Genomic DNA, 56,836 nt, shown 5'->3' with positions numbered 1-56,836 from the left:
GGAGGCTGAAGCGACGCAATCGCTCGTTCTAGCTCGCGAACCACTTGTTCGAGTTGCGCGCGCTCGGCAGTGAGTTGCTCTAGTTGTGAGCCGGAGGTGGATATTTTTTCGGCAAGTTCAATTCGGCTGCGCTCCCGTTGAGCCTGGCTGCTCCTTAGCTGCGTCAAACCATTATTAACTTCCGTACGGCGTTGACTTACCTCACTAAGATTACGAATACGCTGGCGTTCGATGCTTTGTAATTCCAGTAGTTCCGCTTGGTAGGCTAGAAACGCTTGTTGCTGTGCTTCGTTGAGAATTTCGAAATGGGTGATTTGACGCTGCTGTGCTGCTGGTTCCGCTGACAATAGCGCCGCGAGGCCATTGCTATCTCTATTACGCCACGCCTGTCGAAAGACACTCGCCATTTCTTGTTCGGTTTGGCGAAGTTGGTTTTGGGCCAGCGTCTGTGCCTCCAAGGTTTCCTCGAGTGCCTGTTGGGCGCTGTTGAGGTTGTTTGAAAGGCTACGCAGTTGAACCGCTAAACGGCTGACGGCTTGTTCGTCCTCAGCAAGCTGTGCTTCGACCTCGCCTAGAGAGCCTCGATCAGATTGCAACGCAGCTTGAAGCTCTGCGATGCGGAGCTCGAGTGCCGCTAGCGCAGCCTGTTCATCGTCGGATTCTGCCCAGCTAAATGAAGCGCTAAAGACACTTAAACAGATAATGAATACCAGTGATCGCATAGTTGGAATGAGCTTTTATTAAGATACCTTAATGTACCTTACTCGGTGTTGCTTTGTCAGTGCCTAAGCGAAACAAATCATTGCATTGAATACTTAACCTCTGCCCGTTATAGTGCGTGTTCTAGATAAGTAGTACGGTAGAGAATGGTACTACAGCCTTTTTGATAGTTTGGAGTGATAGTCCGTGGATCATTTTTTTATCTTCATTAGTCAGCAGTGGATGCTGGTCAGTGCGCTAATGGTGCTGATATACCTGTTTGCAATGAATGAACGTAACCGTGGCGGTACGCTGGTTAATCATCATCAGCTGGCTACTTTGGTGAATTCACGTGACGCCGTTGTGGTGGACTTACGTGATAAAAAAGAGCGCAAATCAGGTTTTATTGTTGATTCCAAGCACATTAGTTTCAGTCAGTTTGACGCAAAGATGGCTGAATTGGAGCAGGATAAAGACAAGCCGATTATCCTGGTAGACAAGATGGGGCAGCACACTGGAAGTATTGGTCTCAAGCTAAAAAAAGCGGGTTTTGAGGTATTTCGACTCAATGGCGGAATTGCTGAGTGGAAAAATTCAAATTTACCTTTAGTAAAGGGTTGAAACTGATTTGAGCCGTCCCCATATCTCTTAACAGAGCAAGGATGAATTGCTTTGCTTCCTCATTAAACCTTCTAGTAGTGGGTTGGGGAGCGGCATTCGATTCGAGTAGGGACCGCTAGCAAGGCGCTAACAGGCTAAAAGCTGGTTGGTGACCTCAACAACAGACTCACCCTTTGGTGGATAAATACAATAATCGACACGAGTCGAAATAAGAGAGTTAGGTAATTATCATGGCAGACAACGAGAATACAGTAGCGGTAAACCCAGAGGCCGCAGGATCAGAAGCACCACAGCAGCAGTTCGTCATGCAGCGCATTTACGTTAAGGATATCTCCTTTGAAGCACCACAGGGTGCAGAAGCGTTCAAAAAGCAGTGGCAGCCAGCTATCAAGCAAGATATCAATACGGCTTCAACCAAGCTTGATGAAAAGAACCATGAGGTTGTCCTCACGCTTACCGTTACTGCGGAAATTGACGATGAAACAGTTTTTCTGATTGAGATTAAGCAGGCTGGTATTTTCTTCATCGATGGATTAGAAGGTGTTCAACTGGCGCAAACACTTGGCGCAGTATGTCCGAACATTCTTTTCCCGTATGCGCGTGAAGCCATCGATAGCATGGCAGTACGAGGCTCCTTCCCGCCTGTGCAGCTACCACCCATCAACTTTGATGGCTTGTTCCAGCAAGCGGTCGCTCAGCGTGCAGCGCAGGCTCAAGCTGAAGCGCAAGCAGCGCCAGAGCAATAAGCATCGCGATGGCGATCAAGGAACCCAGCTTTTTAGCTGGGTTTTTTTTGCCGTGAATATTGCAACCAGAATCAGCTTTTGCCGCCCTTAGCTTTTAATTAAGTACTTAATGCATACGGCGATTATGAGCGCAGCTCCGCGAGCTTACGCGTTAGCGTATTTCTACCCCAGCCAATAAGTTCTGCTGCTTCGACTTTACGGCCATCGGTAGCTGCCAAAGCTTGGTCAATCAAAGCCTTCTCTACTTCACTCACGTAAACCTTAGATAGCTGTCTTTTCCCTTCGAGGAGATCCTTTCTAATTGCCGCTACTAACAAATCTTGCCATGGTTGAGCGCCATTGATTTGTTTTGGCGCAGCGGATTGGCCGGTGAGTTCCGGAGGCAGGTCATTGATATGAACTTCTCTACCTGGCGCCATAACGGTAATCCATCGGCACGTATTTTCGAGCTGCCTTACGTTGCCACTCCAGGGTAATTGCTCAAGAAACAAGGCGGTCTCGGGAAGAAGTACCTTGCATTCAGTTTGAAGTTCTCGTGAGGCTTGTAGCAGGAAGTGATCAGCCAAAGCTGGGATATCACTGGCTCGGTCCGCGAGCTTTGGAATATGAACACGAATCACATTTAGCCGGTGAAAGAGATCCTCACGAAACCTATTTTGAGTGACCAGCTTTTCCAAGTCTTGGTGGGTGGCGGCAATAATACGCACATCCACGTTAACGGGTTGATGCCCCCCAACGCGATAGAATTCACCGTCGGCTAATACTCTAAGCAGACGCGTTTGAGTGTCGGCTGGCATGTCGCCAATTTCATCTAGGAAGAGAGTGCCGCCATTGGCCTGTTCGAAACGGCCTTTTCGTTGGCTCTGTGCGCCGGTGAAGGCGCCTTTCTCATGGCCAAAGAGTTCGGATTCAATCAGATCCTGAGGAATCGCTGCCATATTAAGGGCAATAAATGGCGCCTCTCGTCGGGGTGAATGACGATGCAAGGCTTTGGCTACCAATTCCTTACCAGTCCCGGACTCACCATTAATGAGGACGGTGATATTTGACTTGGCCAGTCTACCGATTGCTCGGAAGACCTCCTGCATAGCGGGTGCCTCGCCAATAATCTCCTTGGCGGCCGCGGTCTCGCTCGACGAGTTACTTTGCTGGTGCTCTTGGGCAACAGAGAGCGCACGCTTAACCATTGCCACGGACTCATCGAGGTCGAAGGGCTTTGGGAGGTAGTCAAATGCCCCGCCTTCATAGGAAGACACGGCGGAATCAAGATCCGAATGAGCGGTCATGATAATGACCGGAATATTTGGGTGTTGTTCATTGACGAGCTCCAACAGACCTAGGCCGTCGGTACCGGGCATGCGAATGTCTGAGATAATCACCGCCGGTGATTCATCTTCTAGTGTGTTCAACGCGTCGTCGGCACTGGCGAAGCTCTTAGTGATGATGTCAGCAGCACTCAAAGACTTTTCAAGTACCCAGCGAATTGACTTGTCATCATCAACGATCCAAACGGTTTCTTTAGGCATTGTCATCCTCAAGCGGTAGATAAATTAGGAAGTGGGTATCGCCGGGAACACTTCGGTATTCAATGGTACCGTTATGCTGGTGAATAATAGATTGAGTGATTGATAGTCCAAGTCCGCTACCCTGAGCTGAGCCACTTACCATGGGAAAGAAGAGGGTTTCCTTCAGCGCGTCGGGTACCCCTGGTCCGCAATCGGAGATGTCAATACAGACCATCATCTGTGCGTGCTTGGAGTCTACTCGGTGACGTTTAATAACCCGTGTTTTGATGTTGATTTCAGCGTCTGGAGTGTTCGCGTTGAGCATCGCCTCGGCGGCATTTCCCAATAAATTGAGCAATGCTTGGATCAGCTGTTCTTTATCCACCGCGATATCGGGGATGCTGGGATCGTAATCACGACTTATAAGCAGCTTTTCTTCGTGCTCTGAGCTAATGATGCCCAATGTTCTTTCAAGTAATTCGTGTAAGTTAAGTAATTGGAACTCAGGGGGACGGCGGGGACCGAGCATTCTATCTACTAGATTTCGAAGCCGATTAGCCTCTTCGATAATAATATTCGAGTATTCATGTAGGTCACTATCATCGTACTGGCGTTCCAGCAGTTGTGCTGCGCCAATGATGCCTCCTAGCGGGTTTTTGATTTCGTGTGCCATGCCGCGGATAATCGAGCGGCTGGTGGCGTGAGCTGCCTGCATTGCTTCCTCTTTCGAGATTTTTAGCCAGCGATCAATCTTTTCTACTTCGATCAAGAGCTCAGTGTGACTGCCGTTACTTAGTGGCGTAATGGTGTAGTCCACGACACAGGCGTCGCCAGTCATTAGTAGGGACCACTCGGCAGCGCGTTGAGAGATGACCTGGAGGTTAGCTACCGAGGTGCTCAGCTGTTTCTCAAGAGGAATTGGGCTCTCTACCACTAACGGTAAAGCAATATTATCGGCGCGAGTATTCGCTAAGCCGATGAGCATTTCGGCGGCTGGATTCAAAAACTTAATGTTGAGCTCGTCACTCAGAACGATGACGGCAACATTCAGGTTCTCAACCAAATGCTTGTAAAATTGGGATTGCTGTTGAATCACAAAGCCTGCCTCTCAGTAAGATTAACTGTAGTCAAGCAAGAACCGTGCACACTTTGACGCTAATGTTTTCGTGGGGCAAGGAAGTGCTTTGTGATTATTATGCACCATTTTGGTGCGTAAAGCATTAGTGCACTGGGATGTTAGTCTGGATTACGGCGCTGATTAGCTTAGCGAGAGGGCCCAAGCGCAGCTAGCTGCGCTTAGATTTTTAGTAGTGGTTAACTTCCGCCGGTGGGTAAATTAGTTATTCGTCGACTTGCCCGCTTCACGTGAACGGTTACCGCTATTGCCGTTGCGATGACTTCGCCATCGCTGTCTAGTGCTTCCGCCGTTAATACCAACTCCCCGCGGTAGAGTTGCTCTAAGACAAAGGTATTTTGATTTCCTTGGGCAATGGGGGAGCCGTTAGCCAGAAGACGGTAAGTGGTCTCGACTGGTGCGGATGGTGTGAGCGCAAGACTGACCGAGAGCGTTTCCTGTCCCATAGGTACGGTTGAGTCGTGTACGGGGCTAGTAATTGCCAAGCTATAGCTCACCGGCTCATCATCTTGAGTAGTATGAGGTGAACTGGCTGAAGACTCCTGCTGAGCGGTGGATTCGCCGGGTGTAGCAGGGTTGTAAACTACTATGTCTACCCGCTCTGCACCTTCGACTGGGGTATCAGAGTAGACAATATTGCCGTTGGCATCGCGATATTTATAGATATCAGCAGAGGTCGTCATGGCACAGAAGGTGCATGAAATAACGATTAACAACAGGCAAAGGGAGCGACTCATGAACTTATCTTCCTAAAGTGGTGATTTGGCGATTCATGCCATAGTGCTAGTTTGGGCTCAGATTCGATGGATGTCGAGTATTTGCTACTCACTATTGATGATGACTTTATCACAGACGAAAAAAAACGAGGCTAATTAGCCTCGTTTTTTGGTGGTTAAGTTAACTTATACTGAGTAGTACATGTCAAACTCAACAGGGTGTGGAGTCATCGCTAGGCGAGTCACTTCCTCATTCTTAAGCTCGATGAATGCATCGATCATGTCGTTGGTGAATACGCCACCGGCCGTCAAGAAATCACGATCCGCGTCGAGGGCAGCAAGTGCTTCGTCGAAGCTACCAGCAACAGTCGGGTAAGCCGCTGCTTCTTCTGGTGGAAGATCGTAAAGATCTTTGTCAGCTGCATCGCCAGGGTGGATCTTGTTCTTAATGCCGTCAAGGCCAGCCATCAACATTGCTGAGAACATGAGGTATGGGTTAGCTGTTGGGTCACCGAAACGAACTTCTACACGCTTAGCCTTCGGGCTAGGTACGAAAGGAATACGAATAGATGCAGAGCGGTTACGTGCTGAGTAAGCAAGCATAACCGGCGCTTCAAAGCCCGGTACAAGACGCTTGTACGAGTTAGTTGAAGCGTTTGCGAAAGCGTTAAGTGCTTTAGCGTGCTTGATGATACCGCCAATGTAGTAAAGAGCAGTTTCAGATAGTCCCGCGTACTCATCACCAGCGAACTGGTTAACGCCGTCTTTAGAGAACGACTGGTGCAAGTGCATACCAGAACCGTTGTCGCCAACTACCGGCTTAGGCATGAAAGTAGCTGTCTTGCCGTATGCATGCGCAACGTTGTGAACACAGTACTTAAGCATTTGAACTTCATCAGCCTTGCGAACTAGCGTGTTGAAACGAACACCGATTTCACACTGACCAGCGGTACCAACTTCGTGGTGGTGTACTTCAACTTCTAGGCCCATAGCTGTCATAGCTGAACACATCGCAGCACGGATATCATGCAGTGAGTCAACAGGTGCTACTGGGAAGTAACCGCCCTTAACACCAGGACGGTGGCCCATGTTACCGCCTTCGTAGTTTTTGCCGCTGTTCCAAGCTGCTTCTTCTGATTCGATCTCGTAGAAACAACCGCTCATGCTGTCGTTCCAGCGAATGCCGTCGAATACGAAGAATTCAGGCTCTGGTCCGAAGTAAGCAGTGTCGCCAAGACCGGTGCTTTCTAGGTAAGCTTCAGCGCGCTTTGCAACAGAACGTGGGTCGCGCTCGTAACCTTGCCCAGTGTTAGGCTCAACAATGTCACAACGAATAATTAGGGTAGGTTCGTCAGTGAACGGGTCCATTACAGCAGAGCTATCGTCAGGCATAAGGATCATGTCTGATTCGTTAATGCCCTTCCAGCCAGCAATTGAAGAGCCGTCGAACATTTTACCTTCTGTGAAGAAGTCATCGTTCAATTCGGTTACAGGGATAGAGACGTGCTGCTCTTTGCCGTGAGTATCCGTAAAACGTAGATCGATCCAAGTTACGTCATGCTCTTTAATGAGACCTAAAGTGTTATCTGCCATAAATTCCTCCGAATGGATAAAGGCGAACCAAGATGATTAGAGGGTTAGTCCAACACACCTTCTTTTTGGTTTATTTTAATATTGTTGCTACGCATTAAAGCAATTAGCGTGCCAGTTGTGGCAAGCGCGTAATTTTGGGGTGTGCAGCTTGCATCTACGAGAATGTAGATTGCTAATGCACTATATTGGTGCATTGCAAGGCGCTGCATGATCCCTAATTTGCACCATTATAGTGCGTTGAGGCGAGAGTGCTTAATTCCTTAGTCTAAACTGACATTTATGCCACTTGGGCGTGTGCTTTGGCAGACTTGCACTTATAATTAGAAAATATTTTTTACGGTCAGGTTCATCATGCAATTCGTCGTTAAGCTATTCCCCGAAATCACCATTAAAAGTAAGCCTGTTCGAAAGCAGCTGATCGCCAAGCTCCGAACCAATATTACGCGCTCGTTAAAGTTGATTGACCGCAGCGTGGTGGTTAAAAGTACTTGGGACAAATTAGACATCTTTACGGATGTTGATGAGGTTAAAGGGCGAGAGATGATCGATGTGCTGGCGCATATCGCCGGTATCGCTAATTTCATCGTGGTTAAGGAATACGAGTTTGTCGACTTAGATGACACTATTGAGAAGGTAGCCGAAGTAAACCGAGAGCGCCTGCGTGACAAGACCTTTGTTGTGCGTGTTAAACGCGTGGGGACTCATGATTTCAACTCCCATGAGGCCGAGCAAAAGATCGGCGGTGGGATTCTGGCCAAGCTTGAAACTGGCGGTGTTGATTTACATCATCCAGACGAAACGGTCCGTGTAGAGATTCGCAAGAAGCGTTTGTTTGTGGTTGAGCAGGTTATTCAGGGGCTGGGTGGTTATCCTATTGGCGGCTTGGATCCGGTACTAAGTCTCATCTCTGGAGGTTTTGACTCCACTGTATCTACCTACCTCACTATGAAGCGAGGCATGCCAACGCACTTTTGCTTCTTTAACCTGGGTGGCCGGGCTCACGAAATAGCGGTGAAAGAAGTCGCTTACTATCTTTGGGAGCGTTTCGGATCTTCGTATCGAGTCCGGTTCGTCAGTATTCCCTTTGAGGGCGTAGTGGACGAACTATTAACCAATGTGAATAATCGTTACATGGGTGTGATCCTTAAGCGGATGATGCTTCGCGCGGCAGCAGAGGTCGCTGAGCAACTTGAGATTGAAGCGTTAGTAACCGGCGAATCTGTTGCTCAGGTAAGCTCGCAAACATTGCGCAATCTTTCGGTTATTGACCAAGTGACAGACATGCTCGTACTTCGCCCGCTGGCGACCATGGATAAGACTGAAATTATTCGTACTTCGGCACACATCGGCACCGAGGAGTTTTCCAAGTCAATCCCTGAATACTGCGGCGTGATATCGGTTAATCCAACTACTCGCGCTAGGATGCACAAGGTTGAGATTGAGGAAGAGCGATTTAATTTTGAGGTGTTGAAAGAGGCTGTTGCTTCAGCTCGAAATGTGGGTATCGAATCCGTGGTACATGACGTACTTGAGGGATACGAAGAAGCCCCTGAGGTTGATCATGCAGAGGTAAATGAAGTTATTATTGATATTCGTCATCCTGATGAAGTTGATCTCCGACCAATAGATCTTGGCCCAGGACACTTGGAAATACCATTCTATGAGCTGTCAGCTAAGTTTCTTGAGCTCGATAGCAATCAGCGTTATTTACTCTACTGTGACCGTGGCGTGATGAGCGGGCTTCATGCTCAGCAGTTGTTAGCGGATGGCTATCAAAATGTTGCGGTCTATCGCCCGGCAGCTAGTTGAGCTAAGTATAGCTAAGTGGGTTGTAGTATCTTAGTGTTTAGTTGCTACAACCTTCCCATGATACCTATTAGCCACCCTCTGGCGTTTCAGGTCTTCCCACTTCAATCTGCTCCTCGGGGCTAAATCTTAACGGCGTTGCCTTCACCGTCACCCCATCAAGCTGCAACGAAGCAGGCTCCTCAATATGCCGAGAGCGCTGTTCTTCAATAGGCGTCTCAATAGTGGTAGCAATCTGCGGTAAGGCAAATTCCAGTTCTGGTGATGGCACGTAGGTGTCGGGTAGATTTGGCTCTATCGAAGGAAATTGTAAGCGGTACACGCCGAAGCCGTCGGGACCAACAGCTAGATAGCGCGCGTTAAGTGTCGCGTTGGCGGCAATATAGTGTTGAAAACGCGGGTCTGAATGCGTTGCAAAGCCGGCGTTGAGTTGGAAGAAGGACGGCACCGCGGCGAATTGCCAATGTTGTTCGAGTGGAATGGAAACGCCTGCGACATTAGCCGCCTCAAAGGTTCGAATGAGCTGTTCCTGTAGGGAGCTACCAGCACGATGAATGAGGTCAATCTCAATGTTTGGAAAGCTCTGTTGAATTCGTGCTAGCTGGCTGTCCTCAACAACCAAGAGGATTGAGTCCAGTGAAAATAGCGCTTGGTCATAGGGCGAAACTCGAATGCGATGGTCATGCGCCGAAAAGGCAGCACAGTCATTGCTATACCGAGGAGACTTCGAGAGGTCTATCTCGTAGGACATGCCACTAACATCGACAAAATTTGCCGGTGAGAATTCCTTACTTAGTAATGGTTGGGCATCATCGCGAGCTCTGCTGAGCTGGAGGTATTGACCAGCGGAACACTCTAACACCTCTACCACTAAGGCCGGCGGAACTCGGACAATGTTTAATTTACCGTTGCGAGGAAAGATGCCGGCGGCCTGACGGTAGGTTACCACACCAGTAGGAATCCAAGTATAAGCCTCTGGATTGTTACCGTTATCACCCACTAACGGCGGTGACACTAAGGATAGCAACGGTGTTGAGTCCTCTAGCGTGAGCTGCTTGGAGGCATAGTCAAGTTGTACTTGATGTAACAGCTGAGTGGCTGTGTCCGTTTGGAGCTGCGCCAGAAGACTACTCAAGCTTTGATTGGTTCTACCAATGGGTCGGTTGGCAAAGTGGCGAGTCTTTCGATGGGCATCGGCTAGTCGAAGGCTTAGCCCTTTGTACTCTACGACATTTCGGCCAGGTCTTTGAACGGAGCGGATCTCTACCTGTGAGCGACCAACGGTCCAGCTACCACGATCCTTGCGAAGCCATAAATCGATCACACCTACTTGTTGTCCTGCTCGTTGAGTTGCTACCGCAGGTGTGCCAAAAATCTTCCCGTGAACGGCGTCAACTCGATAGGGCGTTTGCAGAGCTGGGTTCGGAAAATTACCGTTAGTTTGATTGAATATAATGGCATCAACCAGGGGTTCTCTGGCGAGTGACTCAAGGACGTTTCGTTGAGTGGGCAGACTCGAGTCAACGGCTGAGAGAGAGGTGTGAGCCAGGACAATAATCACATCAGCACCAGCTGCTCTTAATCGTGGTAGTTCTTCACGAGCTGACGCGAGGATGGAGCGAGTTTCTACTCGAGATTGCAGCGCGTTGTCTTGGCGGAGTGAGTTGGGATCCGTAAAGCCAATGTAACCAATGTTGACACGATGAATGTTTCCGGCGATGTCTCGCAGCTGCCGCGACTCGATATACCAAGGCTTCAAGAGGTGTGGGCCGCGTTGACCGTTGATACCGCGGCGATAGAGATTGGCGCTAACAATAGGCAGATTACTAAGTGATGCCGAGTGCATCAGATAGTCAAGGCCGTAATAGAAGTCACTATCTCCCAGTGCTGCAGCGTTGAAGTCTAGGTGGTCAAGGGCTTGGTAGGCGGGATGTCCGCCATTTGCTTGAGTGAAAGTTTGCTGCGCAGCCCAGGCTGCCATGGGGCTGCCTTTGAGTAGATCTCCAGAGTCTACGGTTACGCTGTTATCTGATTCGCTCCTTGCCATTCGAATAAGGGTGGCGGCTCGAGCTAGGCCGAATTCATCGGTCTCTTGATCAGCGATATAGTCATAGGATAGCAGCTGGCCGTTTAGATCACCGGTACTGATGATCCGCAACTGCACAGGGGCGGAAGCAATGCTGTGGAGCGATAAAAATAGTAAGCTGAAGAGCGCAATGCGTAACAATCTATTCTTCCAGTATGAGCGAGTGAATGAAACCCTGATGGTTGTTAGTAAGGCGCGCTATTAATGAAATTTATGCGTGCCAACTGAGTGAATTTTATCACACTAAGCGTGCTGTTGATAAGACAGTCAAAACGTTGGAAGGTTTCCTGTGGTAAGTATTTTCACGGGTACGACCGTTTCCACACTGGCTTTGAAGGAAAAGTTTTAGCGGTTCAGCTTCTAGCTTATCAACGGGTTGAAATTAGCCTTGAAGGTCAGCGCCGAGACGGAGTTCACGGCGCTGAACAGTGGAGTCTTGAGAGGAGTCTTTAATTAGGAACTAGCCCGTTTTAGTTCGGTTGCTGAGCTCTGATGGCTAATCCGAATGTTGAAGATGCCGTAGCAAATGGCAATCAGTGGATTGAGCAGACAGAAGAAGCAAAATAGTAAATACTCGAGCGTTGGTACGCCGAGTGTGCCGGCCATAAATACGCCACACGCCCCCCAGGGGACCAAGGGCGAAGTAATCGTGCCGCCATCCTCGAGGGTGCGGGTTAAGTTCTCAGGCTTTAGTCCTCGCTTCTCGTATTCATCCTTCCACATCTGTCCGGGTAGTACCAGTGAAAGATATTGGTCTCCGGTAAGCATGTTAACGGTGACCGAGGTGCCAATCGTAGTGGCAATGAGCGAGCCAGTTCCGCGAATAATGGCGCGCAGCTTATTTAATAGGTATTGAATATAACCGGTGGCGCTCAAGGTTGCTGAAAGCATCATTGAACAGAGAACTAACCACACCATGAAGACCATTGACTCCATGCCGCCGCGAGATAGCAGATCATCGAGTTCTTTAACTCCCGTTTCAATCAAAAAGCCATCGTAGATCACCTTCCATAGGGTCATAAGCATGGAACCATCGGCCCCATAAAGTAGTGTGATGGTTCGAAGAATTAGCTCGTACTGAGTGATGAAGCTGACGATAACGGCTAAACCTACGCCCGCCGAAATAGCGAGTAGTGCAGGTTGTTGTTTGTAACTCATATACAGCAGCGCGAGGATAGGCAGTGTGTTGAGTAAACTGAGGTTAAACTGTTGGTCCAGGGTGCGCTGCATAAGCTCAATCTTGTCGCCTAAGTCAGCCGGTAGCTCCGAGGCAAGGCCAATCATAAAAAATGCCGCTAGGCTAATAGCAAAGCTGGGGCCGGATACCCAGATCATATGCCGAATATGAACGAATAGATCCGCACCGCCTATCGCTGAGGCCAGGTTGGTCGTTTCGGATAGGGGTGACATTTTGTCACCAAAGTACGCACCAGAAATAATTGCACCGGCGGCAATCGGTAGTGATAAATCGAAGCCCATCGCTACGCCAATGAGTGCCACGCCAACCGTAGCCGCCGTGGTCCACGAGCTGCCGGTACACAGTGCAACCAAAGCCGTGAGTAAACAGGCTAGCGGATAGAAGAAGGTAGGCGAGAGCATACCTAAACCATAATAAAGTAGCGTTGGGACAGCTCCGGAAATCATCAATCCAGCAATGAGGCAACCAACCGCTAAAAATATGATCAGGGGCATTACAGCGCGGCCAACAGTAGCTACAATGGTATCTTCGATGTCATCCCAGCTAAGCCCATTCTTAACCCCGATTAGACCGGTGCAGATGGCGCTAAAAAAAAGGGCAACTTGGGTAGCGCCCGCGAGTGAATCAGCACCAAAGGTGGCAATCGCTCCCCCGATGAAAAAGATGATCAACAACGTGATGAATAGGGCGTCCCATCCGTTGACTATTTTTCTTGGCATAGCAGTTTCCTTATAGTTGGTTTTAGTCAATCATACTTGCCGCTATTAATCGAGCGCCGAGAAGACATTTGCCCGCCCCAAGAAGCTGGACGAGCTGAAAACGTTATATTTACAGAGATAAGGAGTTACGCATGACGCAAAACTGCGGTCAGGCGATGGTGAAGTTACTGGAAAGCTACGGTGTAGATACCGTTTTTGGTATTCCCGGCGTACACAATTTAGAGCTGTATAGAGGGTTGGCTGAATCCCCTATCCGCCACGTCCTGTCTCGACACGAGCAGGGGGCTGGCTTTATGGCTGATGGTTATGCGCGAACCACTGGGAAGGCGGGTGTAGCATTCGTGATTACCGGACCTGGCGTTAGCAATATTGCCACCGCGATAGGGCAGGCGTTTTCCGATTCAATTCCCATGCTGGTGGTTTCAAGTGTTAATGAATCTTGGAGCTTGGGCAAGGGTGCCGGAAGGTTGCATGAGTCGAAGGAACAACTGGACTTTACCCGGCCGGTGACGGCGCTATCGGCGAGAGCGTCGTCTCCCAGCGAAGCGGAGCAGCTGATTCATCAAGCTTTCGCAATCTTTTCTTCAGCACGACCGCGGCCGGTGCATATTGAGGTGCCATTGGATATCTTAGCACTGCCTGTGACGGAAATGTGGACGGCGAAAGAACTCCCCCAGCGTCCAGCGCACCTAGTAGAGCTGGAACGCGCGCTAGCACTAGTGAATTCTGCTAAGAAACCCATGATCATCGCCGGTGGCGGCGCTGTTGTCGCGGCGGCGGAATTACAGCAACTGGCCGAGACCATTGCTGCCCCCGTGTTTACTTCGGTTGCGGCGAAGGGAGTATTACCAAGCACTCATTCGCTGCTGGCGGGGTCCTTGCTCTGTGTAGAGCCCGGTTGGCAGATGATTGCCGAAGCCGATTGCGTGATCGCCGTAGGAACTGAGTTGGCGGATACGGACTTCTGGCGCGACCGCATCGAAATAAGCGCTAACTTGATTCGTATTGATGTGGACCCAGAGAAGATGACCGGGATTTATCCCGCCAAGGTTGCCATGGTAGCCGACTCGGTCATCACGCTGCGCGCCCTGAATAATCAGTTGGCCGTCCGAGAAAAGGCGGCGGCTGAGGAGCGGGTGAGACAATTGAGGGCGGCATTGCAAGACAACTTGCCATTGATGTATCAATCTCATCAACAGGTGTTAGCCGCTATTCGCGACGGCTTGTCGCCGGCCACTGTGATCAGTACTGACATGACGCAATTGGCTTACTCTGGAAATATCTTCTATTCGGTAGAACAACCTAATAAATGGCTCCACCCAACGGGCTACGGGACCTTGGGTTACGCGCTACCCAGCGCAATTGGCGCCGCGATTGGCGAACCGTTACCTGTGGTGGTGTTAGTGGGAGACGGTGGTTTGCAATACACCATTAATGAGCTCGCCACGGCGGCGGAATATCTATCCGAGCAGAGTTTCATTGTGTTGATGTGGAATAACAGTCGTTTAGGGCAGATTTGGGACGACATGGAATTGCGAAATATTGAGCCGGTTGCGGTCGCGATGCATAACCCTGACTTCGAACTCCTTGCGCGGGGCTACCATTTTGGTTATCAAAAGATCAGTCAAATGAGTGAGATAGCGGCAACGTTGCAGCGCCTTCAAGCCGAATCCGGCTGTTGGTTTGTGGAGTTAGATGCCAATGCTTTGGAGCAACGAGATTAATGAAGTTTTCTAGTCTGACCCAGCGCATTGCCTCCGAAGGTGCCGCAGCATGGGATATTCACTACCGAGCTATGGCGCGTCAACAGGCCGGTGAGGATATCGTGGTCCTTTCAGTGGGTGACCCCGATGTGGATACCCCCGCGTTAATTAAGTCGGCGGCAATCCAGTCCATTCAGGAAAATGAGTCTCATTACACCGATTGCCAGGGTGAACTTGAGCTTCGAACAATGATTTCTCAGTGGGAATCGAAGCGCCGTCAACGTACTGTTTTGACAGAGCAAATTGTGGTGCAGGCAGGTGCACAATGCGGCCTCTTCAGTGTGGCTCAGTGTCTCTTTGAGCCAGGCGATAATGTCATCATTCCCGAGCCAATGTACATCACCTACGAGGCCGTATTTCGTGCGGCTCAAGCTGAAATTCGAGGTTCCGCACTTCAAGCTGAGCGAAATTGGGCGATTGACCTTGAGGATATCGAGTCGAAGATTGATGAGCGCACTCGCGCCATTGTGATTAATACACCTAATAACCCAACGGGTGCAATGCTCTCTTCGAGGGATTGGCAGAAGCTTGCTCAGCTAGCTGTCACGCACAAGATATGGCTTATTGTAGATGAGGTTTATAGTGAGTTGGTCTACGAGGGTGAACATGTCTTACCACTTGAGCTGGACGGAATCGATCAGCACTTGATTACCATTAACTCGCTCTCTAAGTCACATGCGATGACGGGGTGGCGTTTAGGTTGGGTAACCGGGCCAATTCAGCTCGCGGAGCACCTAAGTAATCTGGCGTTGTGTATGCTTTACGGTATGCCAATGTTTATACAACGTGCAGCCGAAGTGGCGTTTAGCGAGCATGCTTCCATTACTCAAGTAATGCGAGAGACTTACCGCGCTCGACGCGATGTTGCCGTGGCGACTTTGCGAGCCGCGGGTATACCCTTGCCGTTTATTCCGCCAGCGGGCATGTTTTTAATGTTAGATATTCGGCCAACCGGTCTTAGCGCACAAGGCTTTGCCGAACAGTTATTAGATCAAGAAGGGGTCTCGGTGCTGGTCGGGGATGCCTTCGGGACTTCAGCCTCGGGTTTTGTTCGCTTGAGTTTCTGTGTGTCACGAGCTGATATGGAGCGAGCGATTCAGCGATTGAGCCGTTTCTACCTGCGGCAAACAGAAACTTAGCACCCACGCCTAATCTCGATTAGGCTTAGCTAACACGGAACGGAGTTTGTACATGTCAAACCAACGGCAGCTACCAGCGCTAAATTGGCCGCTGATTGCGCTACTCGGATTTATCGCTGCGCTAACGCCGTTGGCCATCGATATGTACTTGCCTGCGCTTCCTCAAATTGGGTTGGCCTTTGAGGCTTCAGCAACTCAGGTACAGCAAACGCTTACGCTATTCTCGGTTGGCTTCGCCCTCGGGCAACTAGTGGTTGGTCCTATCTCCGATAGCGTTGGTCGCCGGCGAGTTATGCTGGTGGGCTCTATTCTCTTCGCCATCACCGCTATTTTGTGCGCGCGTGCCGAAAGTATTAGCGAACTGAATCTCTGGCGGTCTCTCCAGGGGGTGGCGGGCGCCGCCTCAGGAGTAATGATTTCGGCCATTGTGAAGGACATGTTCGAGCAGGACGATTTCTCGAGGATGATGAGCTTCATTGTTCTGGTGATGACACTAGCTCCGCTCGTTGCGCCGCTCATTGGTGGTTATGTGGCCCTCTGGTTTGGTTGGCGAGGCATCTTTTGGTCGCTAGCATTACTGGGGTTGGCGGCCTGTATCTTAGTGATGCTATTCATACCTGAGACGCTTGCCAAGGAATACCGACAACCACTTGCTATTGGGCGCTCACTAAGAAACTATCGCAAGATCTTTGCGGACCCTGTGAGTCTCGCGCTGATGTGCGCAGGGGCTTTCAGCTTTGCTTGCTTGTTTTCGTTTCTGATCTCTGGCTCATATGTTTACATTGAGCTATATGATATCGACATCGATAAAGTAGGTTATCTTTTCGCCTTTAATGTTGTCGCGCTGATGATACTGACATTTATTAATGGCCGTTTTGTGGGTAGAAAGGGGGCTCCGCATATGCTTCGTTGGGGGCTCTATGTGCAATTTTTCGGAGCCATGTTGTTACTGCCGTCTATTTTCGTGGACGGTATTATCTGGCTGGTGGTGATTCCCTGTATGGTAATTATTGGTGCTACTACAATGGTAGGCTCCAATTTAATGGCGAAATTACTTCAACGTCACTCAACAATGGCGGGCACGGCCTCTTCGGTAGTGGGTAGCTTTCGTTTTGGTGTGGGCGCGTTGATTGGCTCGGCGTCAACTATTTTGCCTTTTAATGTGCAAACTAATATGGCTCTGACCATTGTTATTAGTGCCTCGGCTTCAATGTTCTGCTATCGCCTTCATAGAGGGTTTAAGGTACGCCACGGCTAAGCTTAGCGAGTGTGGATTGAGTGGAATACCCTCTAATACTTAGCTAGTTAATGAATTTGACGATGGAGGTGTCGGCGTCGCGGCTTTGGTTTGCCGCCTTAAGTGCTTGCAGATAAGCCGCCCAGCGTTCCGCAAAGTTTTCCGCCAGCTCGCGTAAATAGTGCCAGCTGTAAAGGCCTGTATCGTGACCATCGTCAAAACTAATCTGCACAGCGTAATGCCCGGAAGGTGCTATTTTACTAATGGCCACATCGCGCTTGCCCACCTGCAACACTTCGTTCTGTCCGCCGTGGCCTCGCACCTCTGCCGACGGCGAGCAGACGCGCAGGTACTCGGCGCTAAGGGTGAAAGACGCATCGGGCCATGCGAGCTCTAGCGTCTTTGAACGACGGTGGAGGATTACTTTTTGAGGTGCTGTCACCGTATTACTTTCCTACTCAGAGAATGAAACGACTTAGGTCTTCGTTGTTGGAAACTTCGCCCAAGGCGCCATCGACAAACTCTGGGGTAATCTCTACGCGATGTCCATCGCGATCAGAGGCCTCAAAGCTGATCTCTTCAAGTAGTTTCTCCATTACCGTTTGTAAGCGTCTAGCGCCGATATTCTCGGTGGTGTCATTAACCTTCCAAGATACTTCGGCAATCCGTTTAACGGCTGCGCTACTAAACTCAACATCTACGCCCTCTGTTGCTAGCAGGGCTTTGTACTGTTCTACCAGCGATGCCTTGGGTTCCGTAAGAATACGTTCGAAGTCTTCGGGGGTAAGCGCTCGCAACTCAACGCGAATTGGCAGTCGGCCTTGAAGCTCTGGAATCATGTCCGAGGGCTTAGAAAGGTGGAATGCGCCCGAAGCGATAAAGAGAATATGATCAGTCTTGATGGTGCCGTACTTAGTGGTAACGGTACAGCCCTCAATTAAAGGTAATAAATCACGCTGAACACCTTCGCGCGAGACATCGGTACCACCGCCCTCGGAACGCTTGGCGACCTTATCGATTTCGTCGATGAAGACAATGCCATTTTGCTCGGCAGCATCAATTGCTTTGGCTTTGATCTCTTCGTCGTTGACTAAACGCACAGCCTCTTCATCAATCACTTGTTTGAGCGCTTGTTTAACGGTGAGGCGGCGCTTCTTTAGACGCTCAGAGCCCATATTGCTGAACATGTTCTGCAATTGGCTAGCCATATCCTCCATGCCCGGAGGTGTCATAATCTCGACACCCATTGGCGCGGAGGCGACATCAATTTCGATTTCTTTTTCGTCCAGCTCGCCCTGGCGAAGCTTCTTGCGAAATAGCTGGCGAGTGCTTGAGTCGCTCTCACTTTCACTGCTATTGCGTGCCGGGGGTAACAAAACATCGAGTATTCGGTCTTCGGCCGCGTCGGCCGCACGATGACGGACTTTCTGCACCTCCGTCTCGCGAAGTAGTTTGATGGAGGTTTCAACTAGATCACGAATAATAGATTCGACGTCTCGGCCTACATAGCCAACTTCGGTGAACTTGGTGGCCTCAACCTTGATAAACGGAGCGTTGGCTAACTTAGCCAACCTGCGGGCGATCTCGGTTTTACCTACGCCTGTTGGGCCTATCATCAGAATATTCTTAGGTGTTACTTCGGCGCGCAGCTCTTCGTCTAGCTGCATTCGGCGCCAGCGGTTACGGAGTGCAACAGCTACCGCACGCTTCGCATCTTTTTGGCCAACAATGTGGCGGTCCAACTCGTGAACGATTTCTCTTGGGGTCATCGATGACATAGTAAACCTTAGCGTTTTGAGTCGAGTGTTTCGACGGTGAAATTGTGATTGGTGTAGATGCAGACGTCGCCGGCAATGGTTAGCGACTTGGTGACCACATCTTCAGCGCTTAGCTCGGTATTATCTAATAGGGCGCGGGCAGCAGACTGCGCGAATGAGCCTCCAGAACCAATAGCAATGAGGTCATCTTCTGGCTGGACGACATCGCCGTTACCGGTAATGATTAAGCTGTCGTTCTCGTCGGCGACCGCTAACAGCGCTTCGAGCTTACGCAGCATTTTATCGGTGCGCCAATCTTTGGCTAGTTCCACGGCTGCTCTGACAAGATGTCCCTGGTGAAGTTCAAGTTTGGCCTCGAAACGTTCAAAGAGGGTGAATGCATCGGCCGTTCCACCGGCAAAACCAGCAATGACTTTGCCGTTGTATAAACGACGAACTTTACGAGCATTTCCTTTCATGATGGTGTTACCCAGCGTGACTTGACCATCGCCACCAATGACGACTTTACCCTTTCTTCTTACCGATAGAATGGTTGTGCCTCGATACTGTTCCAACGTCATATTCCTTACAAAATTGAGTCGTGTTTAATTTGATATGGGGGTGCTTTCGAATATTTCAATGTTTGCCGGCTACTGCTGGAGAATCAATTAGCGTGAGTAGCTGATAATTTACAGTAGCTAAGAAAGCCATTGCTACGCATTGATCACTGAGTGTGCGTAGCAGGGCGCTTAAGTCTCCTTTCAAACCACTGGCTCGCAACTAAAGTTAAGTTCGAGCATAGCTGAAAGAAGAGGGGCTATTGGTTGTCTTCTTTTGGGCGCTTAAATACTAATGGAGTCATGCCACGCTCAATCAACTGACGGCGAGCTTCGTCCATGGGTCCGTATTGCTCGAAGGGGCCCACCATAATTCGGTGCCAGGGATTTCCGTCAGCATCGCTTACAGTGCGAATTGATGCGTTAAGACCCGCTAGCAATAACTCCACACGCGCACGTTCAGCATCTTCGCTTTGGCGAAACGACGCGGCCTGCAGGTTGTAGTAGAAATCCTGAGGTCCAGCATTTCGCTGTCCAGGCTGGGCATCAACAATGACTTCTTCGTTAGGTAGCGTATCGTAGAATTCATATTCGATTTCTACCGGAGCATCCTCGACAATGGCGTCGGCCTGGGAGCTTGAAACCTCAGCTGATGTTTGGCTTGATGAAGCTTCATCATTGAAGGAGGGTTTGGGTAGCTGGCTTAGCCAAACAATACCTGCGAATAACACACCCGCGCCAAGGATTCCGCCAACGATTTTCGGCATAGGGCTGTTGGCGTTGCGCTTTCCGGCTCTTCTTTTCGCGCCGCGCTGAGGTTTTCGTTTGTTCTTGGTAGCGACCATAGTTGCAGGCATTACTCTTATTAATAGGTCCGAAAGATGAGGCTTTAGCATACCGATAAAAACAGGGAGTGTTAAGGCGAAAGCTGAGAATAAGTTCGAAGTTTTGAGGCGGCGCAGCAGCACCGCCTCACGTTTAGCTACATTTGCTCAGGCGCAGATACACCCAGTAAATCAAGGCCGTTCGCAATGACCACTTTACAGGCCATAACAAGTGCTAGACGTGCGTCGCGAACTTTATGATCTTCAATGATCATTTTGTGCGCGTTGTAGTAGGTATGGAACTCACCCGCTAGCTCACGAAGGTAGTTGGCAATAGTATGTGGCTCAAGACGTTGAGCCGCATTATTGACCACTTCTGGGAATTGCGATAACCGCTTCATTAGCTGATTCTCGGCTTCTTCGCCAAGGGCATCCAATTTGCCTAAAGCATCTGCCTGGTCCCAGCTTTCGCCAAGTTCGGCCAGCTTGCGCATGACTGCGCAGCAACGCGCGTGCGCATATTGAATGTAATAGACCGGGTTGTCATTTGACTGAGCGGTAGCCAAATCAATATCAAAGGTGAGCTGAGATGTGGCAGAGCGCGCTGCAAGGAAATAACGTGTGGCATCACGGCCCACCTCTTCCACTAGGTCGCTTACTGTCACGTAGCTGCCGGCCCGCTTTGAAAGTTTAACTTCTTCGCCACCGCGCATGACCGTCACCATCTGATGCAGAACGTACTCGGGCCATCCCTTCGGGATACCAACATCCAGCGCTTGAAGCCCTGCGCGAACACGAGTGATGGTACTATGGTGGTCGGCGCCCTGTTCGTTGACGACACGCTTGAAGCCGCGCTGCCATTTGTTGTGGTGGTAGGCAACATCGGGAACAAAGTAGGTGTAGCCACCTTCTCGTTTACGCATGACGCGGTCTTTGTCGTCACCGAAATCAGTGGTGCGCAGCCAGAGAGCGCCGCCATCTTCATAGGTGTAGCCGCTATCAATTAGTGATTGGACGGTAGCTTCTACCGAGCCACTTTCGTAGAGCGAAGACTCTAGGAAGTAGATGTCGAAGTTGACACCGAAGGCCTTAAGATCTTGATCTTGCTCACGGCGTAGGTAGGCCACGGCAAAATCGCGAATAGCACTGAGGTCTTCAACATTCTTATTAGCAGTGACTGCTTTGTCGGCAGCTGTTACCGTATCACCCTGGATGAACGACTCTGCCACATCAACAATATACTGCCCCTGGTAGCCGTCGGCTGGCCAGCTATCGTCTTCCGGTCCCAAATTCTTGGCGCGAGCCTGAACGCTAAGAGCCAGGTTGTTAATCTGCTGGCCCGCGTCGTTGTAATAGAATTCCGCGGTGACCTCGTGCCCTGTTGCTTTCAATAGTCGACAGAGGCAGTCGCCAATCGCTGCGCCTCGCCCATGGCCAACATGAAGCGGGCCGGTAGGGTTTGCTGAGACGAACTCAACTTGCACCTTGGTGCCCTCAGCGCTGTTGTTGTGGCCGAAGCTTGCACCCGCGGCTAGTACATCATTGATAATTGATTGAGCGGAGTCGGCACTGAGAAAGAAATTTAGGAAGCCAGGTCCAGCGATTTCGACCTTGCTGATTTTCGACGATTCAGGAAGGGCGTCGATAATCATCTGCGCAATGGCCCGCGGATTTGATTTAGCCGGTTTCGCCAGCGTCATGGCTACATTGGTAGCGAAGTCTCCATGGCTTTTGTCCTTGGTGTGATCGACATTGAAATTGGGGCTGAGCTCGGCGGGTAATTGACCGCCGTTCTGCATGTTAATTAAAGCCTGATTGATGAGATCACTGATATGCTGTTTCATAGAGTCCTGTGCTACATGAGTGCTGACGGTTAAAACGGTGAATTATCGTTGTATTTTAGCCGTCTAACAAGGACTCGTGGGGAAAATCTTTCGTCATTAGGGCGATTTACCGCTCTTTTCTAATTGCTATCCTGCGGATCAATGTCAATAGACCAGCGTAAGCCGCCTACGAGTTTACTATTTGTGAGTAGTTCGTCTAAGGCTTGCATAGCGCTATGCAGCTTATTCCGATGGCTAGCAAAGAACCAAAGTTGACCACGTTGACGACCGTTTCGCATTGCTAAGGGGGCTGGCATAGGCCCTTGGCATTGGAGAACGCCATGTTGAACTGCGTTGGCGCAGAAGTTCCTGGCCAGCGAGAGGCATTGATCCACTTGGTGTTGGTGAGGATGGTCCGCTCTTAACAGCGCCGCCGCACTAAATGGCGGCTGGCCAAAACGCTGGCGCTCGGCAAGCAGCATGGATGCGTAAATGCGATACGGCTGTGATAAGAGTGATTGCAGCAGAGGGTGGTCAGGTAAAGATGTCTGTACTAACACCTGTCCGGCTAATTCAGCGCGTCCAGCTCTGCCCATTACTTGGGTCAGTAGCTGCCCAGTTCTTTCTGGTGCGCGGAAATCAGCGGCATAGAGCCCGCTATCAATGTCTAGCACAACCACAAGCGTGACTCGCTCAAAATGGTGCCCTTTGGCGAGCATCTGGGTGCCAACCAAAATACAGGGCTGGCCGTTGTTGACCAGTTCAAGGTTTTCGGCGAGTTGTTGAGCGCTCCGAGTGGTGTCGCGGTCAATGCGAATCGTTGGCGTATCAGGAAACAGCTGTATTAGTCGCTCTTCGATTCGCTCGGTGCCTTCGCCAACGCGATCTAACTGCTGACTAAAGCACTGAGGGCAGCGGTGAGTTACCGGCTCAACCACATCACAATGATGGCAAACTAACTGTTGATGACGTTGATGGACGGTAAAGTGACGAGTGCAGGCAGGGCAGTCGGCAATCCAGCCGCAGTGCTGACACATAAGTGCCGGCGAATAGCCTCGCCGATTGATAAAAACAAGCGCTTGCTCACCGCGAGCGAGACAGGACGAAATGGAGTCTAACGCCGCCATGGTCAAGCCGGTATCACGCGAGGCTTGGCGAATATCGACTAGCTCAACGCTGGGGCTACTAGCGCCGCCAGCACGTGCGGAGAGTTCGAGCCTTTGATAAGCGCCTCGTTCGGCATTGGCGAGCGACTCAAGCGAAGGCGTAGCGGATCCTAAGATAACAGGGCATTGAGCGTGCTTAGCGCGAACGATAGCAAGGTCACGGGCACTATAGTGAAAGCCGTCCTGCTGTTTATAGGATAAATCGTGCTCTTCATCTACTACGATAAGGCCAAGCTTCGGAATGGGGGCGAAAATGGCTGATCGGGTACCGATAATGATTCTGGCTAAACCATCAGCCGCGCTGACCCAGTCTTCACAGCGCGCGCCGCGCGCGAGCCCTGAATGCAGAACGGCAATGCGGGTGGCAAAGCGGGCACTGAAGCGCTCGAGAGTCTGTGGCGTGAGGGCAATTTCAGGGACTAATACCAAAGCCTGTTGACCCTGAGCCAAACAATGCTCAATGGACCGCAGATATACTTCGGTCTTTCCCGAGCCAGTGATACCGTCGATCAACCAAGAGCTGAAACCCGTACTTTGGGTGATAGCGGTAATGGCAGCAAGTTGCTCTGCATTGGGTTCTGGGGGGGACTGGGTTAAACGGCAGGGCGTCTCAGCACCCAGGTGGTCGTATTCAGCGACTAGCTCTAATTCGAGCAAACGTTTCAGGGTGGCTCTGGTAACTTTTGCTTCGCGCAGCTGAGACCATTCCATGGGGCCACTTCTTAAGGCGTCTAAACAGCGTTGCTGTTGAACACCCTTCGCAACGGCATTGACATCGGTAAGTTGAAACCAGTCGGCACGATAATTTGACAGTGGTCGACCGTCTCGCAGGTTTTTTGGCAAAGCAGAGCTAATGACCTCACCAATTGGAGCGAGATAGTAACTCGCGGTAAAGTTAATGAGCTGCCACCAACGCTGATTGGCGAAAGGTGCCTCATCGATAATCTCAATTATTGCCTTAAGCTCTCCGCTATGCGGAGTACTGTTATCCTCAACCACGGTCCCAATCAACTCGCGATTTGAAAACGGCACGCGAACGCGACAGCCTGGTGACACAGCTGAATCACTCAGATAATGAAAGTTTCGCTTTAGGGGGACGGGTAACGCCACGGCAATGGTGTGTGCGCTCAAAGTTGTTTCACCTATCGACTGAGTATTTGTTGCTGAGTTTGTTAGTATACGCATTTGTAACCACATTAAATACGTTTGGCAATTATCAATTCTTCTGTTAGGATGCGCGCTCAAATTTCATTGACTTGGTGCGGTGCTTGACGAGAGATCAAGTGGCGGCACATAACGAGGTTCATCATGCAAAACGATATTCACCCAGCATACGATTCAGTTGTTGCAACCTGTTCTTGCGGCAACAAGGTAGAGACTAAGTCTACTATCGGTAAAGATTTCCACATCGACGTTTGTTCAAAGTGCCACCCGTTCTACACAGGTAAGCAGAAGGTTCTTGATGCAGGCGGTCGTGTTGATCGTTTCAAACAGCGTTTCGGCGGTCGTTCTTACAAGTAAGACACCCTACGCTGAAGAAAAAAGCGCTCTCGGAGCGCTTTTTTTTGCACTTAAAATGACTGGTCGGTCACATTTTATTGGCTACCATTACTAAAGTGCATACTTACTATTGATTATTTGAACCCTCAAGTGGTTCATCATTTGTTATATTGACTGGCACTCCACATACCTTTTTAGGCACACGACATGACAGACGAAAAGCAAGCTGCGCTAGATTACCATCAGTACCCGACCCCCGGGAAAATTAGTATTGAGCTGACGACCTCAGCGGAAACTCAGCGTGACTTGGCGCTTGCCTATAGTCCAGGTGTTGCTGAACCCGTTAAGGCCATTGCCGAAGATCCGGAAGCTGCCTACCGTTATACAGGCAAAGGTAATCTGGTTGCGGTCATTTCAACGGGAAGTGCCATTCTCGGCCTAGGGAATCTGGGGCCATTGGCTTCAAAGCCAGTAATGGAAGGTAAAGCGCTACTGTTTAAGCGTTTTGCGAATATTGATTCTGTTGACATCGAGATTGATGCGTCTGAGCCCAAGGATATTATTGATACCGTCGTTCGTATTGCGGGAACATTTGGCGGCATTAACCTCGAAGATATCAAAGCGCCGGAATGCTTCGAAATTGAAAAAGCCTGTATTGAAGCCTGTGATATTCCAGTCTTCCACGATGATCAACATGGTACGGCAATCGTAACGGTAGCTGGAATGTTGAGTGCCTTAGAAGTTCAAGGTAAGCGTATCGAAGATGTGAAAATGGTATGTTTAGGCGCCGGCTCTGCGGCAATTGCTTGCACCAATCTACTGATCTCTGCTGGTTTGAAACGAGAGAATGTCTTCATGCTTGATCGTGGTGGTGTAATTCAAACCGAGCGCTACGACCTGAACGAATACAAGCAGGCGTTTGCCATCGAGACGGATCGCCGTACTTTGGATGATGCGATCGATGGTGCGGATATCTTTTTGGGACTCTCTGGTGCGAACTTACTGTCTGAGTCTCAAATGAAGAAAATGGCGCCTAAGCCAATCGTTTTTGCTTGTTCGAACCCTGACCCAGAGATTGATCCGGTGGTTGCGAAAGCTATTCGTCCCGATGTCATCATGGCTACGGGTCGTTCTGACTTTCCAAACCAGGTGAATAACGTGTTAGGTTTCCCGTACATTTTCCGTGGCGCTTTGGATGTGCGTGCGCGTGAGATCAATGAGGAAATGAAATTGGCTGCAGCCTACGCGATTGCGGCACTGACCAATGAGCCGGTACCCCAGGAAGTGTTAGACGCCTGTGGTGTTGAGAGTTTGAGCAAAGGCCCTGAATACATCATTCCTAAGCCAATGGATGCAAGGCTTCTAACCGTTGTCTCGGATGCCGTAGCCAAGGCTGCTATCTCTACTGGTGCTGCGCGTCTGCCTTACCCTGCTCACTACCCACTCTAACTGGGTATTACGTCGTCCTAGTGAGCACCTTGCTCAGCTAGGGCGACGAAAACTCGTTTTTCTCTGCTTTTCAGCAGTCGTTATTCCTTTTGTCACGCTCTAATCTACTTCCTCGTTTTGATGAGGAGGTCCTATGGGGAACATCTTTCGCCAGCAAGCTATTGAGGCCCGAGAGTCGCATTTCTGCGCTCGGATCAATTATCGTAGTCCCTGGAGGCTGGAGTTGGCCGCCATCTGCGTTGCGGTTGTCTTCGTCCTTTTTGTGGTGATCGTAGCGGCATGGCGGTTTCCTGATTATCGCTCCTTTCCAGCAAGGGTTTTTGCAGCCCAGCCCGCGGTCGAAATTCGTAGTGATGCCGCTGCCTATATTAGTAAATTATCTATTCGTCCTGGAGAAAAAGTCACTCAGGGGCAGGTTGTGGCCGAGCTTCGTTCGTGGATGGTGGGGCAGGCCGGGCGCTCGGTAGTGCGAGAGCAGCAGGATGCCTTGCTGGCGGAACTGCATGGCGAGGTAGCACAGCTTGAACTACAGCGCCAAGCTAGGCTACGTCAATGGACAGCAACGCAAACACAAATTACGCAGTTGAATCGTCTGCTCACGGATATGGCGAGGCTCCGAGAACTGCGTGTTGATGAACATCGGCGTGTTAAAGCTCGATACGTTGCGGCGCAAACACTCAGTGAACGCGGATGGCTAGCTAACGCCAACTTAGATCAGGAGAAGGGGCAATTGGATACCGCTGAAATCCAATTAATAGAAAGTGTTAACAACCTTCATCACCATTATCAACAGCTTGAGGCATTGCATCAGCGTCAATGGCAGCTCGTAGAGCAACAGGATAGTGACCAGCTTAGTTTTCAATCACGCCAGCGCGCTATCCATCAGCAGATCTATACACTGGAAAGCAATGATCACCTAACCATTGTGGCACCGGAAGATGGCATTGTTGACTGGATGCCAGTGCGTGAAGGCCAGCTGGTTGATAGTCAGGCTTTACTATTTAGCCTCGCCCCAGGCCAACAGGACTATCGAGTGAAGTTTATTCTCTCGGCGGATGAGCGCTATCGCGTGGGGCTCACTACGCCGGTTAAATTACGCCTCGCTGGGGAGCGGGGTAGGCAGTTAGGCTTAATTGATGCCGCGCTAACTACCTTAGCATCATCCTCTGTCATCACGGATAGCGGTCAGGGTTACTGGGCTGAAGCTGTTATTCGCTCGGATAGCTTGGCGGCCTCACATCTAGTAGATGGTTTGCCGGTGACAGTTGATGTTGAGCTATCGCAAGCCACATTACTGGAACGTGCCTGGCAACATCTGCCACTAGAGCGGGTGAATCTATGAAGGTGTTTCTTCAGGCCGGCATGGCGGAGTGCGGTCTCGCTTCGCTAGCCATGGTAGCCAATCACTACGATGCAAAGGTGGACCTAGGGGCGATGCGGCGAAAGTTCTCTAGCTTTCAGTCTGGGATGACGTTGATGCAACTATCGGAGGCAGCGCAGCAGCTAGGATTCCGCTGTCGAGCGCTTCGACTTTCCAAAGCTCAACTGAGTCAACTGACACTGCCATGCATTATTCACTGGGGCTTCAACCATTTTGTGGTCCTTGAGAAGGTTGGTCGTCAGGGTATAGACATCATTGATCCAGCCGTGGGGAGACGTCGTTGTGACTGGCTTGAGGTTGGTGAACAATTCACCGGCGTTGCACTGGAGTGCTCTGCTGATACGTCGGTAAGACTAACTTTGCCAGCAGGCAGCGGGTCGCTTCGCAAGTGGATCAAAGTGGGTGCCAGCTTCAATCGAGCGATGCTCTGGTTGGTAGGCTTAAGTATCGCGGCGCAGCTACTCATGCTGACAGCTCCCTATTACATTCAGTTACTTATTGATCGCGGGATTATGCTGGGTGATACGCGCCTAATGACGTTGCTTCTCGCGGCCTTTTCTCTGTTATTAGTCTTGCGAGTGGCGTTGCAGTATACGCGGGATTGGCTGTTGGCAAACGTTGATAATAGTTTGTACAAGTCACTATCTTGGCAGCTATTTCGGCACTTGCTAACCATCCCCGTGGACTTCTTTCGGCAGCGTAATATTGGTGATCTCATCTCTAGGTTTGAATCGATTCGGGAGCTACGGGGCGCATTCAGCCAGCTTCTGGTTCCCTTGGCGATTGCCATAAGCTTTGCCCTGCTGCTCTGCGTGGTATTGTTTTTCTACTCTTTAACCCTAGCGTTAATAAGCTGTGCAATGAGTCTGTTACTTATCGCTATTCGTTGGTGGCACTATGCAAGCGTACGGGCACTCCAGCAGCGCGCCGTTATCGCTGCGGCGGAGGAGCATTCGCAACGAGTTGAAATGCTACGAAGTATGGTATCCATTCAGTCACTGAGTATGGAAGCGTCATTCCTTCAACGCTGGAACACGACTCAGGAAAAGTCCGCAGATCTGAGCTATCAAGCGGGTATGAAGCTACTTCGGGCCAATCAAATTCAACTGTTAATTATTGCCGGTGAAGGCCTGGTTCTCAGTTTCATGGGGTCTCATTTGGTACTTGATGGCGTTTGGACGCTTGGTCATATGGTTGCTTACGTAAGTTATCGAGGGTTGTTCTATGAGCGGATTAATACCGTGGTGGACAAAGTGTGTCAGCTCCGTGTGATGGGTCTTCACCTCGATCGTATCGATGACTTGATTGAAGCGCAGCCCAAGCAGCTGAAAACGCTGCTTCGCGACGGGGCGGGAACTCTTAGTATTCACGATATCTCCTATCGAATTGCCCATAGCTCGGTGGAGCTATTTAGCCAGCTTGAATTACATGTTGAACCGGGGCAGATGATTGTTATTACCGGCCCTTCTGGTGTTGGAAAGTCTACGCTGATGGCAATTATTGGTGGTCATTTACCCGCTGATCGGGGGGTTGTGTTCATTCACGGAGAAGAAGTAGGTTATGGGGTAGGTGTTGACATTCGCCCGTCAGTGGCCCAAGTGCTACAGGATGATCGGCTGCTCTCGGGGACCCTGATAGAGAACATTAGTAGTTTCGCGGGTCAGGTTGACGAAGCTGCGCTGGAGCGAGCTATGCAGTGTTGCGGACTACATGACTTGGTAGCGCAGCTTCCAATGGGCTTAGAAACCATTGTTGGCGATCTAGATACAGCACTTTCGCAGGGACAAATTCAACGGGTGCTCCTCGCAAGAGCACTCTATCAGGGCCCTAAGCTGTTACTGCTAGATGAGGCAACAAGCCATTTAGACGATGCCGCTGAAGCTCAGCTTCTGGCTAATATTAAGCTTCTGCGTATCACCGTGGTGTCTATTGCCCATCGCCGCGCTGCAATCGCCGCCGCCAATACCGTTTATGAATTAACAGCCACCGGCTTGGTGGATGTAAGCAAATTGATGCAAGGTGCATCAGTCCAGGCCTGAGGTTCAGGCGAAGCAAAGGAGTGCAATATGACTGAGTTATCTATCAGTGAAGCGCAACAAGTAAGCGGTGGCTATCCGCCACCATCAATCATCTACATCGAACTGCCGAATGGTGTTCGACCAGAATTTGAAATGTTTGGTTGGACCCCCGAGGAACTCGTCTTTGATCAAAGCGCCACAGGAGGTGTCTAGAAATGGAATTACTAAACTCTGAGCAACAACAGGAAGTGAGCGGCGGCATCTTCATTAACCCAGTAACGGTGATGCTGGCCGTACGTTTGGTAACCTACGCTTCACCTTACGTGCTATCGGCAGCGGCGGCTACAGCCACCGCTGTAGGCAGTGCTGTAGGTGGCTATCTTGCTTCGGATGGGGGTGAGTAGCATGCGGGAACTCACCTTGGACGAACAGGCCGAAGTGGATGGCGGTGGCGTCATCTTGATTGTTGGGGGCGCCTTTCTGGCCGGCGTTGCGTTGGGCTACATTGCTGAGAAGACGAGTCAATTCTTAGATGGACTAGATGATCCGGCTCCAGCACCACCGCCGAAGGAGGAAGCGGCTCAACCCGCGTAATTCAACAAGGAGTAACAGTGACACTGAGCTTGCTCAGTGTTACCTTCTGATTAACAACGGACGTTATCATCACTTAGCAGGGAGCTACAATGACTCGAGAAACGTTAACTCAACTGGTCAGTTTTAAAGAGCCGGTCAGCTTGACCATCGCCACGGCGGCAGCATCAATGTTTGCAGGATTCTTCGTTACTTTGTTTTCTTGGAAAGCCTGGGTGCCGATTGTGGCCCTCTATGGATTGTTAGTGTGGTTGTTTCCCGCAAATCGTGAGGATGGACCCGTGACGGCAAGAGTGGGGGTGCAATATTTGGTGGCCATGGGTGCTGCAGGAAGTGTTTACGCGCTATTGAGCCCTTATATGCATGCGTTTTTGGCCGGATTTATCTGGCTTAGCGCCATACTCTACGCGGTATACTATTTTCGCGTTCCCAAGCTCTATCGGTAGGCTGAGCTTGACGCTAAACACTACCGATAGCTGTTCACATCAGCTTAGAAAAGAACTCGACAGCGAACGGTGTGCTCAATAGAGGATAGCTTATCAAGCGCTTTAGAACCTTGACCGTGCTCAACATCAACCACAACATAGCCAATATCCTCAGCGGTTTGAAGATATTGACCAGTGATATTTACACCGTTACTAGACAATACATCAGTAATTGCCGCCAAGACTCCGGGGACGTTTTTATGAACGTGCAAGATACGGTGACTGTTGTGGTGTTCTGGAAGTGCCACCTCTGGGAAATTTACGGCGCTGGTAGTGGTGCCATTGTCACTATATTTGGCAAACTTTAGCGCTACCTCAATACCAATATTTTCTTGTGCTTCTTGAGTAGAGCCGCCAACGTGCGGCGTCAAAATTACATTATCAATGCCGCGTAATGGTGATTCAAAGGTTTCACTATTCGAGCGCGGCTCCACGGGGAATACGTCTATTGCGGCGCCGCCTAGGTGCTGAGATTTAAGTGCTGCGACTAAATCATCAATGACGACTACTGTGCCCCTAGCAGCATTAATGAAAATAGCTCCGGATTTCATCTGCGAAAATTGTGCTGCGCCAAACATATCCTGTGTTGCTGCGGTCTCTGGGACGTGAAGCGTGACGATGTCACTTTCTCTTAGTAGCTCTTCGAGGGAGTCGGCTTGTTCGGCATTACCAAGTGGCAGCTTTGTTACCACATCGTGAAACTTAACTTTCATTCCTAATGATTCGGCAAGGACTGATAGCTGGCTACCAATTGATCCATAACCCACCACACCAAGCGTCTTACCTCGGACTTCCCACGACTTGGCCGCTGACTTCTGCCATTCACCGCGATGCGCTTTCATGCTCTTTTCGGGTACACCTCGGGCCAGCATGATTGCCTCGGCGAGCACTAACTCGGCCACACTTCGGGTATTTGAATAGGGGGCATTGAATACTGGGATTCCGTGGCGACGGGCAGCAGGCAGGTCAACTTGGTTGGTACCGATACAAAAGCAGCCAATGGCAATAAGTTTGTCCGCCGAGGCGATCACTCGCTCGGTAAGCTGTGTTCTGGAGCGAACGCCAACAAAGTGAACGCCCTTGAGCTTTTCAATGAGCGAATCCTCGTCCAAAGAGCCACTCAACGCCTCAATCTCGTTGTAGCCTGCCGAATTAAGGGTGGCAATAGCTGAGGGGTGGACGCCCTCTAACAACAAAAACTTAATACGATTTTTCTCGAGCGACATACTAGCCATGGGTTACCTCTTTTTAATGTATTAAAACGGTGATATTTGCCTTGCCGATAAAGTGAGCTCACTTTAATCTAGCGGTCATCAATAATTACTAGCTACTGAGAGCCATTCACGTGAATTTAAGCTTGCCGCAAATCGAGGCCTTACGCCAAATCCTAGGTGACACTAATGTACTGCTTGATGAGGCTGATTTACAGCACTTCGGCGGTGATTGGTGTAGGCAATATTCACCAAAACCCAGCGCGATTGCGTTTCCAACCACTACCGAACAAGTCCAAGCCATTGTTCGTTGGGCGAATACCGAGCAAGTAGCGTTGGTACCATCCGGCGGTAGAACCGGTTTAAGCGGTGGGGCAACGGCATTAAACGGTGAGTTGGTTATCGCCTTAGATAAGATGAATAAACTTATCGAAACGGATGTGGCGAGCTCGACGCTAAAGGTTGAGGCTGGAATGGTGACGGCGCAGCTGCAGCAGCATGCCGAAGACTTGGGGCTGTTTTATCCGGTGGACTTCGCGTCGTCAGGAAGTTCACAGATCGGCGGAAACATTGCTACCAATGCCGGCGGTATTAAAGTGATACGCTACGGCATGACACGCGATTGGGTAGCTGGATTGACGGTAGTAACAGGTTCTGGTGAGCTACTAGAACTCAATAAAGGATTACTGAAAAATAACACCGGTTATGACCTTCGTCATTTGTTTGTCGGCTCTGAAGGAACCTTGGGCATAATTACCGAGGCGACCATTCGTCTGTGTGCAGCTCCCAAGCCAGCAACAGTTTTGGTGCTGGGTGTAAACGAAATGACTGATCTTATGTCGGTACTAGCTAGCTTTCAGCAGCAAACATCGGTTAATGCGTTCGAGTTCTTCTCTCATAATGCCCTGGAGGCCAATCTTGCTCACTCTGGCGAGGCTCAACCGCTGGCAGAAGCTGCCCCCTATTACGCACTAGTGGAAGTTGAAACAGCCTCTGAGGTAGAAACCGAAGCAGCGCTCGCTTGTTTTGAACACTGCCTGATTGAAGGATGGGTAGTTGATGGCGTGATGAGTCAATCTGAACAACAGGCAGCATCGCTGTGGCGTTTACGTGAGGGTATTTCTGAAAGTATCGCACCACGCACGCCCTATAAAAACGATCTCAGTGTTTCAGTCTCAAAGGTCCCCGCTTTCCTCGCCAAGGTTGACAGTATTGTTGCTGAGCATTATCCAACCTTCGAAGTGTGTTGGTTTGGCCATATTGGCGACGGAAACCTCCACCTTAATATCTTGAAGCCCGAAGAATTGGCGGTTGATGCGTTTGTGGAGCAATGCAAGGCAGTGAGCGCGTTAATTTTTGAGGAAATTGCCCGGATGGGCGGCTCAGTTTCGGCTGAACACGGGGTTGGGCTACTCAAGAAGCATGCTCTGAGTTACAGCCGTTCGGAGGAGGAAGTACGCCTGATGAAGCAAATGCGGCAACTATTTGACCCCGCTGGGATTCTTAATCCGGGAAAACTGTTTGACTAAGGCTATGTACATATCTTGCTGAGCTGCCATACTTAAAAGAAAAAGTTGCTAGAGCAACTTCCTAACCAGCATCTCATGCAGATATGGAGCCTAATTTGTCAACGTACCAACACCGATGGTGGGGAGGAGAGTCCATTGATCTCCCCAATGCGAAGGCCGTATGCGTAGGTCGGAATTATGCGGCCCACGCGAAAGAACTCAATAATCCAATTCCATCGCAACCGCTCTTATTTATCAAACCTTCGTCTGCGATGGTCGCCATGGTGCCGAACTTTGTTGTTCCTGATGACCTTGGCGAGTGTCATATTGAGACGGAGATTAGCTTGCTGGTGGGCAGGCAGCTTCGAAATGCTACGGCGGCAGACACCGAGGCGGCAATCATTGGTGTTGGCTTAGCTTACGATCTAACTCTTCGAGACCTTCAAGGCGAGTTAAAGCACAATGGACATCCTTGGGAGCGAGCTAAAAGCTTCGATGGCGCCTTGGCTTTATCTGAGTTTGTAGTGCGTGAAGATTGCCCTCCGTTCAATGAATTATCGCTGTCGTTAAACTTGAACGATCGCCTTCAGCAGGTGGGGTCAGTAGCGCAAATGCTTTGGTCACCAATGGATCTCCTGGCTGAGATATCGCGTTCATTCACGCTTGAACCGGGTGACGTTGTGTTAACGGGTACCCCAGCGGGCGTCACCGCGTTGCATAAAGGTGATCAACTAGCGGCCACATTATGCAGTCGCTGGACAGCGAACTCAGAGGTACTATAAATGCGATTAACGCTCATTCTATTGCTATTACTATCGTCAGTCGTCCGTGCCGACGGTGATTATCAGACCCAATTAAATGCCGTATTTCAAATTCGTGTCCTGGATGCGCAGGCAGATCAGAAATCATCAATTGGCAGTGGTTTTGCGGTATCCGGTGATGGCTATCTCATTACCAACTACCACGTTATTCAATCCGTGGTTAACTTCCCTAATGGCTATCGTTTAGAGGTTATTTCAGCCACCGATGAGGTTATTGAAAGCAGGGTTGTTGCCGTAGATGTGATTAATGATTTGGCGCTCTTAAAGATTGATATTCCGCTTGATGTAACGCTTCAACTTGCCGCCGAAGAGCCCTCTCAAGGGGCGAGAATTCTGTCCTTCGGTAACCCAATGGATTTGGGGCAGACTATTGTTCCCGGGACTTGGAATGGCGAGGTTGCGCATCGCTTTCACCGGCTAATCAATTTTTCGGGGGCGTTGAATTCTGGTATGAGCGGCGGACCAGCGTTAAACAGTAATAATGAGGTTGTTGGTGTTAATGTCGCGGGCTATGGAAATAATTTAAGCCTATTAGTACCGCTGTCGGCGGTGGCTACGATGGTGTCGAAGATAGGTATTGAGACACCTCTGGATGAGCAAGTTTCCGAGCAATTACTGGCAGATGAAGCGGCTAGAATTGAAGCCCTGTTAGCTGGAGATTGGTCCGTTGAGCCGCTAGGCGGCCGCCCAGCTATTGCAGCCGTCACGGATTTCATCAGCTGTTGGGGCGCTTCGAACAACGATCAGCAGGAACGCCGGACCAATGTGATCAGTCGCTCTTGTCGAACTCGTGAAGGTATCTATCTAAATCGGCATTTACAAACGGGTAGTATTATCTACAACCAGATGGTAGTTGAGAATATTGATCTCAGTCCACTGCAGTTTGAGTTTGAAGTGCATGATGCAATGAATTTGGGACGTCAATCTCCCAGCGATACCGATTACGTTGGTCCAATGAGCTGTCATGAAGCCTTTTTAGAAGGCAGTTATGGTGGGCATAAAACGATTGTCTGCGTTCGCGCCTATAAACGCTTTGCACCCTTGTACGATGTCTATTTTAAGATCGGCTCCCCGCCTCAAGATGGTCAAGTGGCAATGACCGCACTAGCTTTGGAGGGGGTGAGCAAATCCTCCGCGCAGCAGGTGATCGATAAGCTCTTGGAGACGGTATTATGATGCTTTTAAGAGTGTATCGAACTCATCGTCAGCACGAACAACGGGTACCACTGCGTAATAACCTAAGTCTAGGTTCGGCCGCAGAAATGGACGTCTGTTTGCACGATAGTTATGTCTCGCCAGCTCATGCGAAAGTTGTTGAAGACGACGACGGCAAGTTTTGGCTGCTAGACACGAATAGTGAAAATGGTATTCGAAATCGTTTTGGTAGCTCGCTAGGCGATCGCATTCAGTTAGTGGCAGGCGAAAAATTTGAATTGGGTGAACACGTCTTTGAAGTCATTGATACGGATCATGCTGTGCAGTCGGCGCCAGCGTTGCCGCCGAGCCTGAAACGCTCATTGCCAATAGCGTTGATTGCCTATTTTTTACTCGTCATCAATAGTGTGTTCGTTGAATACCTTTATGGCTTTGAAGAGTTTAGCGTTGCGAGCTCCTTCCGCGCGGGTGTCTTACAATATCTATGGCTACTTGGTCTGGCGGCCGGGGGCTACGCAGTGGGTGTACTACTGCGTGGTAAAGGCTATTTTTGGCAATTACTAGCACTGGGTGCTGGTGTCGCACTGTTGATGGAAGTCGGTACTTATCTGCTTGGCTGGCTCTCCTACAACGTAGGCGGGTCAATGGTTCTGCTAATGGTTGGCTTTCTCAGCAAGGTTATACTGCTTGTGCTGACGCTCTATGGAGCACTCACTTGGGTGACTCATTGGAACTTTATAAAGCGAACTTTGGCGTGTAACTTGTTGCTGATAGCGATTTGTTTTGATACTTATATTCAAGTCAACGAAGACGCAACCGATGCCGAGTCGGCCGCCGTCTATAATGAGTTGCTTCTCAATGAAAAATTGCGTTTTGCGCCGGTGCATGATGCAGAGGAATTCCGATCGTCGATGAGTGATTTGTTCAATGAGGCGAAACAGAATTCAACCGAAGATGATTAGTCGCTAAGGGCTTAATCCACCTGTGGTTGGAGATGGTGACTGGCACGGGGAATGGCTTCGTTCTTGTCACCAGAGCAGTGCTTGGGATTCCAGATAACAACTTCTAATGACGAAAGCCATCAAGCGCTAAACTTGATGGCTTATTTCCTTGGGTAGTTTAACCCACTGTTTTTGTCACTACGCCGTCTTGAGTAGCTAACATCAGGATATCGGCCGGTCGATTAGCAAATAGACCATTAGTCACTACGCCAACAATTTGGTTGATTGCGGTTTCAATCGCGCGTGGTGTGGCGATCTGAAAGTTGTAGAGATCTAAAATAATATTCCCGTTGTCCGTCACCACGCCTTCACGATATACAGGGTCCGCACCCATAGCCACAAGCTCACGTGCCACGTAGCTACGCGCCATGGGAATCACTTCTATCGGGAGAGGAAATTCGCCCAAGACATTAACCAACTTTGATTCGTCAGCAATGCAGATAAAGGTTTTAGACGCCGCCGCAACAATTTTTTCGCGCGTTAGCGCGGCGCCACCACCTTTGATGAGTTCAAGGCGCTCATTACTCTCGTCCGCACCATCAATATAGAATTCAAGGGTGCCGGATTCATTCAGATCGTACACGGGAATGCCGTGAGCGCGTAATCGCTCTGCTGATGCTTCCGATGACGCCACACAACCATCAAAGGCGCCTTTGTGTTCAGCGAGGAAGTCAATGAAGAAGTTAGCCGTAGAGCCAGTGCCAATACCTAGTATGGTATCGCTGTTTAGTTGCGGAAGAATGTGTTGCAGCGCCGCTTGTGCGACGGATGCTTTTAACTGGTCTTGGTTCATATTGATTCCCATGATGGTGTGCTAAAGCTGAGTTAAGTATAACGCTAAGCCCACGGGAATACGAAGAATTGTTATACACCTTATGCCGCCAACACGGTACACTGAGAAGATCATTAGAAAGGTTGGCTGCTCCATGAAAGACTCGTTAGTTAAGAAGATTCTCGATGCGAGAATATATGACTTAGTGATTGAAACACCGTTAACCAAAGCGGTGGGGCTATCAACGCGTTTTAGTCGTCCAATCTATCTGAAACGAGAAGATCTCCAGCCAGTTCATTCATTCAAGCTTCGCGGTGCCTATAACAAGTTACTCCAGCTTCCTGCCGAAGTGTTAGCTAAGGGTGTGATTGCGGCTTCGGCGGGTAACCATGCGCAAGGGCTAGCTATGGCCGCTACCCACATGGGTATCGCCGCCACCATTGTGATGCCGCAAACTACACCGCAAATAAAAATTGACGGTGTGCGTACCCGTGGCGCGAACGTCGTTCTTCACGGCGATTCCTTTGATCAAGCGGCGGGTCATGCTAAAGAGTTATCGGAGCGACAGGGGCTCTTTTATGTCCATCCCTTTGATGATCTTGATGTTATTGCTGGTCAGGGAACCGCTGCGGTCGAAATCTTGAAACAGATGCCAGCCCAGGTAGAGGCTATTTTCTTGCCTGTCGGCGGTGGCGGTTTGGCCGCCGGCTGTGCTAATTGGATTAAGTTCCTTCGCCCAGAGATTAAGGTAATCGCCGTTGAGCCCGAGGATGCCGCGTGCCTGCGCTATGCGCTAGAGCAAGGTGCTCCAGCTACCCTGGATAAGGTAGGGTTGTTTGCAGATGGGGTAGCGGTTGCCCGAATTGGTGAAGTTACCTTCGAATTATTGAAAGACACTGTTGATGAGGTGATTACCTGTACTACAGATGAAATCTGCGCGGCGATAAAAGACATTTTTGATGATACTCGATCCATCGCAGAGCCCGCCGGTGCTTTATCTCTTGCGGGCTTGAAGAAGTATGCGGAACACGCGAATACTTCAGAGGGTGCACTGATTGCGATTGAATCGGGGGCGAACACTAATTTTGACCGTCTTCGTTACATCTCGGAGCGAACGGAGATTGGCGAACAGCGTGAAGCGGTGTTTGCCGTCACAATTCCTGAGCAGCCGGGAAGTTTCGCTGCTTTTTGCGAAAATCTAGGCAAGCGAGCTGTCACTGAATTTAATTATCGTTACAACCGTGCCGACCAAGCCGTGGTATTTGTGGGGGTTCAGGTGCGAGCCGGCGGTGACGATCGAGCTCAGCTAAATAGCCATCTGGTAAATTGTTCTTACCCTGTGGTTGATTTGACTGATAATGAGCTGGCTAAAGTGCATACTCGCTACATGGTGGGGGGGGTTAGCCAACTGCCAAATGAGCGAGTGTTTAGAACCCGCTTCCCTGAGCGCCCCGGCGCGCTAAAAGATTTCCTCTCAGCGTTAGGTGGAGAGTGGAGTATCACTTTATTCCACTATCGTAATCATGGCGCCGCGTATGGCAGGGTGCTCTTTGGCTTGGCAATTGACGAAACCGAGGTCGACACACTAACTGCCAAGTTGGCCCAAGTTGGTTTTAGTATTGAAGATGAGACCGCTAATCCCGCTTTTCAGCTCTTTATGAGTTAACACAACGCCTTACATCGCCATGGTGCCAACTAGTTGGCATACTAAGTGCTAAGTGGTTAGTAGTGAACTTTCTTGAAACTCAGTAGTCTTACTTATATGTTGCGATTTAGTTGCAATATTTGTATGTTGAGTGATTGAAGTGCACCAAAGTAGTGCAGTGAAACAAAATAATAATTAAAGCGCACCTAAATCACGCAGAGGATAGGGTGTAGAGTCTAGGAGTAGAGAGATGAAATCCGATTTTTTAAATTGGGCAATGGCGTTATTCGCAGTAGGGGTACTCATCACGGGTGGGTTACATTTCCTAGAGGGCGAAGAGTCTCGTCAGCCTGTCGCTGCGTTGCAGCAGGGTCTTATTAGCTCAGCCAAATAAGTCCTTTCTCGGTCGCTATCGCATCAAGCCGAACATCCCAAGGTTCGGCTGCGATAGACTGACATTCCTGAACGCCGTGGGCGCACCCAATCAGAATGGGTTTGTCTTGCAGTTGTCCCAGTGCCCTATCGTAATAACCTGCTCCCATACCAATGCGGTTACCCGCTAAGTCGAAGCCGACAAGTGGTAATAGCATGATGTCAAAGCCTCTGGTGGAAGTCTTTACTAGGTCACTCGGTTCGCGAATTCCATACTCATTATGTATCAGCCGGCTGGGATCTGCCGTTCCCCATTTCATGCCGTATTCTGGTGTAATGATGGGAGCGAACCACTGATGGCGTGGGTGCTTAGCAAACAAAGGATCAATCGAGATTTCCGCACCAAAAGCGAAATAGGCCGCAATGCGCTGCGGGGGGAGTTGGTCAAGATAAGCTTCCAGCGCGTGACAAAGCGCGTGGCTATTGTCAGCTTGCTGAATGTTCGACAGTGCGTTGCGAGCTGCTTTGCACTGCTTTCGTAAGCTTGATTTATCTGAGGACATAGGACCCAAGGTGCCGCTACTGACGTGGCCTCGAACCCGAAGTTCAAGGTGGGAAACGCTGAATTGGATCAGGCTTTCCGTCAAGCGGACATGCACACCACCAATAACGAGCATAACCCGTGTTTTCAATTATCGGCTCAGGGACGTGTCAATTGGCAAACACCCCAGGCTGAATTCATTATACGCTGTGTTAGTCGATATCACCAATCATCGATGATAAAGAATGTAACCTTTCGGCAATTTCCACTAGCGCTGCTTGGTCGAGTTCGGTATTCGTTGAAGCAGTTGAAGACGCTGTTGATGATGGTGAGTGATCGACATGGGGTTGTGCCAGCTGGGATTGACTCTGCGCCTCAAGCTCAAAGCTCAAATTAAGGGCGGCCATCAGAATAACCGATTCTCGAGAGGCGGTGGTATTCTCATGTATTTCAGTCATGCGCTGATTGAGTTTGTCGGCCGCTCTCGCTAACATTTCTCGCTGCTCGTTAGGGCAGTTGAACTCATACTCACGCTCTAAAAAAGTCAGCTCAATGGTATTGCTAGAGGCCACTTAACCAGTCCTCCTGGAGGTGTTCGTCAGACGTTTTCGCCACATTGACGGCTCGCGTCTTACGGGCGGCAAGTTGTTCCTGAAGACGGCTGCGCTCGTCTAACAGTTTCTCAAGCTTCTGTGTAAGTTCGTCTACGCATTCTTGTAATTCAATTATCAGTTCGTCGTGCCCTGACATAGTCCATTTCCAGTTACCTACGGCTAATACTTACTATAGAGTTTCTAGGTTATTTTGGTCAACTCAAATAGCGAGTAAAAGCATCAATTCTTGATGGTGAATTAGTGGCGAAATTGAGCTTCCAGCGTTAGGATACCCTCATTGATCTAAGGAATTGGTTGTTATGAGTCAAACTGGTAAAGCATTTAGTTTGCTGGAGGTCGCCCTCGAGGACGTCGGAGCGGTGTGCACGCCAGCCGAACTTCACGGTTATCTAACCGCTGGATTATGTGTGAAAACGGGCGGCGACACCCGTCGCGCGGTAGATGCATTGCTCGATGCATATGGTGTAGAGGCTAACGAGGGCTTTATCACTACTTTGAACGCTTTACGCGAGTTAGCACGTAAACAGTTAGAAGACGTTAACATGAGTTTCATGCTGATGTTGCCAGAAGAGACTGCAGGCCTGGCAGCTCGTGCGCAAGCTCTGGCCCATTGGACTGAAGCTTTTCTGGCTGGATTCGGTATGCAAGGTGGCGCAATTAATGATGAAGGTTTCTTCGAGGACTTGAGTCAAATTGCTCAATTGGATACTAGCACCGAGTTTAGCGAGGAAGATGAACAGGAACTGATCGAGATTAGCGAATACGTCCGCCTGGGGATTATCTCTCTTTACATTGACGCTAGGCCACAGAAGGTACAGTAATGACTACAGAATTGTTCGCCAAAGAGTTTGCCGCCCGCCGGGCCGCCTTACTCGATAGCATGCCCGATAATAGCGTTGCTTTTATCGCCACCGCCTCGGAGTTGATTCGCTCGAATGACGCGGATCATCATTTTCGTCCAGAATCGAACTTCTACTACTTGACCGGTTTCCCTGAACCCGAGGCGGTGGCTTTTTTAGTCAAGAACGGTGATGAAGGTCGGTTTGTGTTGTGCTGTAGGGCGAAGGATAAAGACAGAGAAATTTGGGATGGCCGGCGCTATGGTCCCGAAGCCGCGGCTGAAGTATTTGGTGCCGACGAAGCCCACCCAATCAGCGACTTAGAAAAAGTGGCGGTTGACTTATTGGCTGACCGAGATGTGTTATTGAACTCGAACCTCCGGCAGCAGGAGCAGGCAGCCCTAATCGAATCGTGGATGCAGGGAATTCGGCGCCAGCGTAAGCAAGGTGTGAGAACGCCGGAAACACGCATAGATGTGGATGCAATGATCGCCGAAATGCGTCTGTTCAAATCTGCGGCTGAAATCGAGTTAATGCGCACGGCGGCAAAGATCTCGGCAGATGCTCATGCTAGGGCAATGAAGTTTGTAAAGCCTGGTTGTAACGAGTACCACCTGGAGGCGGAGATCGCTCACGAGTTTGCCATGCGGGGCGCTCGCTTTCCTGCCTATAACTCCATTGTTGGCGCTGGAGAGAATGCGTGCATCTTGCACTACGTTGAAAACAATGCCGAAGTAAAAGACGGCGACCTTGTGTTAATCGATGCCGGCTGTGAATATCAGATGTACGCGGCAGATATCACCCGTACCTTTCCAGCAAATGGAAAATTCAGTGCAGAGCAGCGGGCTATCTATGAAGTGGTACTCAACGCTCAACACGCCGCCATTGCACAAATAAAGCCCGGGAACCCCTACGAAGCTGTTCATTATGCGGCGGTGGCGGTTCTTGTGGATGGCCTCATTGCATTGGGGCTGTTGGTTGGTGATGCCGAAACACTTATCGCCGATGAAGCCTACAAAGAGTATTACATGCATGGTACCGGACATTGGTTGGGAATTGATGTTCATGATGTGGGTGATTACCGTGTTGCTGGCTCAAAAACCTGGAGAAACTTTGAGCCGGGTATGGTCTTAACCGTTGAGCCTGGCATCTACGTCTCGCCAAGTAATGACGCTGTTGATGCCAAGTGGCGTGGTATTGGCGTGCGAATCGAGGATGATATTTTGGTCACCGAATCAGGTTATGAAAATCTGACTGCAGCGGTACCGAAATCAATCGAAGAAATTGAAGCGTTGATGGAAAGCCAGTAATTATGACCCGAGTGGTGATTGCAGGGGGTGGCCTGGTAGGAAGGATGACAGCGTTGCAACTGGCTCAGAGTGAGGCAGTGACGTCTGTCCAGATCTTTGATCCGAACCCGGTGACTTCAACCGAAGCCAATGCGCTGGATGTTCGATCGACGGCCCTTTCCGCAGGAACACTCAATGAGTTAGTTAGGCTTGGTATTTCTGCGCAGCAGTTGGATGCACAGCCGATTTCTGGCATTCATGTTTCAGCCAGTCAACATTTCGGTGGCATAGCGCTTCAGGCTCAGGAGATTAATCAGACTCATTTCGGCGCGGTGGTAGAAAACCATAAATTGCTCAATGCACTGAGCCGTCAAATTGCTTCGGAGCCAACCATTCAGGCAGGTCGCGTAGCGGCGATCAGTAAGTTCGCCGTAGTTGAAAATGGGATTCAGCTCGAGACGAGCCTAGGCGACAAGCAAGAAGCAAAACTCTTAGTAATAGCTGATGGAGCAAAAAGCCAATTGCTCAAGCAGGCTGGCATCGCGGTTGATAATACGGACTATCAGCAGCTTGCCTTAGTGTTTAATGTGGCGTTGAAAAAGCCTCATCAGGGGGTAGCGCGAGAGCGTTTTGCCGACGGTAAGCCGTTGGCGTTGTTGCCGCTTACACAGCAGCGCTATGCGGCAGTCTGGTGTGTTAGCCCAGAGCGCGCTAAGTCACTTATTGCACTGTCTGAGGACGCATTTATTGAGCGTTTTGAGGCGGCCGCAACGCTCCGTTTTGGTGGCGTTGCTGAGATAGGCAAGATTGCCTCGTTTCCAGTTGCCGCTCAGCAAGCACAGGAACTATTTCGTCGCGGCGTAGCGGTGATTGGTAATGCCGCGCACACGTTGCATCCAGTGGCTGGACAGGGATTCAACCTCTGCGTCCGCGATGGTGCAAAATTGGCGAGTGCACTGGAGGCGTATGCTTGGCCACAGTCCTATTCGTCATTAACTCACTGGCACCAAGCGGTTCATCAGGATCAGGCCCTAGTGTTTAATGCCTGTGATCAGCTAGTTCGAAGCTTTGCTGTACCAAGTCGATTTGCCTCAGTTGCGCGGAGTTCAGCGATGCTTACCCTAGCCTCATTGCCAGTCCTGCGCGAAGAATTCCTCTTGCGCGCAGCGGGGCTTCACCCAACTCAACAGGGGCTATCGTTATGACGCGAAGCATCGTAGTAATTGGTGGCGGTATTATTGGCGCCGTCACCGCGGCACACCTTGCCGGAACACTACCCGCGGAGCAAGTGATTGTCACGCTCATTGATGGCGGCCCGGCGCCCGAGCCGACGGTGGAAGCGGCGCCGGCCGACGTTCGCGTGGTGGCGTTGACAGCCGCATCAGTCAGTCTCTTAACTCAAGCAAAAATCTGGGATCGCATACCCGAGCAACGCCGCCAAAAATACCAGCGGATGAAGGTGTGGGATCGAGAAGGTACCGGAAGTATCCAGTTTGATGCTAACGAAGCTGGGCTCGAAGAGTTAGGTTGGATTGTTGAAAATTCAGCACTCAATTATGCTGCGACCGAACAGCTGGCTGAGATGGGTGTGCGCTGCGTTTGGAATCAGAAGGTTGAACGCTGCTTTGAAAGCGATGAAGGTGTCAGCATCGAGTTTTCTGACGGTCAGCAATGGCATCCTGATCTTCTGGTTGCGGCGGACGGTGCTAATTCCCGAATTCGCGACCAACTGGATATCCCGGTTGCGCGAGCATCCTATGAACAACGCGCTATCGTCGCGACCATCGCGTCGCAGGGCGCGCACCGGAATACCGCCTATCAGAGCTTTTTAAGTACAGGGCCGGTGGCGCTCTTACCCCTACCCACACAGAACGGTCAACACTTTGAGTCGCTAGTTTGGAGTGCAGACAACGATGAGGCCGAGCGGCTGATGGCGCTGGATAGTGAGCGCTTTGCCAGGGAATTAACCGCGGCAACGGAGCAGGTTTGCGGATCACTTACGTTAGCGTCTGAGCGGTATTCCTTCCCGCTTCAACGTAGTCATGCTAACCACTATGTAGGAGCGGGATGGGTGTTACTCGGCGATGCCGCTCACACCATTCATCCGCTGGCAGGGCAAGGTGCCAATTTGGGCTTTAGTGATGCTTTGGTTTTAGCAGAGGAGTTAAGTAAAACGTTACAGCGAGGTGTTCCGCTGTCAGTACCTTTGAAGCGCTATGAGCGTCGGCGTCGTGGCGATAATCAACTTACGGGTTTGTCCATGTCAGGGTTTAAATGGTTGTTCGGAACCGAGAATCCTAGTTTGCGTGTGCTGCGTAATTGGGGCTTACAGCGCGTGGATCGGCTTGCGGTCTTAAAACAATGGTTGCTAAGTCAGGCGCAAGGGCGATAGAATAAATAAGAATCATTATCAATTGGGCGATAGTGAAGACGATTATTACTTTTCTCGTAAATATAGGGCTTTCAATGAAAAAGATGGTAACTTGGCTGGCGTTCTTGGCTGCCACGATGTCGCTAGTTGGCTGTGATCAACCAGCTAAAGAAGCTGATGTACTAACGGTATACACGGCGCGTAAGGAACAGTTGGTAAAGCCGTTGTTTGACCGTTTCACCGCAGAGACAGGTATCGAAGTTCGCTACATTACGGATTCAGCAGGCCCCTTGTTAGCGCGTATCCAAGCCGAGGGTGAAAATACCCCTGCGGACGTATTCATTACCGTTGACGCCGGCCACCTTTGGCACGCGGCACAAAGCGGTGTCTTGATGCCTACTGAAAGTGAATTGCTCCGTGCGAATGTTCCGGCGCATCTTCGTGATCCGAATGACTTATGGTTTGGTCTCTCACAGCGAGCTCGGACCATGGTGTATAACACAGATCGCATCTCGGCCGACGAGCTCTCCACCTATGAGGCGCTCGCTGCAAGTGAATGGAACAATCGTCTTTGTTTACGTACCTCGCAAAAGGTCTACAATCAGAGTTTAGTTGCAACCATGATCGAAGCGGACGGCGAGCAAGCTACTCGTGAGGTAGTTGCTGGTTGGGTGAATAACCTAGCGCAAGAACCCTTCTCTAATGACACTCAGGCAATGCAAGCTGTTGCGGCTGGCGTTTGTGATGTCACAATTGTAAACACTTACTATTTCGGCAGGCTCCAAGTGTCTAATCCCGAGCTGCCACTCGCCTTATTCTGGGCGAACCAAGGCGAAGATCAGCGGGGCATTCACGTAAATATCTCCGGTGCTGGTATTCTGAAGCATGCGCCAAACCCTGGCTTAGCTCAGCAACTGATTGAGTGGCTTAGTCAGCCAGAAGCACAGTATCTATTCGCTGAAATCAACCAAGAGTTTCCGGTGAATACCGCCGTAGAGCGCAGTGAACAGGTGGCCTCATGGGGTGAATTCAAAACTGACCAAGTCAACCTCAGTGTCGCGGGCGAACGCCAGGCACAAGCCATGAAGTTGATGGATGAAGTAGGCTACCGTTAAATGCTGAAAGGGGCGAGGCTGGCAATTAGCTACAGCCCAATTGCCGTAGTGCTGGTGTTAGTCGCGGCCCCCGTGGTCGCGCTGATTAGTAGCTGGGGTAGTGTTGATGTGGCACTTTGGACTCACCTTTGGAATACTCAGCTCCCTGCGTTAATAGCTAATACACTACTGCTGATGCTAGGTGTCACTATTGGGGTGCTGCTCTTCGGCGTTTCAACGGCATGGCTGGTTTCGGCTTGTGAATTCCCTGGAAGAAAGTGGCTAAGTTGGGCCTTAGTTTTGCCTATGGCAATGCCGGCCTATGTGCTGGCCTTTGTGGTGTTGGGGATGACTGACTTTGGTTCTCCCTTACAGCGCTTCTTGGCCGTTCAGTTTCCTGGCTTTCACATCGATCTTCGCCACCCGGTTGCCGTTATGGTTGTGCTATCGTTGGTCTTCTACCCATACGTATTTCTTTTAGCCAGAACGGCGTTCCGCTATCAAGGCATCACTTCTATTCAAGCGGCGCGAACGCTTGGTAAGGGCCCTTGGAAAGCGTTCTTTAGTGTTGTGTTACCCATGGCGAGACCGGCAATCGCCGCTGGTTTAGCGTTAGCACTGATGGAGACCTTAGCCGACTTTGGCGCGGTATCAGTATTCAATTATCAGACCTTTACCACGGCCATCTATAAGAGTTGGTCCAGCTTCTATAGCCTCTCGACGGCCACCCAATTAGCCAGCCTCCTCTTACTGCTGGTTGCCCTGTTGCTGGTGCTTGAGCGGTTTAATCGCAGCGGCCGATTCGCGGAGTCTTCCGCTCAGCTTCAGCGTTTTAAATTGTCGGGTGGAGCAAAATGGTTAGCTAGCCTTTGGTGCTTCATCATCTTCTTGTGTGCCTTTCTGCTGCCAGTGTTTCAACTGGTAGTATGGGCTTGGGATGAATTTTCAATGCTTCAGGACCGGCGTTTTATCGGCTTTATTTCGAATACCGTCAAGCTTGGTGTTATGGCAATGTTAGTAGCGGTGGTGCTAGCGACTCTGTCGCAATTGGCTAACTTTTACAGTCGTAGTAAATGGCTTTCTTACCTGCAGGTGTTCGCTAGTCTTGGGTATGCATTACCTGGTTCTGTGATGGCAGTTGGGATGATGATCGTTGGCGCTACGGTTGATGGCGTGCTGGCTAGGCATTTCTTGATGGGCAGTGCTTTGCTGTTGATCTTGGCGTATGTTGCCCGATTCTATGCGGTAGCAAATGGACCTATAGAAACCGCGATGGCAAAGATTAAGCCCAGTTTACTTGAGTCTGCTCGCGTTTTGGGTGTGTCGGAAAATCAGCAGTTTCGGCGTGTTGTCTTGCCGCTTCTTAGTCCGGGTGTTTATGTTGCGGCGCTAATGGTATTAGTTGATGTGATGAAAGAGATGCCGGCAACCCTGCTGCTGCGGCCATTTGGATGGGACACGTTGGCAATTAAAATCTTCGAACTCACCAGTGAGGGGGAGTGGCATCAGGCTTCGGTACCAGCGTTAATGCTCGTAGTGATTTCCATTCTTCCGGTGGTTTACCTGCTGAATAAAACAACAAAAAACAGTTGAATAGTGTGAATCTTAATGATTTTCAGAAATAACGGTTTCCTTTACGAAATTTTTCGGTAATCTATTCGCCATCTGAATAATTAACTACTATAAATAGTTTAAATGACGCACCTGTTACGGAGAGAAAAATGAGCAATATTCCAGCTGAACTAAAGTACATTGATTCACACGAGTGGATTCGTATCGAAGGTGACTTTGCGGTTGTCGGTGTTACTGACCACGCGCAGGATAGCCTCGGGGATGTCGTTTTCGTCGAGCTTCCAGAAGTAGGTGCAGAGCTTGGTCAAGGTGACGAGTCGGGTGTTGTTGAATCAGTGAAAGCAGCCTCGGATATTTACAGCCCGCTTTCCGGTGAAGTGGTAGAGGTTAACGGTCTGCTTGAAGATGCGCCAGAAACTGTTAACGAAAGCCCATACGAAGATGGTTGGTTCTACAAGCTTCGCATCACAGATGCTTCCGAACTAGAAGGCCTGCTTGATGCAGCAGCCTATCAGGATATTTGCGAAGACGCTTAATTCAGTCACGTCTGTTCGCACGAAAGCAGGCTACGGCCTGCTTTTTCAGTTTTATACCCAGGAGAATTTTTCATCATGTCAGATAGCCTAAATACGCTCTTCCTCAAACGCGGTGCAGAGAAGCGCATTCGTGGTGGTCACCTGTGGCTCTATTCCAATGAAGTGGATAAGCAGCGCTCCTCATTGAAGACCTTTGGGTTAGGCGAACAGGTGTTAGTAAAAGCCCATGATGACAAGCGCTTAGGCTTGGCCGTGATGAGTCCGAATAACCTGATTTGCGGGCGTTTTCTGAGTAGAACTAAAACCTCTGAGTTTAGCAAGGGAGACTTGAAGAAGCGGATTCGCCAGGCATTGAGCTTACGTGAGATGACCTACTCTCAGCCCTATTATCGCTTGGTGCATGGTGATGCTGATTGGCTTCCTGGCTTGGTAATAGATCGTTTCGATGACGTGTTCTCGGTACAGCTAAATTCCGTGTTCATGGATCAGTTTGGACCAACAGTGGTCAACGTAATCAACGAAGTGTTCGAACCAAAGGCTATCGTTTATCGCAATGACTCAATTGCTCGATCGGATGAAGGTCTTGAGCCAAACGTGGAGGTCATCTTGGGCGAGCTTCCTGAAGAGGTCATCCTCATTGAGAACGACACGCGTTTCCGAGTGCCTATTATGGATGGGCAAAAGACAGGATGGTTCTTTGATCATCGCGAAAACCGCGCCCGCCTTAACGGTATGTTGAAAGGTAAGCGAGTGCTTGATGTCTTTAGTTATGTAGGTGGCTGGGGGGTTCAGGCCGCGCGCCACGGGGCGAGTGAAGTGGTCTGTGTTGATGCCTCTGCCTTTGCCTGCGAGGAAGTATTGGCGAACGCCGAGCGCAATGGCGTGGCGGAGCAGGTATCAGCAATTACCGGTAACGCCTTTGAAGTCATGAAGCAGCTAGTTGATCAGGGCGAACACTTTGATGTGGTTATCGTTGATCCCCCTGCGCTCATAAAGCGCCGCAAGGACTTGAAGCAGGGTGAACAGGCATATCATCGTCTCAACCAATTGGCGATTCGTTTACTGGGTAGCGAGGGTACGTTGGTTTCAGCGTCTTGCTCGATGCATCTAGGGCGGGAGCGCTTAGGTGAAGTGGTTCGTGTGGCAAGCCGGCATGTTGATCGTCAGGCACAAATATTCTTTGATGGCCGCCAGGGTTTCGATCATCCCGTACACCCAGCTATTCCAGAGACCGATTATCTCAAGGCGATTTTCTGTCGAGTAGTTCGCGAGCTATCATAATCTTGAGATTCGATCTTCGAGCGCCGAGAGCGGAGAGAGACTGGCTGATATTCAGCTAGTCTCTTAGGCTAATGATGGGGTGATCATTGAGTAGCGCCCAGTTAGTAAGTTTCTCATCGGGATCTACGGCGATTGGCCATTTCACCGCTTCAAGCAGGGGGATATCATTGTGGGAGTCGCTGTAAAAATAAGCGTCTGACAAACTACCACCGTGTTGGCTAATCCACTGCTTCATTTTGGTGATCTTACCGTCGCGGAAATTCGCCTCGCCGTCCAAACCGCCAATAATAACGCCATCTTCCACCCGCACATCCGTAGCGATGAGATGATTTACGCCCAGTGCGCTAGCAACGCCCTGCGCTAGGATTTGGTTTGTGGCGGTGACAATAACGAGCGTATCCCCAGCGCTATCATGCGCTTCGATCAATTCACGACTATGTGGCGCAATGGTAGGAGTGACGTTAGCCACATATTCGTTCAGAAGTGGCTGCACGCTGGTAAGTGACTTACCGTGGAAGTGGCCCATGGCGAAGTGCAAATAATCGTTAATATCCAGCGTTGAGTCTAAATAATCGCGATAGTACTGATCATTTTTCTCGCGGTGCTCAGACTCAGAAACCAGCCCCTTTGCAATGAGGAACTCTCCCCAATAGTGATCTGAATCACCAACTATTAATGTGTTGTCCAAATCGAATAGTGCGAGTGCCATAGTCTAGATCCTTTAATTCTAAGCGATAGACCCATGGGTCTGAGCGTCCTGTGAGGGCTCTAGCTTAACCACTCGTAACAACTATCACTAGCAAAAAATAGTGAAAAAAGTAACAATGGTAGTAATTGAAAAAATTTAGAGGTGTCAGGTGATAGACTCGGACGGGTTCCGCCCAAATGTCGGAATCATAATCACCAATGACAGCGGTCAAGTATTATGGGCTCAACGATCAGGGCAAACATCTTGGCAATTCCCACAGGGTGGGATAGACGGCGACGAATCGCCGCGCGAAGCGCTTTATCGAGAGCTCTACGAAGAAGTTGGTTTACGAGAGGACGACGTTGAAATTATCGGTGAGACCCGAGGTTGGCTCCGATATCGTCTGCCCCATAGGCTTATTCGTCACGGTCAAAAACCGCTGTGCATTGGTCAAAAACAAAAATGGTTTCTCTTGCGCTTAACCGCGCCAGAGTCAGCTATTGATTTGCGCGCTTATGGCAAGCCTGAGTTCGACTCTTGGAAGTGGGTGAGCTATTGGTATCCGTTACGTATGGTGGTTAATTTTAAGCGCGAAGTCTACCGCCGTGCCATGGATGAACTTCTGCCCTTACTTCACCGTTCACTTAGCAAGGATTAGTCGGCATGCTTCAGGCACTGCGAAAACTTGTTCAACAGGTTAATAATGCGGAGACGCTAGACGAAGCACTTCGTACCATTGTTGAAGGGGTTAGAGCTGCTGTTGAAACAGACGCCTGCTCAATTTGGCTTCGCGATGGTGATTCCCACCAACTCACGCTTATGGCAACCGAAGGGCTATCGCGGGAACTGGAGAAGAAACTTGTTCTCGATGCTGACCAAGGCCTGGTAGGTTGGGTTGCCGAACGTGAAGAGCCCATTAATTTAAGTGGCGCTGCCAATCATCCTCGCTACCATTTTGTCAAAGCACTTGGCGAAGAATCCTTCGATGCCTTTCTTGGCGCTCCTATTATGCATGCGGGTAAAGTACTGGGCGTTATCGTTGTTCAGCATCGTTCCCGTAAAGCGTTTGATGAGGAAGATGAGTCCATCATCATTACAGCATCAGCTCAGCTTGCCGGCGTTTTGGCCTATGCCGAGGTGGTGGAAAACGAAGATCTTCAGAGGCTGGGCGAGCCTAGTAAGGAGCGGATATATAAGGGGTTGGCAAGTGCTTCGGGTATTGGCGTTGGGCGCGCAGTGGTTCTTTCCTCTCAGAAGGATTTCCGCTCCGTACCCAAACGTAAAGTATCCGATCCAGACGCTGAGCTTGCCGCTTTTAATGGCGCACTGACCGAACTGCGAACTGAATTGGAGCAGTTGGCCGTATCGCTTGAAGAAGAGTTGAACCGTGAAGAAGTCGCGTTGTTTGATGTCTACGCACGTATGCTTGACGATCAAGCTATTGGTGGTGAAATTGTCCGTAGAATCGAAGCCGGTTACGCCGCAGAGTACGCTACCGCGCGGGTATTTGAAGGTCATGTTCGCGTATTCACTAACATGGATGATGAGTATCTTCGCGAGCGCTCAGCGGATGTCAGGGATCTGGGGATGCGATTATTGGCGCATTTGGCACCGTCCGTCAGTGAGCGAAAAGATCTTCCTGAGCGCTGTGTATTAGTAGCTCGAAGCTTAGTTGCTACGCATCTTGGGCAGATTGATCATAAGCGTATTGCCGCATTAGTGTCATTAAAGGGCTCAAGTAATTCCCACGTGGCCATTCTTGCCCGAGCGATGGGCATCCCAACGGTAATGGGGTGCGAAGAGCTTCAGCTAAAGGATCTTGACGGCCAGGAGTTAATCATTGATGGTTACCGCGGCCATGTGATTCTGAATGCTAAGCCACAGATTCGTGAACACTATAATGAGGTTGTGGCTCAGGCCGCACAACTGACTAACGAGCTTAGGGCGCTAAAGAATCTTCCGGCGCGCACACCCGACGGCAAGCGACTTATTCTCATGGCAAACACCGGGCTGGCAACCGATGCGATTCAAGCTAAAGAGGTGGGTGCCGAAGGTGCGGGTCTCTATCGAACAGAAATCCCCTTTATCCTAAAGGAGCGCTTCCCCAGTGAGCGGGAGCAGAGCCGAATTTATCGTCAACAATTGATTGCGTTTGCTCCTCAGCCAGTGACTATGCGTACTTTGGACGTAGGTGGTGATAAGCCATTGAATTACTTTCCGATTGAGGAAGATAACCCGTTTTTAGGTTGGCGTGGCATCCGTATTTCACTTGATCACCCGGAGATTTTTCTGGGGCAGGTCCGGGCAATGATGTCCGCTAGCGAGGGGCTTGATAACCTCAAAATCATGTTGCCGATGATTGCTTCGATGCAGGAATTTGACCGCGCCGAGCAACTCATTATTCGCGCTCACGAAGAAATGCTCGCCGATGGCTACGATATCAAACTGCCTGATATTGGCGTGATGATTGAAGTCCCAGCAGCGGTCTATTTGGCGGATCGTCTCGCCAAGCGTGCGGCGTTTCTCTCGGTAGGCTCGAATGATCTTATTCAGTATTTGCTGGCGGTTGATCGTAATAATGAACGTGTTTCCAACGTTTATGAAAGTTATCATCCTGCGGTGCTAAATGCGCTTCAGCACGTTGCCACGGCAGCGGCGAAAGAGGGCAAGCCTGTTAGCTTGTGTGGAGAGCTCGCGAGTGACCCCGGCGCAGCCGTGTTGCTGTTTGCTATGGGCTATCGCTATCTCTCGCTCAATAGTTATGCGTTGCCACGTGTTAAAGCGGTCATTCGCCAGTTGCCCTTTGCTGATATGCAAGAAATTTTAGCGTTGACGGCGGACTTCGATCGCGCTTCCGAACTACGAAGTTTCGTAGCGTCCGAGCTAATCAAACGCGGTGTTGACCCGCTGCTATTAAGCCGAGTTACCGACTAACTCTATGACTATTGAATGGCTAATTTTCCTCGTCCTGGGTGCCTTTGCTGGCTTTGTCTCGGGGCTATTTGGTGTGGGTGGCGGCACCGTGATGGTGCCGGCGTTGGTATTCGTATTGCTTGGTTTGGGCGTTGATGCCAGTCTGGTCATGCAAGTGGCAGTGGGAACCTCCTTCGCATTGATTTGCTTTAACAGTGTTAGTTCCGCTAAGCAGCATTCACGGCGCCAAGCGGTAAATTGGCGGGTGGTGAAATGGGCGGCGCCGTCGCTAATCTTAGGGGTTGGCGTTGGTTCACTCGTGGCCTCGGAAGTTAATAGTCGCTGGCTAATAATTTTATTCGCTTTCTTTTTGTTATTGGTGGCACTGCAAATGGCTTCCAACTGGTCACCGCAGCGTCATGCCTCAAAGGATGCTTCGGGCTTTTCGCTTGGTGGCGCTTCAACTACCTTTGGCTTTGGCTGGTTATCATCGCTATTTGGCATTGGTGGCGGCGCACTGATGGTGCCATGGCTAAACTATCGAGGGTTTAGTGCGCACGAATCCGTTGGGACGGCTGCGGCCTGTGGTGTGCCAATCGCACTTAGCGGCACCTTGAGCTACGCGTTTTTCGGCTATGGCGAGCTTGAGGGTTTGAGTTACTCCGTTGGTTTTATCTATTTGCCGGCTGTGTTAGGAATGTTGCTTACCAGCACCCTTACCGTGCCCCTGGGCGTTGCGCTGGCTCACCATTTTAACCCGTCAAAATTAAAAAAGAGTTTCGCAGCCTACCTGGTATTGGTAGTGGCTGCACTGCTGGGAGTTGTTTAAATGATCTATCCGAAGTTTGATCCTGTCGCCTTTAAGTTAGGTCCGCTAGAGGTCCACTGGTACGGTTTAATGTACCTGTTTGGCCTAGCCTTTGCCTTTGGTTTGGCGTGGTATCGGGCTAACCGAACTGACAGCCCGTTGGCTCGCAATCAAGTTGAGGATCTCATTAGTTATGGCGCGCTGGGTGTCATTGCGGGTGGACGCTTGGGTTACGTGCTGTTTTACGGTTTTGATTATTTTCTTTCAGATCCGCTATGGGCGCTGCGGATCTGGGAGGGTGGAATGTCTTTCCACGGCGGCCTACTCGGTGTGATCGTGGCTATCATGTTCTATGCAAGGCGGATCAACAAGCCATTTTTCGATGTCATTGACTTTGTCGCGCCGTTAGCCCCCATTGGGCTGGGCTTAGGGCGCCTGGGTAATTTCATTGGCCAAGAGTTGTGGGGGCGTGAAGCTCCAGCAGATTTCGCCTATGGAATGATCTTTCCCAACGACCCCGCGCAGCTCTATCGTTATCCCTCGCAGCTTTTTGAAGCGTTTCTCGAAGGGCTTGTACTGTTTGTTATTTTGTTTTTGGTAACCTTAAAACCGCGGCCGCGTTATACGGCGTCGGGCATCTTCCTCCTGGGCTACGGAGTCTTCCGTTTCATCGTGGAGTACTTTCGCGAACCAGACGAAGGTATTACGTCGGTTATACTAGGAGGGTTAACACGTGGTCAGGAACTGTGCGTGCCAATGATTTTAGGCGGTGTTGTACTGCTTGTGTTGGCGGTGAGACAGCGCGGTAAATAGTCGCTTGCTAACAAGCTTGCGATTTTGTCTTTGTAGAACTGATGTGAGTGGCAGGGTGCGCCTGATTAATGTTAGTCAGGTTGAGTGTATCATTGCTATTGAAGTGGTGTTAGCGACCTAACACCACTGTTGTCTACATTGAAAATTAGCGAGCTATCACCACGGTTGATTACACTGAAAAAGGGTAGGCAATGGCGGGATGAAACTCATAGCCCTCTAGGGTGAAGTCATCTACGGTTACCCACGTTTCAATGTCCTCTAAGCTCTTGATATTCGGGTTGATGTGCAGCGTTGGTGATGCCAGCGGCTCGCGCTTGAGTTGGACATCCCGCATAAGCTCCAGCTGATCTTCGTAAATATGGGCGTTAACAATCTTATGGAATGCCTTGCCTGGCTTATGCCCAGTGATTTGCGCCACCAAAGCCAATAGAACATACACCTGCACCATATTAAAGTTCAGTCCTAATGGGACATCACAGCTTCGCTGAGTACTATTGAGGTAGAGAGTGCCGTCTAGTAGCGAAAAGTGGTGGCTATACATGCAGGGCCGGAGGCACCCGAGATGAAATGCGCCGGGGTGGTAAAAGGTCAGGATTTCGCCGCGATTATCTTTGCCGGCGCTAAGGTCATCAATAATTTGCTTAAGCAAGTCAATGGAGCCGCCGTCGGGCTTAGGGAAATTTCGCGCAACTTTGCCGTAAATGAAACCACAGTCATCTTCACCTTTGCGAACTGGGTTGTTTAACCATGCTTCGTTGTTGTTTGCATTGGCATCCCAGGTTTTGGTGCCGATGGCACGAAAGTCAGCGGCGTTGTCGTAACCGCGAAGGTAGCCCAGCACTTCGGCAATAGCGGCTTTGTAAAAACTCTTCCGGGTGGTAACCAGCGGGAAACTTTTGGGGCCAACGGTGTATTCAAGGTCGGCGTTAATGACGGTAAGACAGCGTTTGCCGGTGCGCTCGTTAGCTACCCAGCTTCCCTCGTTGATAATTCGTTGACATAAATCTAGATATTGTTTCATAAGTTTTGTACGGTGCTGTTAGCAAATGATTTATTGATGGTATCAGTCTTAAATGCGGCAATAAAGGCTAGCTTAAGATTTCCTTAGCAATTAGCTGGCATCGATATTTAACCACCTTTCGTCGGCCCAGTAAGCGGTTGAGGTAATAGGTTTATAGATAGGAGTAAAATCAATATGGTGCGATGTGCACTGATGGTTGCGGCAGCGCAAAACGGCGTAATTGGAGTGAATAATAAATTACCCTGGCATCTCCCTGAAGACCTGAAGTATTTTCGTAAAGTAACCATGTCTAAGCCCATTATCATGGGCCGTGCCACCTTCGATTCCATCGGCAGGCCGCTGCCGGGGCGAAAGAATATTGTGGTGACGCGTAATGCCGAGTGGAACTTCCCCGGCGTAACCGTTGTCTATGATCTTGAGGCCGCTCACCAAGTTGCTTCGGCTCAGGCAGAAATTGACGGTGTAGATGAGTATGTTGTGATTGGCGGTGCCAATATTTACGCACAGGCGTTGGACAAGGCTTCGCGTATCTATTTCACCGAAGTCAAAGCCAACGTTTTTGGTGATGCGCGTTTTGAAATGCCAGACTTGGCGGGTTGGATTGAGGTGGCGCGTAGCGATTTCGATGCATCCGAAACCAATCCCTATTCATATAGTTTCTTAGTCTACGACCGTCAGCGCTAGGCTTTGATTTCGCGGCTAAGTCATTCGTGTGACCCAAATCGCACCTTTGGTCGCATTTTTAAGACTGAGGGCTTGGATTTTTTAAGTGGAGTAGGCACAATGTGTGGATACTTTTCCGTATTTTTTATACCCAAAGGTATTAGAACTACGCAATAAACGGATCAGTGCTAACCTTACGGGTGAGTAGGTGATCGAATAATAAGAAAGCAGTCTCCGTCATTTTTTAAATGCCGTTGCTACTTTCGTAATGCTGTGTGTAGAATGCAGCTAACGCTGGCCGTCACTTAGGTGACTGCCTGTTCATCATATTCTAAATATGTAAACGACAATAAATTCCCAACATGGGGTTTGGATTCAAATGAAAAAACAGCGTATGAAAGTGGCGGTTTTAGCCGCAGCAGTATCAGGTGGTGCGCTTGTTGGTACTTCAGTACTAGCAGACGAACTTGATAATGTCCTCGAAGTTGGCAACGCCGTTGCGCAAGATGGTGCATCTTCGCAACAACGTGTCGACGCTATCCAAGAACAAGCGGATAGCATTATCTCAGAATATAAGCAGGTTAATGACTCAATTGATGGTTTGAAGCTTTTCAATCGTCAAATGCAACAGTCTATTGATCGTCAGGAAGCTAGCATTGCGAACATCGAAGCATCGATCCAGCAAGTAACTGTAATGCAGCGTCAGATGCAGCCACTTACAGATCGTATGTTGGCCGCTCTTGAGAACTTCGTGGCACTTGATATGCCATTCCGTAAGTCAGAGCGCGAGCAGC

General features: G+C 50.0%; 55 protein-coding genes and 1 other RNA gene (2 of these 56 running past the window's edge). 35 read left to right on the top strand and 21 right to left on the bottom strand.

Annotation, left to right across the window (positions count from 1 at the left end; genetic code table 11):
- On the bottom strand, window positions 1-722 hold the 5' portion of the coding sequence (locus DFR27_RS08050) for a murein hydrolase activator EnvC family protein (RefSeq protein WP_121876935.1). Its footprint begins 406 nt before the window's first position; the window shows 722 of its 1,128 coding nt (coding positions 1-722); the start codon lies at window positions 720-722; its stop codon lies beyond the left edge, outside the window.
- Between the two features lie 184 nt (window positions 723-906).
- Between DFR27_RS08050 and DFR27_RS08045 the strand changes: the two genes are divergently transcribed.
- Both DFR27_RS08045 and secB read left to right on the top strand, forming a co-directional pair.
- Window positions 907-1,320 carry a rhodanese-like domain-containing protein gene (locus DFR27_RS08045; protein ID WP_245962632.1) on the top strand — a complete coding sequence of 138 codons (414 nt, stop codon included), beginning with the start codon at window positions 907-909 and terminating at the stop codon, window positions 1,318-1,320.
- Between the two features lie 230 nt (window positions 1,321-1,550).
- Entirely contained in the window at window positions 1,551-2,066 is a 516-nt protein-coding gene (gene secB / locus DFR27_RS08040) for a protein-export chaperone SecB (protein WP_121876934.1), read from the top strand.
- Window positions 2,067-2,188: 122 nt separating this feature from the next.
- On the opposite strand, the gene ntrC is transcribed toward secB, so the two are convergent.
- From ntrC to glnA, 4 genes are all read right to left on the bottom strand, one after another.
- On the bottom strand, window positions 2,189-3,592 hold the full coding sequence (ntrC, locus tag DFR27_RS08035; protein WP_211327597.1) for a nitrogen regulation protein NR(I): 1,404 nt from the start codon (window positions 3,590-3,592) through the stop codon (window positions 2,189-2,191).
- Entirely contained in the window at window positions 3,585-4,667 is a 1,083-nt protein-coding gene (gene glnL, locus DFR27_RS08030; protein ID WP_121876932.1) for a nitrogen regulation protein NR(II), read from the bottom strand. The genes ntrC and glnL overlap by 8 nt, the downstream gene beginning before the upstream one ends.
- 218 nt (window positions 4,668-4,885) lie before the next feature.
- The gene (locus tag DFR27_RS08025) at window positions 4,886-5,443 is read right to left on the bottom strand and encodes a DUF4124 domain-containing protein (protein ID WP_121876931.1); all 558 of its coding nucleotides are present in this window, start codon (window positions 5,441-5,443) and stop codon (window positions 4,886-4,888) included.
- Window positions 5,444-5,608: 165 nt separating this feature from the next.
- Window positions 5,609-7,015 carry a glutamate--ammonia ligase gene (gene glnA / locus DFR27_RS08020; RefSeq protein WP_121876930.1) on the bottom strand — a complete coding sequence of 469 codons (1,407 nt, stop codon included), beginning with the start codon at window positions 7,013-7,015 and terminating at the stop codon, window positions 5,609-5,611.
- A 351-nt stretch (window positions 7,016-7,366) separates the two neighbouring features.
- On the opposite strand from glnA, the gene thiI reads away from it, so the two are divergent.
- Window positions 7,367-8,824, top strand: coding sequence for a tRNA uracil 4-sulfurtransferase ThiI (gene thiI, locus DFR27_RS08015; protein ID WP_121876929.1), 1,458 nt, complete (start codon window positions 7,367-7,369; stop codon window positions 8,822-8,824).
- Window positions 8,825-8,891: 67 nt separating this feature from the next.
- Here thiI and DFR27_RS08010 read toward each other — a convergent pair whose 3' ends face one another.
- Entirely contained in the window at window positions 8,892-11,048 is a 2,157-nt protein-coding gene (locus DFR27_RS08010; protein ID WP_121876928.1) for a 5'-nucleotidase C-terminal domain-containing protein, read from the bottom strand.
- A gap of 87 nt (window positions 11,049-11,135) precedes the next feature.
- Between DFR27_RS08010 and DFR27_RS12660 the strand changes: the two genes are divergently transcribed.
- Window positions 11,136-11,360 carry a hypothetical protein gene (locus DFR27_RS12660; protein ID WP_121876927.1) on the top strand — a complete coding sequence of 75 codons (225 nt, stop codon included), beginning with the start codon at window positions 11,136-11,138 and terminating at the stop codon, window positions 11,358-11,360.
- On the opposite strand, the gene nhaC is transcribed toward DFR27_RS12660, so the two are convergent.
- Window positions 11,361-12,824, bottom strand: coding sequence for a Na+/H+ antiporter NhaC (gene nhaC / locus DFR27_RS08000; protein ID WP_121876926.1), 1,464 nt, complete (start codon window positions 12,822-12,824; stop codon window positions 11,361-11,363). It abuts the gene before it with no gap.
- Between the two features lie 131 nt (window positions 12,825-12,955).
- Between nhaC and DFR27_RS07995 the strand changes: the two genes are divergently transcribed.
- From DFR27_RS07995 to DFR27_RS07985, 3 genes are read left to right on the top strand one after another with little or no spacing between them, the layout of a single operon-like run.
- Window positions 12,956-14,548, top strand: coding sequence for a 5-guanidino-2-oxopentanoate decarboxylase (locus tag DFR27_RS07995; protein WP_121876925.1), 1,593 nt, complete (start codon window positions 12,956-12,958; stop codon window positions 14,546-14,548).
- Complete coding sequence (locus DFR27_RS07990; RefSeq protein WP_121876924.1) at window positions 14,548-15,726, top strand: pyridoxal phosphate-dependent aminotransferase; 1,179 nt, start codon at window positions 14,548-14,550, stop codon at window positions 15,724-15,726. The genes DFR27_RS07995 and DFR27_RS07990 overlap by 1 nt, the downstream gene beginning before the upstream one ends.
- 52 nt (window positions 15,727-15,778) lie before the next feature.
- Window positions 15,779-16,984 carry a Bcr/CflA family multidrug efflux MFS transporter gene (locus DFR27_RS07985; RefSeq protein ID WP_121876923.1) on the top strand — a complete coding sequence of 402 codons (1,206 nt, stop codon included), beginning with the start codon at window positions 15,779-15,781 and terminating at the stop codon, window positions 16,982-16,984.
- A gap of 43 nt (window positions 16,985-17,027) precedes the next feature.
- Here DFR27_RS07985 and DFR27_RS07980 read toward each other — a convergent pair whose 3' ends face one another.
- The 6 genes from DFR27_RS07980 to DFR27_RS07955 form a co-directional block, all read right to left on the bottom strand.
- Window positions 17,028-17,405 carry a gamma-butyrobetaine hydroxylase family protein gene (locus DFR27_RS07980; RefSeq protein ID WP_121876922.1) on the bottom strand — a complete coding sequence of 126 codons (378 nt, stop codon included), beginning with the start codon at window positions 17,403-17,405 and terminating at the stop codon, window positions 17,028-17,030.
- A 16-nt stretch (window positions 17,406-17,421) separates the two neighbouring features.
- On the bottom strand, window positions 17,422-18,741 hold the full coding sequence (hslU, locus tag DFR27_RS07975) for an ATP-dependent protease ATPase subunit HslU (protein WP_121876921.1): 1,320 nt from the start codon (window positions 18,739-18,741) through the stop codon (window positions 17,422-17,424).
- 8 nt (window positions 18,742-18,749) lie between these two features.
- On the bottom strand, window positions 18,750-19,295 hold the full coding sequence (gene hslV, locus DFR27_RS07970; protein ID WP_121876994.1) for an ATP-dependent protease subunit HslV: 546 nt from the start codon (window positions 19,293-19,295) through the stop codon (window positions 18,750-18,752).
- Between the two features lie 242 nt (window positions 19,296-19,537).
- The gene (locus DFR27_RS07965; RefSeq protein WP_170150820.1) at window positions 19,538-20,134 is read right to left on the bottom strand and encodes an SPOR domain-containing protein; all 597 of its coding nucleotides are present in this window, start codon (window positions 20,132-20,134) and stop codon (window positions 19,538-19,540) included.
- A 125-nt stretch (window positions 20,135-20,259) separates the two neighbouring features.
- Window positions 20,260-21,945, bottom strand: coding sequence for an arginine--tRNA ligase (gene argS / locus DFR27_RS07960; RefSeq protein ID WP_121876919.1), 1,686 nt, complete (start codon window positions 21,943-21,945; stop codon window positions 20,260-20,262).
- Window positions 21,946-22,064: 119 nt separating this feature from the next.
- Window positions 22,065-24,221 carry a primosomal protein N' gene (locus DFR27_RS07955; protein ID WP_170150819.1) on the bottom strand — a complete coding sequence of 719 codons (2,157 nt, stop codon included), beginning with the start codon at window positions 24,219-24,221 and terminating at the stop codon, window positions 22,065-22,067.
- Window positions 24,222-24,398: 177 nt separating this feature from the next.
- On the opposite strand from DFR27_RS07955, the gene rpmE reads away from it, so the two are divergent.
- The 8 genes from rpmE to DFR27_RS07920 all read left to right on the top strand — a co-directional run bounded on the left by rpmE (window position 24,399) and on the right by DFR27_RS07920 (window position 30,475).
- A complete protein-coding gene (gene rpmE, locus DFR27_RS07950; RefSeq protein ID WP_121876917.1) occupies window positions 24,399-24,611 on the top strand; it encodes a 50S ribosomal protein L31 in 213 nt (70 codons plus the stop codon).
- A 186-nt stretch (window positions 24,612-24,797) separates the two neighbouring features.
- Complete coding sequence (locus DFR27_RS07945) at window positions 24,798-26,039, top strand: malic enzyme-like NAD(P)-binding protein (RefSeq protein WP_121876916.1); 1,242 nt, start codon at window positions 24,798-24,800, stop codon at window positions 26,037-26,039.
- Between the two features lie 133 nt (window positions 26,040-26,172).
- A complete protein-coding gene (locus DFR27_RS07940) occupies window positions 26,173-27,381 on the top strand; it encodes an HlyD family secretion protein (protein ID WP_121876915.1) in 1,209 nt (402 codons plus the stop codon).
- Window positions 27,378-29,459 (top strand): peptidase domain-containing ABC transporter, encoded by a 2,082-nt coding sequence (locus tag DFR27_RS07935; protein ID WP_121876914.1) that lies wholly within the window; start codon window positions 27,378-27,380, stop codon window positions 29,457-29,459. Before DFR27_RS07940 ends, DFR27_RS07935 begins: the two co-directional genes overlap by 4 nt.
- 27 nt (window positions 29,460-29,486) lie before the next feature.
- Window positions 29,487-29,651 carry a hypothetical protein gene (locus DFR27_RS12585; protein ID WP_170150818.1) on the top strand — a complete coding sequence of 55 codons (165 nt, stop codon included), beginning with the start codon at window positions 29,487-29,489 and terminating at the stop codon, window positions 29,649-29,651.
- Between the two features lie 2 nt (window positions 29,652-29,653).
- Complete coding sequence (locus tag DFR27_RS07930; protein ID WP_121876913.1) at window positions 29,654-29,842, top strand: hypothetical protein; 189 nt, start codon at window positions 29,654-29,656, stop codon at window positions 29,840-29,842.
- A 1-nt stretch (window position 29,843) separates the two neighbouring features.
- Entirely contained in the window at window positions 29,844-30,032 is a 189-nt protein-coding gene (locus tag DFR27_RS07925; RefSeq protein WP_121876912.1) for a hypothetical protein, read from the top strand.
- 89 nt (window positions 30,033-30,121) lie between these two features.
- The gene (locus DFR27_RS07920; RefSeq protein ID WP_121876911.1) at window positions 30,122-30,475 is read left to right on the top strand and encodes a hypothetical protein; all 354 of its coding nucleotides are present in this window, start codon (window positions 30,122-30,124) and stop codon (window positions 30,473-30,475) included.
- A 44-nt stretch (window positions 30,476-30,519) separates the two neighbouring features.
- Here the strand turns inward: DFR27_RS07920 and serA are convergent, their stop codons facing one another.
- Window positions 30,520-31,749 (bottom strand): phosphoglycerate dehydrogenase, encoded by a 1,230-nt coding sequence (gene serA / locus DFR27_RS07915; protein WP_121876910.1) that lies wholly within the window; start codon window positions 31,747-31,749, stop codon window positions 30,520-30,522.
- A gap of 110 nt (window positions 31,750-31,859) precedes the next feature.
- Here serA and DFR27_RS07910 point away from each other — a divergent pair, with 110 nt between their 5' ends.
- The 4 genes from DFR27_RS07910 (at window position 31,860) to DFR27_RS07895 (ending at window position 36,171) form a co-directional block, all read left to right on the top strand.
- Window positions 31,860-33,254, top strand: a complete 1,395-nt coding sequence (locus tag DFR27_RS07910) for an FAD-binding oxidoreductase (RefSeq protein ID WP_121876909.1) — start codon at window positions 31,860-31,862, stop codon at window positions 33,252-33,254.
- A gap of 95 nt (window positions 33,255-33,349) precedes the next feature.
- Complete coding sequence (locus tag DFR27_RS07905; RefSeq protein ID WP_245962631.1) at window positions 33,350-34,015, top strand: fumarylacetoacetate hydrolase family protein; 666 nt, start codon at window positions 33,350-33,352, stop codon at window positions 34,013-34,015.
- Window positions 34,016-35,230, top strand: a complete 1,215-nt coding sequence (locus DFR27_RS07900; protein ID WP_121876907.1) for a S1C family serine protease — start codon at window positions 34,016-34,018, stop codon at window positions 35,228-35,230.
- Complete coding sequence (locus tag DFR27_RS07895) at window positions 35,227-36,171, top strand: FHA domain-containing protein (RefSeq protein WP_121876906.1); 945 nt, start codon at window positions 35,227-35,229, stop codon at window positions 36,169-36,171. Before DFR27_RS07900 ends, DFR27_RS07895 begins: the two co-directional genes overlap by 4 nt.
- 157 nt (window positions 36,172-36,328) lie before the next feature.
- On the opposite strand, the gene rpiA is transcribed toward DFR27_RS07895, so the two are convergent.
- Window positions 36,329-37,003, bottom strand: coding sequence for a ribose-5-phosphate isomerase RpiA (gene rpiA, locus DFR27_RS07890; RefSeq protein ID WP_121876905.1), 675 nt, complete (start codon window positions 37,001-37,003; stop codon window positions 36,329-36,331).
- Window positions 37,004-37,136: 133 nt separating this feature from the next.
- Here rpiA and ilvA point away from each other — a divergent pair, with 133 nt between their 5' ends.
- Together ilvA and DFR27_RS12580 are read left to right on the top strand one after the other, a co-directional pair.
- On the top strand, window positions 37,137-38,648 hold the full coding sequence (gene ilvA, locus DFR27_RS07885) for a threonine ammonia-lyase, biosynthetic (protein ID WP_121876904.1): 1,512 nt from the start codon (window positions 37,137-37,139) through the stop codon (window positions 38,646-38,648).
- Window positions 38,649-38,877: 229 nt separating this feature from the next.
- Entirely contained in the window at window positions 38,878-39,021 is a 144-nt protein-coding gene (locus DFR27_RS12580; RefSeq protein WP_170150817.1) for a hypothetical protein, read from the top strand.
- Here the strand turns inward: DFR27_RS12580 and DFR27_RS07880 are convergent.
- From DFR27_RS07880 to DFR27_RS07865, 4 genes are all read right to left on the bottom strand, one after another.
- A complete protein-coding gene (locus DFR27_RS07880; RefSeq protein ID WP_121876903.1) occupies window positions 39,005-39,562 on the bottom strand; it encodes a 5-formyltetrahydrofolate cyclo-ligase in 558 nt (185 codons plus the stop codon). The genes DFR27_RS12580 and DFR27_RS07880 overlap by 17 nt on opposite strands.
- Window positions 39,561-39,736: non-coding RNA, 6S RNA (gene ssrS / locus DFR27_RS07875), on the bottom strand. Before ssrS ends, DFR27_RS07880 begins: the two co-directional genes overlap by 2 nt.
- Window positions 39,737-39,752: 16 nt before the next feature.
- Entirely contained in the window at window positions 39,753-40,112 is a 360-nt protein-coding gene (locus DFR27_RS07870; RefSeq protein ID WP_121876902.1) for a cell division protein ZapA, read from the bottom strand.
- Entirely contained in the window at window positions 40,102-40,290 is a 189-nt protein-coding gene (locus tag DFR27_RS07865) for a hypothetical protein (RefSeq protein WP_121876901.1), read from the bottom strand. The genes DFR27_RS07870 and DFR27_RS07865 overlap by 11 nt, the downstream gene beginning before the upstream one ends.
- A 163-nt stretch (window positions 40,291-40,453) precedes the next feature.
- Here DFR27_RS07865 and DFR27_RS07860 point away from each other — a divergent pair, with 163 nt between their 5' ends.
- The 8 genes from DFR27_RS07860 to DFR27_RS07825 all read left to right on the top strand — a co-directional run bounded on the left by DFR27_RS07860 (window position 40,454) and on the right by DFR27_RS07825 (window position 49,136).
- Window positions 40,454-40,975, top strand: a complete 522-nt coding sequence (locus DFR27_RS07860) for a UPF0149 family protein (RefSeq protein ID WP_121876900.1) — start codon at window positions 40,454-40,456, stop codon at window positions 40,973-40,975.
- Window positions 40,975-42,303, top strand: a complete 1,329-nt coding sequence (pepP, locus tag DFR27_RS07855; protein ID WP_121876899.1) for a Xaa-Pro aminopeptidase — start codon at window positions 40,975-40,977, stop codon at window positions 42,301-42,303. Before DFR27_RS07860 ends, pepP begins: the two co-directional genes overlap by 1 nt.
- A 2-nt stretch (window positions 42,304-42,305) precedes the next feature.
- Window positions 42,306-43,487 (top strand): FAD-dependent monooxygenase, encoded by a 1,182-nt coding sequence (locus DFR27_RS07850; protein ID WP_121876898.1) that lies wholly within the window; start codon window positions 42,306-42,308, stop codon window positions 43,485-43,487.
- Window positions 43,484-44,674, top strand: coding sequence for an FAD-dependent monooxygenase (locus DFR27_RS07845; RefSeq protein ID WP_121876897.1), 1,191 nt, complete (start codon window positions 43,484-43,486; stop codon window positions 44,672-44,674). Before DFR27_RS07850 ends, DFR27_RS07845 begins: the two co-directional genes overlap by 4 nt.
- A gap of 74 nt (window positions 44,675-44,748) precedes the next feature.
- On the top strand, window positions 44,749-45,768 hold the full coding sequence (locus DFR27_RS07840) for an extracellular solute-binding protein (RefSeq protein ID WP_121876896.1): 1,020 nt from the start codon (window positions 44,749-44,751) through the stop codon (window positions 45,766-45,768).
- Entirely contained in the window at window positions 45,769-47,340 is a 1,572-nt protein-coding gene (locus DFR27_RS07835) for an ABC transporter permease (RefSeq protein WP_121876895.1), read from the top strand. It begins immediately after the preceding gene.
- A gap of 128 nt (window positions 47,341-47,468) precedes the next feature.
- Window positions 47,469-47,855 (top strand): glycine cleavage system protein GcvH, encoded by a 387-nt coding sequence (gene gcvH, locus DFR27_RS07830; protein WP_121876894.1) that lies wholly within the window; start codon window positions 47,469-47,471, stop codon window positions 47,853-47,855.
- A gap of 75 nt (window positions 47,856-47,930) precedes the next feature.
- On the top strand, window positions 47,931-49,136 hold the full coding sequence (locus DFR27_RS07825; protein ID WP_121876893.1) for a class I SAM-dependent rRNA methyltransferase: 1,206 nt from the start codon (window positions 47,931-47,933) through the stop codon (window positions 49,134-49,136).
- A gap of 55 nt (window positions 49,137-49,191) precedes the next feature.
- Here DFR27_RS07825 and DFR27_RS07820 read toward each other — a convergent pair whose 3' ends face one another.
- A complete protein-coding gene (locus tag DFR27_RS07820) occupies window positions 49,192-49,845 on the bottom strand; it encodes an HAD family hydrolase (RefSeq protein WP_121876892.1) in 654 nt (217 codons plus the stop codon).
- Between the two features lie 148 nt (window positions 49,846-49,993).
- Between DFR27_RS07820 and rppH the strand changes: the two genes are divergently transcribed.
- From rppH to lgt, 4 genes are read left to right on the top strand one after another with little or no spacing between them, the layout of a single operon-like run.
- Window positions 49,994-50,482: an RNA pyrophosphohydrolase gene (gene rppH, locus DFR27_RS07815; RefSeq protein WP_121876891.1), complete on the top strand. Its 489-nt coding sequence runs from the start codon at window positions 49,994-49,996 to the stop codon at window positions 50,480-50,482.
- A gap of 5 nt (window positions 50,483-50,487) precedes the next feature.
- Window positions 50,488-52,758 carry a phosphoenolpyruvate--protein phosphotransferase gene (ptsP, locus tag DFR27_RS07810; RefSeq protein WP_121876890.1) on the top strand — a complete coding sequence of 757 codons (2,271 nt, stop codon included), beginning with the start codon at window positions 50,488-50,490 and terminating at the stop codon, window positions 52,756-52,758.
- A 4-nt stretch (window positions 52,759-52,762) separates the two neighbouring features.
- A complete protein-coding gene (locus DFR27_RS07805; protein WP_121876889.1) occupies window positions 52,763-53,566 on the top strand; it encodes a sulfite exporter TauE/SafE family protein in 804 nt (267 codons plus the stop codon).
- A complete protein-coding gene (lgt, locus tag DFR27_RS07800; RefSeq protein ID WP_121876888.1) occupies window positions 53,567-54,358 on the top strand; it encodes a prolipoprotein diacylglyceryl transferase in 792 nt (263 codons plus the stop codon).
- 169 nt (window positions 54,359-54,527) lie between these two features.
- Here lgt and DFR27_RS07795 read toward each other — a convergent pair whose 3' ends face one another.
- Window positions 54,528-55,379: a thymidylate synthase gene (locus DFR27_RS07795; protein ID WP_121876887.1), complete on the bottom strand. Its 852-nt coding sequence runs from the start codon at window positions 55,377-55,379 to the stop codon at window positions 54,528-54,530.
- A 174-nt stretch (window positions 55,380-55,553) separates the two neighbouring features.
- On the opposite strand from DFR27_RS07795, the gene DFR27_RS07790 reads away from it, so the two are divergent.
- Both DFR27_RS07790 and DFR27_RS07785 read left to right on the top strand, forming a co-directional pair.
- Window positions 55,554-56,063, top strand: coding sequence for a dihydrofolate reductase (locus DFR27_RS07790; protein ID WP_211327595.1), 510 nt, complete (start codon window positions 55,554-55,556; stop codon window positions 56,061-56,063).
- A 358-nt stretch (window positions 56,064-56,421) separates the two neighbouring features.
- On the top strand, window positions 56,422-56,836 hold the 5' portion of the coding sequence (locus DFR27_RS07785) for a DUF3450 domain-containing protein (protein WP_121876886.1). 368 nt of this gene lie beyond the right edge of the window; 415 of the gene's 783 nt are visible here — the first part of the coding sequence; the start codon lies at window positions 56,422-56,424; its stop codon lies off the right edge, out of view.

This window comes from Umboniibacter marinipuniceus (assembly GCF_003688415.1).
Classification (GTDB): Bacteria; Pseudomonadota; Gammaproteobacteria; order Pseudomonadales; family DSM-25080; genus Umboniibacter; species Umboniibacter marinipuniceus.
Note: the sequence above shows the minus strand (reverse complement) of the source record. Positions and strands in the feature narration are given on the sequence as shown.

Excerpts from the sequence above, each read along its gene's own strand:
- secB (WP_121876934.1), top strand. The coding sequence starts at position 1,551 with ATGGCAGACAACGAGAATACAGTAGCGGTAAACCCAGAGGCCGCAGGA.
- ntrC (WP_211327597.1), bottom strand. The coding sequence starts at position 3,592 with ATGCCTAAAGAAACCGTTTGGATCGTTGATGATGACAAGTCAATTCGC.
- DFR27_RS08025 (WP_121876931.1), bottom strand. The coding sequence starts at position 5,443 with ATGAGTCGCTCCCTTTGCCTGTTGTTAATCGTTATTTCATGCACCTTC.
- glnA (WP_121876930.1), bottom strand. The coding sequence starts at position 7,015 with ATGGCAGATAACACTTTAGGTCTCATTAAAGAGCATGACGTAACTTGG.
- thiI (WP_121876929.1), top strand. The coding sequence starts at position 7,367 with ATGCAATTCGTCGTTAAGCTATTCCCCGAAATCACCATTAAAAGTAAG.
- nhaC (WP_121876926.1), bottom strand. The coding sequence starts at position 12,824 with ATGCCAAGAAAAATAGTCAACGGATGGGACGCCCTATTCATCACGTTG.
- DFR27_RS07995 (WP_121876925.1), top strand. The coding sequence starts at position 12,956 with ATGACGCAAAACTGCGGTCAGGCGATGGTGAAGTTACTGGAAAGCTAC.
- DFR27_RS07990 (WP_121876924.1), top strand. The coding sequence starts at position 14,548 with ATGAAGTTTTCTAGTCTGACCCAGCGCATTGCCTCCGAAGGTGCCGCA.
- DFR27_RS07985 (WP_121876923.1), top strand. The coding sequence starts at position 15,779 with ATGTCAAACCAACGGCAGCTACCAGCGCTAAATTGGCCGCTGATTGCG.
- hslU (WP_121876921.1), bottom strand. The coding sequence starts at position 18,741 with ATGTCATCGATGACCCCAAGAGAAATCGTTCACGAGTTGGACCGCCAC.
- DFR27_RS07965 (WP_170150820.1), bottom strand. The coding sequence starts at position 20,134 with ATGCCTGCAACTATGGTCGCTACCAAGAACAAACGAAAACCTCAGCGC.
- argS (WP_121876919.1), bottom strand. The coding sequence starts at position 21,945 with ATGAAACAGCATATCAGTGATCTCATCAATCAGGCTTTAATTAACATG.
- rpmE (WP_121876917.1), top strand. The coding sequence starts at position 24,399 with ATGCAAAACGATATTCACCCAGCATACGATTCAGTTGTTGCAACCTGT.
- DFR27_RS07945 (WP_121876916.1), top strand. The coding sequence starts at position 24,798 with ATGACAGACGAAAAGCAAGCTGCGCTAGATTACCATCAGTACCCGACC.
- DFR27_RS07940 (WP_121876915.1), top strand. The coding sequence starts at position 26,173 with ATGGGGAACATCTTTCGCCAGCAAGCTATTGAGGCCCGAGAGTCGCAT.
- DFR27_RS07935 (WP_121876914.1), top strand. The coding sequence starts at position 27,378 with ATGAAGGTGTTTCTTCAGGCCGGCATGGCGGAGTGCGGTCTCGCTTCG.
- DFR27_RS12585 (WP_170150818.1), top strand. The coding sequence starts at position 29,487 with ATGACTGAGTTATCTATCAGTGAAGCGCAACAAGTAAGCGGTGGCTAT.
- DFR27_RS07930 (WP_121876913.1), top strand. The coding sequence starts at position 29,654 with ATGGAATTACTAAACTCTGAGCAACAACAGGAAGTGAGCGGCGGCATC.
- DFR27_RS07925 (WP_121876912.1), top strand. The coding sequence starts at position 29,844 with ATGCGGGAACTCACCTTGGACGAACAGGCCGAAGTGGATGGCGGTGGC.
- DFR27_RS07920 (WP_121876911.1), top strand. The coding sequence starts at position 30,122 with ATGACTCGAGAAACGTTAACTCAACTGGTCAGTTTTAAAGAGCCGGTC.
- serA (WP_121876910.1), bottom strand. The coding sequence starts at position 31,749 with ATGGCTAGTATGTCGCTCGAGAAAAATCGTATTAAGTTTTTGTTGTTA.
- DFR27_RS07900 (WP_121876907.1), top strand. The coding sequence starts at position 34,016 with ATGCGATTAACGCTCATTCTATTGCTATTACTATCGTCAGTCGTCCGT.
- DFR27_RS07895 (WP_121876906.1), top strand. The coding sequence starts at position 35,227 with ATGATGCTTTTAAGAGTGTATCGAACTCATCGTCAGCACGAACAACGG.
- rpiA (WP_121876905.1), bottom strand. The coding sequence starts at position 37,003 with ATGAACCAAGACCAGTTAAAAGCATCCGTCGCACAAGCGGCGCTGCAA.
- ilvA (WP_121876904.1), top strand. The coding sequence starts at position 37,137 with ATGAAAGACTCGTTAGTTAAGAAGATTCTCGATGCGAGAATATATGAC.
- DFR27_RS12580 (WP_170150817.1), top strand. The coding sequence starts at position 38,878 with ATGAAATCCGATTTTTTAAATTGGGCAATGGCGTTATTCGCAGTAGGG.
- DFR27_RS07880 (WP_121876903.1), bottom strand. The coding sequence starts at position 39,562 with ATGTCCTCAGATAAATCAAGCTTACGAAAGCAGTGCAAAGCAGCTCGC.
- DFR27_RS07865 (WP_121876901.1), bottom strand. The coding sequence starts at position 40,290 with ATGTCAGGGCACGACGAACTGATAATTGAATTACAAGAATGCGTAGAC.
- DFR27_RS07860 (WP_121876900.1), top strand. The coding sequence starts at position 40,454 with ATGAGTCAAACTGGTAAAGCATTTAGTTTGCTGGAGGTCGCCCTCGAG.
- pepP (WP_121876899.1), top strand. The coding sequence starts at position 40,975 with ATGACTACAGAATTGTTCGCCAAAGAGTTTGCCGCCCGCCGGGCCGCC.
- DFR27_RS07850 (WP_121876898.1), top strand. The coding sequence starts at position 42,306 with ATGACCCGAGTGGTGATTGCAGGGGGTGGCCTGGTAGGAAGGATGACA.
- DFR27_RS07845 (WP_121876897.1), top strand. The coding sequence starts at position 43,484 with ATGACGCGAAGCATCGTAGTAATTGGTGGCGGTATTATTGGCGCCGTC.
- DFR27_RS07840 (WP_121876896.1), top strand. The coding sequence starts at position 44,749 with ATGAAAAAGATGGTAACTTGGCTGGCGTTCTTGGCTGCCACGATGTCG.
- DFR27_RS07835 (WP_121876895.1), top strand. The coding sequence starts at position 45,769 with ATGCTGAAAGGGGCGAGGCTGGCAATTAGCTACAGCCCAATTGCCGTA.
- gcvH (WP_121876894.1), top strand. The coding sequence starts at position 47,469 with ATGAGCAATATTCCAGCTGAACTAAAGTACATTGATTCACACGAGTGG.
- DFR27_RS07825 (WP_121876893.1), top strand. The coding sequence starts at position 47,931 with ATGTCAGATAGCCTAAATACGCTCTTCCTCAAACGCGGTGCAGAGAAG.
- DFR27_RS07820 (WP_121876892.1), bottom strand. The coding sequence starts at position 49,845 with ATGGCACTCGCACTATTCGATTTGGACAACACATTAATAGTTGGTGAT.
- ptsP (WP_121876890.1), top strand. The coding sequence starts at position 50,488 with ATGCTTCAGGCACTGCGAAAACTTGTTCAACAGGTTAATAATGCGGAG.
- DFR27_RS07805 (WP_121876889.1), top strand. The coding sequence starts at position 52,763 with ATGACTATTGAATGGCTAATTTTCCTCGTCCTGGGTGCCTTTGCTGGC.
- lgt (WP_121876888.1), top strand. The coding sequence starts at position 53,567 with ATGATCTATCCGAAGTTTGATCCTGTCGCCTTTAAGTTAGGTCCGCTA.
- DFR27_RS07795 (WP_121876887.1), bottom strand. The coding sequence starts at position 55,379 with ATGAAACAATATCTAGATTTATGTCAACGAATTATCAACGAGGGAAGC.
- DFR27_RS07790 (WP_211327595.1), top strand. The coding sequence starts at position 55,554 with ATGGTGCGATGTGCACTGATGGTTGCGGCAGCGCAAAACGGCGTAATT.